Genomic DNA, 57,671 nt, shown 5'->3' with positions numbered 1-57,671 from the left:
GCAGGCCGAGTCCGCGATGGGCAGCGCCGACTGGTCGGCGGTGCTGGCCCGGGTCGGCGCCGATCCGGACGGCGCCCATCGCGCGTTTCGGGCGCGGCCGCAATCCGCGGCGCCGACCATCCCGCCGGAGGTCGCGGCGCCGTGGGCGCCGCCGACCGCGCTGCCGGGCAACCGGCAGGTGCGGTGGGTGGCCCGCCGCGAGATCCGGCTGCTGCTCGCCAATCGCCTCTACTTCGCATTTCTGGCGCTGCTGCCGTTCGTGTTGGCGGGACTGACGCTGCTGATCCCCGGCGATTCGGGCCTGGCGCGGCCCGCGCCGAGCAGTGCCAACGCGCACGAGGCCATCGAGATCCTGGCTCTGCTCAACGTTGCCGCGGTGATCATCGGGACGGCGCTGACGGTTCCGGCCATGGTGGGCGAGCATCGCGTCTACCGCCGCGAACAACAGGTCGGGCTGTCCGCGCCGGCCTACCTGGCCGCCAAGATCGCCGTGTACGCGCTGGCCGCGGCCGTCTGGGCGGCCGTCATGTTCGCCGTCGTCATCGCCGTCAAGGGTGCTCCGGTGTACGGCGCCGTCGTCCTGCACGACGCCACGTTCGAGCTCTACGTCGCCGTGGCAGTCACCGCGATGGTGTCCGCGGTGATCGGCCTGGCGCTGTCGGCGCTGGGCAAGTCGCTGGGCGAAGTCCTGCCGCTGCTGGTGCCGGTGATTCTGGCCGCGGTGCTGTTCAACGGAAGCCTGGTGCAGCTGGTCAGCATGTGGGGGCTGCAGCAGATCAGCTGGCTCGTCCCGGCCCGGTGGGGTTTCGCCGCGTCGGCGTCCACGGTGAACCTGCGCCGGATCGACCCGCTGGCCGCCAACGCCGAGACCTGGACGCACTACAGCGGCTGGTGGGTCTTCGACATGGTGATGCTCGTGCTGTTCGGCGTCGCCGCCGCGGGCGTGACCCTCTACCGGTTGCGCTCACCCGGGAAGATCCGTTCGGCGACATGAATTGTCGTCGTTGTTCCGGCGACGCGACGCGCACGTTACGGTCGGTTCATGGCGCCAGAAACGACAAGCACAGCCGAACATCTGCGCAACGCACTGGACGGGCGTTGGCGTGACGTCAGAAACCGGATGCGGGAGACGCTGAGCGAGGACCTGTTCCGTCCCCACTACACCCCCAACACCGTGATCGCCCGCACCAAGGTGGCCGAGCAGATGCGGATCATGGCGGCGTTCGGCGCGGCCGCTGACGGCTTCCGCAAAGAACACGGCGGCACCGGCGATGTCGGCGCGGCGATCACCATGATCGAGATGCTGGCGATGTCGGACCTGTCGTTGATGGTGAAGGCCGGGGTGCAGTGGGGCCTGTTCGGCGGGGCCGTGGAGAACCTGGGCACCGAGCGCCATCACGAGACCTACGTGCCCAAGATCATCAGCCTGGAGTTGCGCGGTTGTTTCGCGATGACCGAGACCGGGCACGGCAGCGACGTTCAGTCGCTGGAGACGACCGCCACCTACGACCCGGCGACCGAGGAGTTCGTGATCGACTCCCCCACCCCGTCGGCCCGCAAGGACTACATCGGCGGGGCCGCCGAAACCGCCACGGTGGCAGCGGTATTCGCGCAACTGATCACCACCGAAGACGGCAAGCCGCTCAATCACGGTGTGCACTGCCTCTTGGTGCCGATCCGTGACGCCGACGGCAACGACCTGCCCGGGGTGACCACCTCGGACTGCGAATACAAGGGCGGCCTGCCCGGGGTGGACAACGGGCGCATCGTGTTCGACCACGTCCGCGTGCCCCGGGTCAATCTGCTGAACAAGTACGGCGACGTGGCCCCGGACGGCACCTACAGCTCGCCGATCGAGAATCCCAACCGCCGGTTCTTCACCATGCTGGGCACGCTGGTTCGCGGCCGGATCACGGTCGGCGGCAGCGCCGGTGCGGCGGGCCGGGTGGCGCTGGACATCGCCACCCGATATGCGTTGCAGCGCAAGCAATTCACCACCCCGGACGGCGACTCCGAGGTGCTGATCATGGACTACCTGGTGCACCAGCGGCGGTTGTTCCCGTTGATCGCCAAGTCATACGCGCTGCAGTTCGCGCAGAACGAACTGGTCAGCAAGTGCCACGACATCCAGAGCGCCGACGATCCCGATGCCGACGAGCAGCGCGAACTGGAAGCGCGCGCGGCCGGGCTGAAGGCCGCCAACACCTGGCATGCGACGCGGGCGATCCAGGAGTCCCGCGAGGCCTGCGGCGGCGCGGGCTATATGGCCGAGAACCGGCTGATCGCGCTGCGCGGCGACACCGACGTGTTCACCACCTTCGAGGGCGACAACCACGTGCTGACCCAGCTGGTGGCCAAGGAGCTGCTGACCGCCTACGCCGACGACATCAAGAGCATGAGTCCGGTCGAATGGGTTCGCTTCGCCGCCAACGCCGTTGGCGATCGCGTCATCAAACGCACCGCGGCCGAGACGATCATCCAGACCATCGTCGACGCCCGGCAGGACAGCGAGGAAGAGGGCAGCCTGTTCAACCGCGGCACCCAGATCAAGATGTTCGAAGACCGCGAGGAGTATCTGCTGGCCTCGGTGGCGCGGCGGCTGCAGGCGAAATCGAAAGAGATGTCCGAATTCGACGCGTTCAACTCGGTGCAGGACCATGTGTTGCACGCGGCCAGCGCGCACATCGACCGGGTGGTGCTGGAAGCGTTCGTCGCCGGCATCGACGGCTGCCCCGACGAGCAGGCCCGCGAGCTGTTGGGCATCCTGTGCGACCTGTACGCGCTGTCGGTGATCGAGGACGACAAGGCCTGGTACATCGAGCACCGCTACCTGTCCACCGAGCGCGCCAAGGCGGTCACCCGGGGAATCAACGACCGCTGCCGGGCGCTGCGGCCGCACGCCCAAACCCTGGTCGACGGTTTCGGGATCCCCGAGCGGCTGCGCTACGCCGAGATGCTGCACCCGGAGAACCTGTCGGAGGCCCTCACGAGCTGACCGGCTGCTCGGCCATCGGCTGCCAGTCCGGCGCGATGCGCGGCTCGGGCGCCCGGCGTGGGCGCACATATCTGGCCCAGGTCAGGGCCGCCGCCGCGACGTAGCACAGCATGAACGCCCCGAACGCCGGCGTCGAGCTGCCGGTGCTGGCATAGGACTGGCGCAGCGCCAGGTTGATCACCACGCCGCCCAGCGCGCCGAACGAGCCGGCGAAGCCGATCAGCGCCGCCGACCGGGCCCGTTCCCAGTGGCGTCGTTCGGTGTCGCCGAGCTCCAACGCCCGGCTGCGCTGCGCGAAGACCGACGGGATCAGCTTGAACACCGATCCCTTGCCGATGCCGCAGCAGATGAACAACGCGATGAAGCCGGCGATGTAGCCGGCGGTCGTGTACAGCGACACCGGGGCGCCGGACGGGCGGGTCAGGTCGTCGTGCGTGCTCACCGCGACCAGGAAGCCGCCCGCAACGATCATGGCGGCCAGCACGGTCAGGGTGACCCGGCCGCCGTCGAAGCGGTCCCCCAGCTTGCCGCCGACCACCCGCGCCATCGATCCGAGCAGCGGCCCGGCGAAGGCGATCTCGGCGGCGTGCAGCGCGGCCTGCCCGTGCGTCTGCCCGCCGGCGATCAGGTTGTGGGCTATCACCTGGCCGAAGGCGAACGCGAATCCGATGAACGAGCCCGAGGCGCACATGTACAGGAACGAAATCGTCCAGGTGTCGGGCACCGTCAGCACCGAGCGCACGTGACCGACCTCGACGGAATGGTCCAGGTTGTCCATAAACAGCGCGGCGCCCACCCCGACGAGCGCCAGCAGCACCAGATAGACGGCGCACACCCAGTACGGCGCCTGGTTACCGGCGGTGGCCAGCACCACCAGTCCGACCGCCTGGATGCCGGCCGCGCCGAGATTGCCGACGCCTCCGGTGAGACCCAGCGCGAACCCCTTGCGCCGCTGCGGGAAAAACGATTCGACGTTGGCCAGCGCGGCCGCGTAGTTCCCGCCGCCCAAGCCGGTCAGCGCCGCGCACACCAGATACGGCCACAACGGCAACCCTGGGTGAGCCAGCAGCACGATGGCCGCAAGCGTGGGGATCAGCAGCACCAGCGACGACAGCACGGCCCAGTTGCGACCGCCCAGCCGCGCGGTGCCCATGGCGTACGGGATGCGCACCAGCGCCCCGACCAGTGCCGCGGTGGCGCCCACCAGCAGCTTGTCGCCGGTCGTGAAACCGTAGCGGGCCTGCGGCATGAACAGCACCATCACCGACCACAGGTACCAGATGGAAAAGGCGACGTGCATGGTGGCGATCGACCAGATCAGGTTGCGCCGGGCGATGAGCTTGTTGCCCGCTTCCCAGGCCACCAGATCCTCGGGATCCCAATGCGCGATGCGTCGCGTCCGTGCCATCAAACCCGCCTTCTGCCGATCGGCACCCACGACACGTCGCCCGACCACCGCACCGGGCACCGGTTGTCAAGGATGCCAGCGCTTTCCGAGTAAAGCGGCATTTCCCGGTAAGAACTCACTGAGGGCAAGCTGTGAGTTCCCGCGGGCCGGCGCCCCGTGGCCGTCCGCTGCGTCATGGCGATCACCTTGTTGCCCAACGACATTGGGGCGATCGCGAGCCCGCGGCCGTTATTGATTCGGGATCTTGCCGATGGTTTGCAGTTTGCCGTCGGGCCCGATCCGGAACTTCACCGTTCCGATCCCGGTGGGACAGCACAGCTGATCATTTCCCTTCTGCCACTGGTATTGAACGGTGACGGTGTCATCCGAGGGCGGTAGCACGGTTATATACGGCTTTGCGTTCGGGGTGGCGGTGCCCAGCGGCGTGTTGTGGTCGAAAAAGAGCAGTTGTTGGGGAGTCGACTCGCTGGCGATGGTGGGGATGATCTGCACCCAGTGCAACCGGCAATTGCGGGTGTGGCCGCGCCCGATCTCCACCCAGATGGTGCCGGGGATCGCGATGGGAACCGCGGTGATCGCCTGTCGCACAGTGTCGGCCGTCGGCCCGTCGGAGGCCTTGCAGGTGTCCGGCCGGGCCTGTGGCGGCGCCGGTGGCTTCCAGCCGCAACCGGAGGCCAGCAAAACCAACACCATCACAATGAGCCGACGCACGCGGTGAGCTTAGCGAAGACTGTGAATGTCCCGTCGGTTTGGTCAAAAAGCCCGTTCGAAGAAGCGTGGCGCGGGCCGCGGTGAGTACCCTCAGCCGGGGCGGATGGTCAACGGTGACCTGCGGTAACACGATCCCAAGCCCTGAATCTCCCCGGCGATTTCACACCGGCGTGCCTGCCGTTGAGAGGAAGAAGTAAACGGGGGGAAATTTCGGGCAGCGGTGCCGAAACATGGCTGCCCCACAATGAACTCACTCGTTAGCGAGCTAACCCGTGCACACTCGACGGAGGGACGTAAGCGTGGCCAGGGAGTCCATGGCGCCGGAGAACGCCGTGAACACCATGTGCGCTTACTGCGGCGTCGGCTGCGGCATGGTGTTGCAGATCACAACCGATCCGCAAACCGGGCGCCGTCACGTCGCCAAGTCGGTTGGCAACAAAGAACATCCGGCCAACTTCGGCCGCCTGTGCACCAAGGGGGCCACCACCGCCGACCTGCTCGCCGCCCCGGGCCGGATGGACTCGGCGCACGCGCGGGCCGGCCGCGGCGAACCGCTCGAACCGATCGACACGGATCAGGCGATCACCCGGTGCGCGAAACAGTTACGGGCGATCATCGACGAGCACGGCCCGGACGCGTTCGCGATGTACGTGTCCGGCCAGATGTCGCTGGAGGCGCAGTACCTGGCGAACAAGCTGACCAAGGGTTTCATCGGCACCAACCAGATCGAGTCGAACTCGCGACTGTGCATGGCCAGCGCCGGCTCCGGCTACAAGCTGTCGCTGGGCGCCGACGGACCACCGGGCTCCTACCAGGACTTCGAACACGCCGACGTGTTCTTCGTCATCGGCGCCAACATGGCCGACTGCCACCCGATCCTGTTCCTGCGCATGATGGATCGCGTCAAGGCGGGCGCGAAACTCATCGTCGTCGACCCGCGCCGCACCGCGACGGCCGAAAAGGCGGACCTGTTCCTGCAGATCGCCCCGGGGACGGATCTCGCGCTGCTCAACGGCCTGTTGCACCTGATCATCGAAAATGGGCACACCGACCGCGAATTCATCGCCGAGTTCACCGAGGGCTGGGAGGTGATGCCCAGCTTCCTGGAGCAGTACACCCCCGACCGGGTCAGCGAAATCACCGGCATCCCCGCGCAAGACATCCGCGCGGCGGCTCAGCTGATCGGCGAGGCCGACAACTTCATGAGCTGCTGGACGATGGGCCTCAACCAGAGCACGCACGGTACCTGGAACACCAACGCCATCTGCAACCTGCACCTGGCCACCGGGGCGATCTGCAAGCCGGGCAGCGGCCCCTTCTCGCTCACCGGTCAGCCCAACGCGATGGGCGGCCGCGAAATGGGTTACATGGGACCGGGTTTGCCGGGCCAGCGGTCGGTGGCATCGGCCGTCGACCGCGAGTTCGTCGAAGACGTGTGGGGTGTTCCCCGCGGAAGGCTGCGCACCGAGGTCGGCACCGGAACCATCGACATGTTCTCCCGGATGGCCGACGGGCAGATCAAGGCATGCTGGATCATCTGCACCAATCCCGTTGCCTCCGTTGCTAATCGGAAGACCGTGCTGGCCGGGCTGGAGCGCGCCGAGTTGGTGATCGCCCAGGACGCCTACCTCGGCACGGAGACCAGCGAATACGCCGACGTGTTGTTGCCGGCGGCGCTGTGGGCGGAGACCGAGGGGGTGATGGTCAATTCCGAGCGCAACATCACGCTGTCCCAGCCGGCGGTCGCGGCGCCGGGTGGGGCCATGCCCGACTGGCAGATCATCGCCCGGATCGCCTGCGAGATGGGGTTTTCCGAGGCGTTCAGCTACAGCTGCGCCGAGGAGGTGTTCGAGGAGATCAAGCGGTTCTGGAATCCGACGACCGGCTACGACCTGCGCGGTGTGAGCTATGAGCGGCTGCGTCGGCAGCCGCTGCAGTGGCCGTGCCCGCCGCAGAGCACGGCCGACCGCAACCCGATCCGCTACCTCAATGACGGCGTCAGCCAGACACAACTGGTCCGCGCGGACGGCACCGTGCCGCGGCTGGCCTTCCCGACGCCGAGCGGCCGCGCGGTGTTCTTCGCCCGTCCGCACCTGCAGCCCGAGGAAATGCCCGACGACGACTACCCGTTCCTGTTGAACACCGGGCGGCTGCCGCACCAGTGGCACACCATGACCAAGACCGGCAAGGTCGCCAAACTCAACAAGCTCAACCCCGGCCCGTTCGTCGAGGTCCATCCCGACGACGCCGCCCGGCTGGGCATCGGCGAACACGACCGCGTCGAAATCGCTTCCCGCCGCGGCCGGGCCGTGCTGCCCGCCGTCGTCAGCGACCGGGTGCGGCCCGGCAACTGCTTCGCCCCGTTCCACTGGAACGACGCCTTCGGCGAGTATCTGTCGATCAACGCGGTCACCAACGACGCGGTCGACCCGATCTCGAACCAGCCCGAATTCAAGGCGTGTGCCGTCACCCTGACGAAAGTCGCCGTCTCCCACCCCGATTCGACCATCGGAACCGGCCCTGCGGCGGGCCACGACACACCGGAATCCGCGCCCACGGAGGTACGAGAAATCAGCGTGTCACAAGTCGATGCCCTCGGCGAATTGCTGGGCGTGGCAACGTCATTCAAGCCGGAATTTAACGAGCTCGGCCGCTCGTACCTGGCCGGGATGCTGACCGGACTGCGCTCGGACGTCGGCCGCCGCGCCGGTGGCGTGCCCACGCTGCCGCCGAGCGCGCCCTTCGATTCCCGCACCCGACTGTGGGTGGACGGCCTGCTGGCCGGGTTGTTCTCCCGCGCCGACGCATCCCAGCAGGCGGCGCTGCCCGAGCCGCCCCAGCCGGCCGTCCAGCAGCCACCGGCCGCGCCGGCCGGTGCCACACCCGCGCCCGAGCGGGCCCCGGTCGTGGTGTTGTGGGCGTCGCAGACCGGCAACGCCGAGGAGCTCGCCGCCGAGGTCGCCGCGCAACTCGCGGCGGCCGAGCTGCCGGTCGCCCTGCACAGCATGGACGACTTCCCGGCGGCCGAGCTGGCGGCGACGCGGGAACTGCTGCTGATCACCAGCACCACCGGTGACGGCGACGCACCCGACAACGGCTCCGGCCTGTGGCGCGCGCTGACCGGCGACGCTGCACCGCGATTGGGCAACACCCGCTACGCGGTGCTCGCGCTGGGCGACTCCAACTACGACGACTTCTGCGGTCACGGACGCAAACTCGACGCGCGGCTGGCCGAGCTGGGCGCGACCCGCATCGCCGAACGCGTCGACTGCGAACCCGACTACGAACAGGCCGCGGCCAAGTGGGTCGCTGACGTCATCGAGGCCCTGACCCGCACCCCCACCGCGGTGGGCGGCGACGGCGGCGCGACCGTCTCGGCCCGCACCTCCCCGGTGGCGGCACCGTCCCGCCCGAACACGCCCGCGCCGCACACCTACAGCAAAAAGCACCCGCTCATCACCGACATGGTGCGCAACACCACGTTGAACGGGCCGAAATCCACCAAGGACGTGCGGCATCTGGTGTTCAACCTGCCGGAAGACGCCGTCAGCTACGAGGCCGGTGACGCGCTCGGGGTGTGGCCGCGCAACAGCGATGAGCTGGTCGACGAGTGGCTGGCGGTCACCGGCCTGGACGGGCAGACCCCGGTCGAGGTCGGCGAGCACGGGCTGATGTCACTGCGTTCGGCGCTCACCGAGCGCATCGAGATCGCCCACATCAGCCGGGATTTGGTGCGTTTCGTGCAGGAGCGTACCGGCGACGCCAAACTTGCCGAGCTGTTGAAGCCGGAAAACAAACGCGCACTGGCGGATTGGACGTGGGGGCGGCAGTCCATCGACCTGCTGGCGCAGCTGCCGGTGTCCGCCTCGGCCCACGAATGGCTCAGGGTGCTCAAACGCCTTCAGCCGCGGCTGTATTCGATCTCGTCGAGCCCCAAGGCCTGTCCGGGCGAAGTGCACCTGACGGTGTCGCCGGTGCGCTACAACTTCCAGGGCGTGCCGCGCCGCGGGGTGTGTTCGACTTACCTCGCCGCCCGCTCCCCCGGCGATCGGGTGGCCGTCTACCTGCAGCCGTCGAGCAACTTCCGCCCGCCCAGCGACCCGGACACCCCGATGATCATGATCGGGCCGGGCACCGGGATCGCACCCTTCCGCGGCTTCCTGCAGGAGCGGCGCGCGCTCGGCCACCGCGGCCCCAACTGGCTGTTCTTCGGCGAGCAGCACGCCGCCACCGACTTCTACTACCGCGACGAGCTGGAGCAGATGCGCGAGGACGGTTTCCTCACCGAGCTGGACCTCGCCTTCTCCCGGGACCAGCAACACAAGGTCTACGTGCAGCACCTGATGCGCAACCGCGGCAAGCAGCTATGGAGCTGGCTGCAGGACGGCGCCCAGCTGTACGTGTGCGGCACCGCCGACCCGATGGCCAAGGACGTCGACCGGGCGCTGTGCGACATCGCCGCCGAATTCGGCAATCTCGACCCCGACGCGGCCAAGGCCTACGTTCAGTCGCTCAGCGCGGACAAGCGCTACCACCGCGACGTCTACTAGCCCGCACTAGCCCGCACTAGCCGCGACGACGTCGAACTCGTAATACGGCGGAAACATCGCACACCCACCGCTGAAACATGCGCATCGCACCATGCACTCAAAAGGTCGCGCACCTGAAGGAGTGACGTAGTCGTGGCTCGGGAGTGTGATGGACCCGATCGGGTCATGAAGAAGAACTGTCCGCTGCAGTGCCCCCGGCGATACGGCGGGGTGGCCGAGAATGCGGCCGGTGACCAGGTGGACTGGGCGGGCTTGCCGGTCAATCTGGACTTCGCGTTCTCGCGGGATCAACGCGACAAGGTCTACGCCCAGCACCTCAAGCGCAGGCACGGAACACAGTTCGGCACCTGGCGGCGCGGCGGCCAGGTATGCGTGTGCGAGCTGGCGAGCGAGTCCGTTTCCAGCGGGTAGCCGCCACCGATCGCGCCGCTACCGCCGGGCCGGATCGGGCTGGCCGTAGACGGCGACCACGACGGTGCGGTCCAGGCTGTTGTCCGACCACACCCCGATGGAGGTGTTGGCGCAGTCCCGGATGATCGCCATGTCGTCCGGGTTGGCATACCACTGGTTGACCAGCTCGAGGCTGCTGATCGCCATCGCCGGATTGATGGCCACCGTCTCGGCGGCCCTGCCGCGAAAGCCGGCGGCATTGGCCCGGTCCTGCGGCGTCGATCCGTCGGAACCGATGTCGTCGTTGATGTTTCGGTTGTTGATCATGTCTTCGGCGTGCCATTCGGCGGCCAGGGTGAGTGCGTTGTTCCTGACCACGTCGTTGGTGCAGCCCGCCTGGTGCTGCAGGGTGTAGACGGCGGAGACGACGGCGCTGTTGAGCCGCTTGTTATCGGCGCGCGCGGCGGGCACCGGCAGCGCCGCCGACACGACGACCGCGCCCGCCATCAGGCGGGCGGCGCGGCTCACCGGTACCGACACGCCTCACACCGGTTCGAAGCGGGACACCAACCAGCGGCCGTTGACCTTGTCCAAGGTCATCCGGACGACGGGCTGGGTGTCGGTGGGGGCGCCGTCGCCGATGGTGACGGTTTGGTCGACGAAAACCAAAGCCACCGCGTGGTTTTCGGCGACCGAGACCGATGCCGCCGCGTTGACCCTGGCCGCGGACGAGATGTGCTTCTCCTTGGCGCCGGGAATGACGACCTGGCGGGTCAGTTCGGCGTAGGCATCCTTGAACTCACCGGTCAGCCGGTCACGCGCCGCGGCGAGGTCCTTGTCCACCGAATCCGCCCGGTAGGACAGCAACGCCACCGCGTCCTCACGGGCGGCCTGCACCGACTGGGCGCGAGCCTGGGCGAGGTCGTCGGCGGATCCGGCCGACCACCTCAGGTAGCCGGCGCCCAACGCCAAGACCAGCGCCAGCCCGGGCAGTATGCCGTAGCCGAACACCCGCGGCCAGGCGATCGAGCGTTTGCCCCGCGACGACGTTGGTTGCGGGTCGATGTCCGACTCCCGGGTGTCGGCGGCGGTCCGGGCCGTCTCGCTCGGCGCGGTCACGGGACGAACACCACGTTGGAGACCTTGGCGTCATCGCCGACGGATCGGACCTCGATGCGCATCCGCCATTCCCGCGGCGGCTCGTCGCCGCCGGCGGTGTGCGACTTCACCGCGACCGCCACCAGCACCTGGGCGGAGTCGCCGCGCTGCGACTCCAGTCCCGCATCGGTCACGGTGCCTTCGGATTTCGATTGCGCCGCCTTGACCACCTCCGCGAACGGTTTGGACCGCTGCTCGAACTCGTCGCGGAACGCGCCGGTGGCCGAATCGAGGATCCGCTGCACGTCGCGGTCGACCTGGGTGTAGTTGATGGTGGTGAGGTTGACCGCGCCCTGACGGGCGGTCGCGACGAACAGGTTGCGCCGCGCCTGGGCGTCGTGCTGCTGATAGGCGCGGTAGCCCAGCCAGCCGCTCAACCCGGCCAACGCCGCCACCATGACCGCGCCGACCGCCAACACCGTCGCCGCCCGCGACAGCCGTCGCCGCCGGGCGAGTTCGCGCCAGCGCGCGACCCGGCCCTCGTCTTGATCGTCTCCCTCGTCGGTGTCGAGTTGTGTTGCTGCGTCGTACTTTTCCTCGGCGGAGGGGGTATCAGCTTCGTCGGCCATGATGCTCGAACTCCTCAGGGTTGCGGAACCAGAAGTGATTGCCAGCTTTTGGCGCGTGGGTGCGCCAGATCGGACTCGGTGTAGCGGCGGCCGTCCGGCCCGATGTAATCTCCGGTGGCCGGATCGTAGGGTGCCACCGCGACGGGCGGGGGTGCCGGGGCGGTGCCCCGCGGTGGCGGCAGCCGCGGATCCTGTCCCGGCGGATACTGCGGCACGCCTTGACCACTGGTGGTGGCATTGGGGTCGCCCTTCCAGTTGTAGCCGTCATTGAGCGGCACGTATTCTTCGTCGCTTTCGCACAGTTCGACGGTCGGTGCGCGTTTCCACGGCTTGCTCTCACAGGGGATGTTGCGCACGCCGCGAACATTGAATTCCGAGTCCTGCGGCACCCGGCAATACAAGTCGGCGGCCGGTCGGTCCGGCGCGTCGACGCTGGCGGGCGAACGGCGTTGCGCCGGAGGCAGATAACCCGTCGTGCACGGCGGCGGCAGGTTGAGGTTGAGGTTGAAGTCCAACTGGGCGCCCCGGTACTCCTGCTTGGTGTTGGAGCTGGGCACGATGATCGCCGCCATGGCCGCGATGCCCTGCGGCAGCAACACCAGCAGTTGTTCGATGTCGTGGCGGTAGACGACGGCGATGTCGCCCAGGCTCACCAGGTTGGCGAACAGCACCGGCAGGGCGGGCGTCACCCGGTCCAGCAGGGCGCGCCCCTCCTCGACTCCGGAAGCGCCGTGCGCCAACAGGTCTCGCACCGCGGCGTCCTGCGCCTTGAACTGGGCCATGAGGGCCGCGGTGCGCTCGGCCCAGGTGGCGATCGCCCCGGAGGTCTGGACCTGTGAGTTGAGCACCGCCGGAGATTGATCGATCAACGCGGCGAGCGGGTCGACGGTGTGGCCGCCGGCGACGGCCAGCGCGGTGGACCCGTCGACGATGCGGGACAACTCGGGGCCCAGTCCGCCGACCGCCCGGTCGGTCTCGTCGATCACCGTGCGCAGGTTGTCGCGGGGAATCGCTTGCAGCGCACGGTTGGTCATGTCGAGCAGCCGCCCGATGTCCACCGGTACCTCGACGCGGCCGGCGGTGATGACGTCGCCGTCGCGCAGCGTCCGGGACTGGTGGTCGCCGGTGCCGGGCCGCGGGGTCAGCTCGATGTACTGCTCACCGATCGCCGAGCGGCTGTGCACCGACGCCTGGACGTCGAAGGGCACCTCGATCCCCGACCGCATAGCCAGCACCGCGCGCACTCCGGTCGCGGTGACGTCGACCGATTTGACCTGGCCGACGTCGGTGCCGCGGTAGGTGACCACCGAGGTCTGGTAGAGCCCACCCGATTGCGGCAGGTCGACCGTGACCCGGTACTCGCCGATCCCGAACAGGGTCGCGGGCAGCTTCATGAAGTTGAATGCCATTGCGCCGCAGGAAACAACGGTCACCAGCGCCAGAATTGACAACTGGATCCAGGTCCGGCGGTTCAACCGAAGCATCAGTATCCCCCGAAATGGTACGGATAGGTCAGCGGGTTGCCGCCGGTAACGGGGCTGGGCTGCATGCCGATGGTCCGGCCCCACTGCAGTTCGAGCTGGGTGAGGTTGCCTTCCCAGCGGGAGCCGGTGAAAAGCCCTTGGTCGATGCGGCTCAGCGTCAAGTCGACGATCAAGGTGAGGTTGGCGTAGTCGCCGCGGAACCAGTTCCGCACCGTCGACGCCGGCCAGGGGTAAGTCGCCAGGCCGTCCAAGCCGCGGGTCAGCGAGGGTCCGGCGTCGGCCAGCGACCGCAGCACCGGCGCGATGTTGCGCAGGTTGTCCACCAGGGATTGCTTGCTCTGGTGGATGGTGTCGGCCGCGATCGCGCTGAACTTGCCGACCCGGTCGATGGTGTCGGCGATCTTGGTGCGCTCTTGCGCCAGCACGGCAAGCGCTTTGGGCACCGACGTCAACGCCTTGTCCACCACCGGGTCGGCGGCGGCGACCTGACCGGCCAGGGCATTGAGATTCTCGGCGGCGGCGATGATGTCGTCGGTCTGCTCGTTGGTGTGCGCGATGAACTCGTCGATCTGGCTCAGCAGGCTGCGCATGTCGGCTTCCCGGCCGGCGAAGGCCTTCGCCACCGCCTGGGTGATCTCCTGCAGCTGCCCGATTCCGCCACCGTTGAGCAGAATCGACACCGAGGCCAGCGTCTGCTCGGTGGTGGGGTACAGGCTCGCCCGGGACAACGGGATGACCGAGCCGGCCGTGAGCCGGCCGACGGGCGGCTCGTCTTTGGGTGGTGCGAGTTCGATGTGCATCGACCCGAGCAGGCTGGTCTGGCCGAGCTTGGCGGTCGAGTTGGCCGGCAGGTGCACGTCACCGTCGATGCGCATGGTGACCAGGGCGTGCCAGTCCTGCAGTTCGATCTTGGTGACGTTGCCGACGTTGACGTCGTCCACCCGGACGCGGGTGTTTTCCTGGATGGTCACCACATCGGGCATCTGCGCCTGGATGGTGTAGGAGCCCGGTCCCCCGCCCGCGGTGCCGGGCAGCCGCAGCGAATTCAAGCCACGCCAGCCGCACCCGGAAAGCGCTGCCGCGCAAGCTACCACCAGTGCTGCGACGACCGCGCGTCTCATGACGGCCCCGTCGGCAGCATCAGGTCCCGCAGCACCTGCAGCGAGTTGCTCGTCGGGTTCGGCGGCGGGCCGGGTTCGGCGGGCGGCTGATCGGCGGGCGCGGGCTGGCCGGGAGGAGCCGGCGCCTCGGGGGGCGGGCCGCTGTCCGGGGGCGTGTACCCGGGCCGCAGCCAGTCCTCGCTGTAGGTGATCTCGCTGGGGCGGGCCTGGGTACCGACGAACGGGTTGATCCCCGCCGGGATGTAGTTGTAGATGCGGTTCTTGATGATCGGGTTGAGGTATTGCAGGCACAGTTTGGATACTCGCGCCAGCCGGGCCCGCGACGCCGCTTCGATTGAGCTGCAGATGAATTGGGGAATATCGGCGAAGTTGTTCAGTGCCAGGATGCCCGTCATCGCGCTCTGGGCCGGCTGGTAGATGTTCAAGAAGTTCTGGAACACCGTGGGGGCGATGTGCAGGATCTGCTTGACGTCACCGCGGCTGTCGTTGAGCGCGGTGGTGATGGAGCCCAGGCGGTCGACCGTGACACCCATCGCCTCGCGGTTCTCCGCCAGGAAATCGCGCACATCGCTCAGCGCCCCGTCCAGCGACTTCAGCGCACTGCCTACCTCGTTGGGGGTGTTGGTCAGCAGGGTCGTCACGGCGGCCAGGTTGGTGTTGAACGAGGCCAGCAGGTCGCTGCTGGAGTACAGCGCGGACACCAGCAGTTGCAGGTTGCGCACCGTGCTGAAGATGTCATCGGCGTGGTCACCGAGCGCCGAAATCGCTTCGGAGAGCTTGAGTACCGTGTCGCGGGCGGTGTCCCCCTGGCCGCGGAGATTGTCGGCGGCCGAGTTGACGAATTCGCCGACCGAGTTCACCCCGCCCGCGGTGGTGGGCTGCAGCGCGTCGGTCAGTTTCTCCAGCTGCTTGCGGAAATCGTCCCACTCCACCGGAACCGCGGTGCGGCTCAGCGGGATCGCCGCGCCGGGGCTCAATGTGGGCCCACCGGAGTATGCCGGCACCAGCTGGATCGCCCGGGCGGTCACCAGCGATGGCGACAGCACGGCGGCGCGGGCAGCGGCCGGGATCGCGTACTTCTTGTCGACGGAGAACGTCACTTTCGAGCCGGCGGATTGGGGTTCGATCTTGTCGATCGCGCCGACGGCGACGCCGAGGATGCGGACCTCGTCGCCGACGAACAAGCCGTTGGTCTCCGCGAAATACGCCGCGTAGCTGTTCTTTTCGACGGCCCGCCACAGCTTGCCGCCGACCAGCACGCTCGCCACGGCCAGCGTCAGGACCAGGCTCAGCGCGGTCGCCTTGCGCAGGGTGTCTCGAGTGATGGTCATGGCTGATCGAATTCGTGGGGCGAGGGCGGCGGGATGGTCCGCACCGGTGGCGTGGACGGCGGCGGCGACGGCGGCTGCGACCACAGCGGCACCGGCGCGTTCTCCGGCGGCACCGGCGGAGTCCCCGTCGGGGGGTCCACCACCTCCGAGGGCAGCTTCTGATCGGGGTCCAGGAAACGGTCGTACATGTCCGCGTCCAACACCGGTCCACCGAACTGGCCGGGCACCAGGTTGGCCACGTAGGCCTTGAAAAACGGCCCCGAGCCCAGGCATTCGCCGAACGACATCGCATACCGTTTGAACTTGGGCAGCGTTTTCTGCAGCTCCTCCTTGCGGTTGTCCAGGATCTCGAGCACACCGTTGAGCTTGTCCAGCGCGGGTTTGAGCTGGGTTCGGTTGTCGTTGACCAGCCCGCTGATCTGATGCGACACCGCGGTGAGGTGGTTCATCAACGCGTCCAGCGAATCCCGTTCGTCCAGCAGCGCGGCCAGCAGCGCGTTGGAGTTGGCCACCAGCCCGGCGATCTGCTGGCTGCGCCGGCCCAGCACCGCCGAGACGTGATTGGCGTTGCCCAGCAGGCTGCGCAGCTGCGCGTCGCGGCTGTTGAGGGTGTCGGAGAACCGGGCGACGCCCTGCAGCGCGGGCTTGAGGTTCTCCGGTGTGGCTTTGAGGGTGTCGGCCAGCGTGGTCAGGGCCGCGGAGAGTTGGGTGGTGTCCAGGCCGCTGATGGTGGTGGTCAGATCGCCCAGGGCGTCGGGCAGATCGTAGGGCGAGGTGGTGCGTTCCAGTGGAATGACGCCCGAGAGCCGCCCGTCCCCGCGCGGGGTCAGCTCCAACATCTTGGCGCCCAGGATCGTTTCGGTTTTGATCGCCGCCTCGGTGCGATCGCCCAGGACGACGCCCTTGCGGACGGTGAATCCGATCCGCACCTTGGTGCCTTCCAGGCGCAGGTCCGAGACCCGGCCCACGCCCATGCCGGAAACCCGCACCGCGTTGCCGGGTTTGATGCCGCCGGCCTCGGAAAAGTAGGCCGCGTAGTCGTCGGTGTTCTTGATGAACGGCAGCTTGTTGTACTGGAAGGCGACGACGGTGACGCAGGCCAGGATGACGGTTCCCAGCACGCCCAGCATCAAGGGCCGTTGCGGGGCGGGTGATTTGGGTAGCTTCCACGTCATTTCGGTGTGCACCGCCCGCTGGGCTGACCCAGCAATTTGACGAAGATCGGGTTGCCGCCTTTGCCGTTGAGCTTCAGCAGCACTTCGCAGAAGTAGAAGCCGAAGTAGTCGCCGTTGAGGCCCTGGCGGGCCAGCACCTGGTAGATGTCGGGCAGCTCCTTGAGCAGTTTGTCGACGTAGTCGCGGTCGGAGAGCACCTGCCCGGACATCCGATCCGTTTGCTGCACAACGTCTTTGAGGGGCTGGCGGGACTGGGAGAGCAGGTCGGTGATGGAGCCGGCGGCCGCGTTGATGTAGGCGAGCCCGGTGGAGATGTCGTCGCGTCGCTGGGCCAGCCCATCGACCAACTGCGCCAGTTTGTCCAGGCCGTCGGAGAATTCGTGGTCGCGGGTGGCGAAGGTGCGCAACACGGTGTTCAGGTTGGTGATGAGCTCGCCGATGAGCTGGCTGCGCCCGGCCAGGGTCGAGGTCAGCATCGAGGTCTGCGACAGCACCGAGGCCAGGGTGCCGCCCTGCCCCTGGAAGATGCGCAGCAATTGGCCGGACAGGGCGTTGACCTGATCGGGGTCCAGCGCCCGGAACAGCGGACGGAACCCGCCGATCAGCGCGTCCAGGTCGAGCGCCGGCGAGGTGCGCGCCAGCGGAATCGTCGCGCCCGGCGGCAGCCGCTGCGGCGAGCCCGGGCCCTCCTCCAGCGCCAGATAGCGGTCGCCGATCAGGTTTTCGTAACGCACCACCGCCTTGGTGCCCTCGCTGAGCCGCACGCCCTTGTCGACCGCGAAGCCGACGGTGACGGTGCCGTCCCGGTGCAGGGTGAGATCGCCGACCTTGCCGACCTCCACCCCGGCGATGCGCACGAAGTTGCCGGACTTCAGGCCGGAGATGTTGGTGAACACGGCTTGGTAGCCGGTGCGGTCCTCGAAGCGCAGGTGACCGAACACCGCGATGAGGGTGAAGGTGAACAGCAGGCAGACCGCGGTGAAGATCGCCACCCGCCAGGCGATGCTCGACAATTTCCTTCTCATGGCGGCGGCTGCCCTCCCCGCCAGAAGTAGCGCGGCGCTTCGGGCGGGTTCTTGGTGGTCGGGAACCAGTTGGCCCACCACGGGTTACCCGCGGCCACGTTGGTGCGGATCTCGTTCGGCGCGGCTCCCCAACCGGTGTCGGTGACCAGGGCCCGCACCGGGAAGTTGGCGCTGGGGTCGGGCAGCGAACCACAGCTGGGCCTGCCGCCGGGGCCGCCGGTCGCATTGACCTTGGGCAGGTGTTTGGGATAGCGGTATGGGTCATCGCCGAACAGCAGAGCCGCGTCCAGGATCACCGAATATCCGTTGCCGCCCAGAGCATCTCGGCCGCCGTGGTCGACGTACCACTGGGCGCCCTGGAACAGGCAGGTGTAGGTCGGGGAGTATTTCTGCATCAGCGCGATGGTGGGATCGAGCAGGTTCATCGCTCGCACGATGTTGGATTCGTTGGCTCCGATGACGTTGATGCCGGTCTGGCTGAAGCCGACGGCCGACAGCAGCAGCGAGTCGAGCGAGCGCTGGTTGTCGGTGATGGTGTTGCTGGTGGTGTTCGCCGAGTCGAGAATCGACAGGATGTGTTGCGCCGCGTCGGAGTAGACGGCGGTGGTCGCCCCGAACAGCCGCCAGTCCTCACCGATGGTGTCCATGCGTGAATTGACGGTGCGCAGAAGGCTATTGGCGTCGGTGATGGCTTCGCCGATCCGCTCGCCCTTGCCGCGCACCGACTGGGCGAACGCGGACAGGATGGCGTTGAGCTTGGCCGGGTCGAGCGCCTGGACGACCGCCTGCAGGTTCTCGAAGACGGTGTTCACCTCGACGGTGACGTTGCGTGAACGCAGCACCGAGCCCGGCTTGAGCGGGCTGGCGCTGGGCCGCTCGGGAACGATCAGGTCGACGAATTTGGAGCCGAAGGCGGTGGTCGATTTGATCTCGGCTTCCAGGTTGCTCGGCAGATATCGGAACGGGCCCGGCTGGATCTTCAGCTGCAGCCGGGCGGTCTTCACGTCGGTGCCGATGGAGGCGACCTGCCCGATCTGCACACCGCGCAACTTGACCTTGGCGCCGTCCTCCATCACCAGTCCCGCCCGGTCGGACACCAGCGTGAGCGGGACGAAGGTCTGGAACTTCCCGGAGAAGGAGGCCGCGGTCAACGCGACCAGTCCGCCGATGACGATGAACAGGGTGGGCGCCCACCAGATGGGGTCGATCCCGTTGCGCTGGTTTCCGCCGCGCCGGATGAGGCCGCTGCTGCTGTGCTTGCTCATCGGCTATCCCGACAGGTTGAAGTTGCCGGACTGCCCGTACACGGACAGCGAAATCATCAGGCACACAAAGGCGGTGACAATCATCGACGACCGCACCGACCGGCCGACCGCCTCCCCCACGCCCGCCGGGCCGCCGGTCGCGGTGAACCCGTAATAGGTGTGCACCACCATCACACCCGTGGCCATCGCCAGCGCCGAGAAGAACGACCACAACAGGTCGTTCGGGCGCAGGAAGGTGGAGAAGTAGTGTTCGTAGACGCCTTTGGATTGGCCGTAGACGTAGATGGTGAGCAGCTTCGCCGCGATGAACGACATCAGGACGGCGACGGCGTAGAGCGGGATGACCACCAGGATGCCGGCGATGATGCGAGTCGACGCCAGGTAGGTGACGGCGCGGATGCCCATGACTTCCAGCGCATCGATCTCCTCGTTGATGCGCATCGCCCCCAATTGCGCTGTCGCGCCGGCACCGATCGTGGCCGCCAGCGCCAGGCCCGCCGTGCAGGGCGCGATCATCCGCACGTTCAAAAACGCCGAGAGGAATCCGGTCAACGCCTCCACGCCGATGTTGGACAGCGTGTCGTAGCCCTGGACCGCGACCAAGGCTCCGGTGGTGAGGGTGAGGAAGCCGATGATGCCGACGGTGCCGCCGATCACCGCCAACGCGCCTGTGCCCATGCCCATCTCGGCGATCAGCCGCAACAGCTCGCCGGGATAGCGCCGTATCGCGTCGGCGATGGCGGCCAGGGATTGGCCGTAGAACACGGTCTGCTCCCCCAGCTTGCGGGTCGACTCGACGAGCCTGGGCCCCAGCGCAGCGAACCGCGACGGCTCGCGGGCGGTCTCGGTCATTTGGCCGTCACCTTCACCCCGAGCGCGGTGGTCAAAATGTTGATGAAGAACAGCGCCATGAAGGAGAACACCACCGTCTCGTTCACCGCGTTGCCGACGCCGGTGGGGCCGCCGCCCACTGAGAGACCCTTGTAGCAGGCGATCAGTCCCGCGGACAGACCGAACAGGGTCGCCTTGATCAGCGAGATCACCACCTGCGGCAGCCCGGTGACCAACGTCATTCCCGCGACGAAGGCGCCCGGCGTGACGTGCTGGACGAAGACCACGAAGATGTAGCTGCCCGTCAATCCGGTGACGGCGACCACCGCGTAGAGCATGACCGCCACGAAGGTGGCCGCGATGATGCGCGGAACCACAAGTGCCTGAACGGGATTGACGCCGATCACCTTCATCGCATCGATTTCCTCGCGGATGGTGCGCGCGCCCAGGTCGGCGCACATGGCGGTCGATCCGGCGCCCGAAACGACCATCGCCGTGACGACCGGCCCCACTTGGGTGACCGACGCCAGCCCGGCCCCCGCGCCGGACAGGTCGCCGGCGCCGATCTCCACCAGCAGAATGTTGAGCACGAAAACAATCAGCACGGTGTACGGAATCGACAACATGATGGTCGGAAAAATGGAAACCCGTGCCACGAACCAGATCTGTTCGAGAATTTCCCGCCACGCCCACGGCCCGCGAACCGCGGCGGCCAGCGCCTCGGCGCTGAGCAAGAAGAATTGGCCGAGCGCCGTCATGGGCTTGGCGATGGCGGTCGCGTTCACGGTGCTCGCCCGCTCATTCGCTGTCTCAACCCGACCCCCATATTTCGTAACACGGTTTATCCGTTCGTAATCACCTGGCTCCCAAGCAAACAGCGCTGTTTACATGCGGCACTCACGTGTGCTTCGCGCATAGTTCAGCGAATCTACGGCCACGACCTCGTCCGCCGTCAGGGTTGCAATCAACCAGAAGAAATGTGGACGGGGACCGGACGGATGGTTTCACCCGCCGTCCGGAATAGTGCTGCACGCAACGCTTCTACGACGAGCGTCAGGATTCGCCGCACCGCTGTCGTGGGCAAGGTTTTGCGTCGGCGTGACCACAACTTCGGCCGTCCAGGAACAGGTGGGCATCAAGTCGAGGAATAAGAAGTGCCGGTTGTGGATACACTCTGCCGGTGACAAATAGCCCGTCGTCATACCTGGTGTTGGCGTCGCAGCGCAGCGGCAGCACGCTGCTGGTCGAATCGCTGCGGGCCACCGGCGTGGCCGGCGAGCCTCAGGAGTTCTTCCAGTACCTGCCGTCCACCAGCCAGGCCCCGCAGCCGCGGGAATGGTTCGCCGGGGTCGACGACGAGTCGATCCTGAGCCTGCTCGATCCGCTGGACGCGGGCACGCCGGACCTGGCTCCGCCCGAGATCTGGCGCAGCTACATCCGCACGGTCGGCCGGACCCCGAACGGGGTGTGGGGCGGCAAGCTGATGTGGAACCAGACCCCGCTGCTGTTGGACCGTGCGAAGAACCTGCCGGATCGCAGCGGCGACGGGCTGCGGGCGGCCATCCGCGATGTGATCGGCGAGGAGCCGCTGCTGATTCACGTCTACCGGCCGGATGTGGTCTCGCAGGCGGTGTCGTTCTGGCGGGCGGTGCAGACGCGGGTCTGGCGGGGCCGGCCCGACCCGGCGCGCGACGCGCGCGCCACCTATCACGCCGGGGCGATCGCCCACGTCGTGACGATGCTGCGCGCCCAGGAAGAGGGCTGGCGCAATTGGTTCGCCGAAGAGGACCTCAAACCCATGGAGATCCCGTATCCGGTGTTGTGGCGCAACCTGACTCAGGTGGTCGCCGCCATCCTCGAGCAGTTGGGGCTCGACCCGCAACTGGCGCCCGAACCGGTGCTGGAGCGCCAGGCGGACCACCGCTCCGACGAGTGGGTGGACCGCTACCGCGCCGACGCGGAGAAATACGGTCTGCCGACCTGAAATACGGCGGAGCTAAATTCAGGCCGAGCCAATCGCTTGGATGCGGCGGGCGCGACCGCCACGATTCCGTCAGCAGGCGTCCCGCGTGGGCCGCCACCGGTTGCTCGAGGAGCGGACATGGTGAGTGACAGTCGCGGCGATCACGAGGCGCCCGATCGTGGGCAGGACTGGGCGGGGCGGCTGGCGTCGGTTTCGGTGGATTGGTGGGCCACCGCGGTGGCGGGCGTGATCGTCGCGCTGGCGGTGGCCGACGTGCTCCCGAAGATTCCGTGGTGACCGGCGTGAGCACCGTTCGCGTCGCACCCGACGAAACAGACGAAACAGCGGACGCCACCTTCACCAGCACCCGCCCGCTCGACTACCTGCCGGGCATCCTGCTGCTGATCGGCGTGGGGGTGTTGGGCAAGTACGCCCAGATCTGGTGGAACGCGCTGGCCAAACACCAGCACTGGACGGTGCCCGACATCGAATATGTGTTGTGGGCCATCGTGATCGGGCTGGTGATCACCAACACCGTCGGGCTGCACCCGATCTTTCGGCCCGGCGTGCTGACCTACGAATTCTGGCTGAAGGCCGGGATCGTGGCGCTCGGTTCGCGATTCGTGTTGGGCGACATCGCAAAGCTGGGCGGGATCAGCCTGGTGCAGATCCTGGTGGACATGACCATCGCCGGGACGATCATCATCGCCGTGGCCCGCTGGTTCGGGTTGTCGGGCAAGCTCGGTTCGCTGTTGGCGATCGGCACGTCCATCTGCGGGGTGTCGGCCATCGTGGCGGCCAAGGGCGCGATCCGCGCGCGTAACTCCGACGTCAGCTACGCGATCGCCGCGATTCTGGCGTTGGGCGCGGTGTCGCTGTTCGTGTTGCCGCCGCTAGGGCATGCGATCGGGCTGACCGATCACGAATTCGGTTTGTGGGCAGGGCTTTCGGTGGACAACACCGCCGAGACCACCGCCACCGGATACCTGTACTCCGAGCACGCCGGCAAGATCGCGGTGCTGGTCAAGTCGACCCGCAACGCGCTGATCGGTTTCGTGGTGCTGGGTTTCGCGCTGTTCTGGGCGGGCCGCGGGCAGGCCGACGAGATCGCCCCGGGGGTTCGGGCCAAGGCCGCCTTCATCTGGGCCAAATTCCCGAAGTTCGTGCTGGGCTTCCTGGTGGTCTCGGCGATCGCCACCGCGGGCTGGCTGACCAAGGGCCAGACCGCCAACCTCGCCAACGTGTCGAAATGGGCGTTCCTGCTGACCTTTGCCGGGGTGGGGCTCAACACCGACATCCGCCAGATCGCCCGCACCGGGTGGCGCCCGCTGGTGGTCGCGGTCATCGGGTTGACCGTGGTCGCCACCGTCTCGCTGGGCATCGTGCTGCTGACCTCGCGCGTATTCGGTTGGGGCGTAACCACTTAGGGTTTAACCGCCCGGCCGGCGGTTCAGCCGACGTTGGCGCCGCCCTCGGCTATCCGGCGCACCGCGCGCAGGAACACGTCAATCTCCTCGAACGTGTTGTAGAAGGCGAACGACGGGCGCACGGTGGCCTCGAGTCCCAGTCGGCGCAGGGCCGGCTGGGCGCAGTGGTGGCCCGCCCGCACCGCGATGCCCTCGGCGTTGAGCGCCTTGCCCACCTCGAGCGGTTCGTGGCCCGCCAGCACGAAGGACAACACGCTGGCCTTCTCCTGCGCGGTCCCGATCAGGCGGACCCCGGGGATGTCGGCCAACCGCGGTGTCGCGTACTCCAGCAGGGCGTGCTCGTAGGCGGCGATCCGCTCGACGCCCAACCGTTGCACGTAGCGCAGCGCCTCGGTCAGCCCGACGGCGTCGGCGATGTTGCCGGTGCCGGCCTCGAACTTCGTCGGCGGCCCCTGGTACAGCGAGCGTTCCAGGGTGACGTCGGCGATCATGTGGCCGCCGCCCTGCCACGGCGGGGTCTCGGTGAGCGCCTCCTCGGTGCCGTAGAGCGCACCAATCCCGGTGGGGCCGTAGATCTTATGGCCGGAGAAGACGAAGAAGTCGGCGCCGAGTTCGGCGACGTCGATCGGGATGTGCTGGATGGACTGGGCGCCGTCGATCAGCACCCGGGCGCCGTAGCGGTGACCCAACTCGACGATCTTGTCCACCGGCACCACGGTGCCCAGGGCGTTCGACACGTGGCTGGCCGCGACCAGCTTGGTCCGCGGGCCCAGCAGCTCCTCGAATTCGCTCAGCAGCAGGTTGCCCGCGTCGTCGATCGGCGCCACCTTGAGGATGGCACCGGTTTTTTGCGAAATCAGCTGCCAGGGAACGATGTTCGCGTGGTGCTCCAGGTGAGTGATGACGATCTCGTCGCCGGGCTGCAGATGCTTGGCGCCCCACGCGTGGGCCACCAGGTTGATCGCCTCGGTGGTGCCCCGCACGAACACGATGTTCTCCGAGCTGGGCGCGCCGATGAACTCGGCGACGGTGTCGCGGGCCTCCTCGTAGGCGTCGGTGGCGCGGGCCGCCAATTCGTGTGCGGCGCGGTGAATGTTCGAGTTCTCGTGGGCGTAGAAGTGCGACAGCCGGTCGATGACCACCTGCGGCTTCTGCGTCGTCGCCGCATTGTCGAACCAGATCAACGGTTTTCCGTTGACCGTCTCCTTCAGGATCGGGAAGTCCGAGCGAATCGCGGCGACGTCGAAAACCTCGTGCTCGTCGCGAAACTGCGGCACCGGATCGGTTTTGGTCAGGAAGTGGTAGTCATGCTCGTCGCCGGCCGGCGCATCGGGTGCGGGTGCGTCGGACCAGCCCAGGTCGGCGACCGAGGGCGCCTCGGGCAGCCACGACGGCGCCGTCGCGGCCCGCGGCACGACGGGGACGGGCGGCACCGTCCCGGCCTGCACACCGGGCGCGGTGGACACGATGCCGGTGGGCACCGCGAACGCGCTCAGGTCGGCGCCGTAGGCGGTGGCCGCGGCGGTCGTGTCGGGCACCTGGCCGCGGGGGGCGGGCGGCGCGCTCTGCGGCGGCGCCTCCGGCCCGGCGGGCGTCGGAGCCCCGAGATAGATGTCGGCGACCCCCAGCTGCGGCACCCATGACGAATACACGTCGCTGGTGCCGGCGGCCGCCCGCCCGGCCGACGTGGCCGCCGTGGCGTCCGGCGCACTGCCGCGCGGGCGGGCGGCGCCGCCTGCGGGGGTGCTTCGGGGGCCCGAGACGCCGGGGCGGCAGGTAGACGTCGCGCGCACCGACCTGCGGAACCGGTCCCGGGTACACGTCGGCTGTGCCGGCGGCGGTCCGCCCGGCCGAGGTCGCCGCCGTGGCGTCCGGCACGCTGCCGCGAGGTGCCACCGGCGCCTGCTGCGGCGGGCTGTCGGGGCCCGGGCGGATGCTGGCCGCATACAGCTGGCTGGCCAGCGCGGCGAGTTCCGCGGCGCTGATGGGCAGGTCGCTTTCGGCGTCTACCGCTCGGTACTCACTTGTACTCATGGAACTGATCCACCGCGACGTCGTCGAGCACGGCGAGCGCGTCATCGGTCAGGACGGCCAGGGAGGTGTACAGCGTGACCAGGTAGGTCGCGATCGCCGACTGGTTGATGCCGGTGAACCGCACCGACAGCCCCGGCGCCTGCTCCCCGACCAGGCCGGGCTGGAACAGCCCGACGACGCCCTGACGTTCCTCGCCGGTGCGGACCAGGATGAACTTCGTCTTGCCGTCCTCCACCGGCACCTTGTCCGACGGGATCAGCGGAATACCGCGCCAGGTGATGAACTGGGCGCCGAACAGGCTCACCACCGGCGGCGGCACCCCCCGGTAGGTGGCCTCGCGCCCGAACGCCGCGATGCCCAGCGGGTGGGTCAGGAAGAAACTGGGCGTCTTCCACACCTTGGTGATCAGAGCGTCGAGGTCGTCGGGCGTGGGAGCCCCGGCCAGCGTCTGGATCGTCTGCTCCGGCGTCGCCTGGGCCAGCAGCCCATACTCGGGGCTGTTGATCAGCTCCAGCTCCTGACGCTCCTTGATGGTCTCGATGGTCAGCCGCAGCTGCTGGGCGATCTGGTCGTGCGGGCTCGAGTACAGGTCGGAGACCCGGGTGTGGATGTCGACCAGCGTGGAAATACTGCGCAGCGTGTACTCGCGCGGGCTGGTCTCGTAGTCCACATAGGTCTGCGGTAGCGGCTCTTCGCTGCCGGCGCCGGCCTCGGCCTTGATGGCGACCTGCTCGGGATTGACCACCCGGTTCACCCGGTAGATGCCCGCCTCCACCGGAACCCAGTTCAGCAGGTGCAGCAGCCAGCGCGGCGTGATCGTCGAGAGCTGGGGGACGGTCTTGGTTGCGTTGGCGAGTTGCCTGGCAGCCAGATCACCAAGTGCTTGAGACTCATTTTGAGCCGACGTCATCGTGATCCTTTCGTGCGTGGTCGAAAAATGCGGCCCGGATCGGTGGATTCATCGTGCCCCATCGGGGCCGGGGCCGCGCGCCGAGCCGGTGTTGTGCGTCGTCGCTCGGCGTGCCGTGCATCCCTCCGCCGCGCCGAGTCCGCCGGCCCGCGGTGGTCGGTGACTCAACGAGTCCCGACATTAGGCCAGCCGGTCACCGCCGCCCAAGACTTACAGCCGGGCTGAGCCGAACAAACGGCCAAGTGCGATGACCTATAGTGGTGACATGCAACACCGCCTACAGCCGCGCTTTGCCCCGTCGCGCTGCCTCGTCGTGGCCTGTTGTTGCTGTTGTTGTCGTTGATTTCCGCAAGCCCTCTGACGCTGTAGAAATCCCCGCGCTCGCCCCTGCCCGGGCGGTGTCGCCGGCGCTGTCCGGCGCTGCGACGACGCGGGCCGATGGAAAGCCTTTTTCAGGAAGATCAACGACTCATGACCATATTGTCCGAGCCCGACCGCGCCCTGGCGCCGGTGGCCACCCGCCGGCGCTGCGTGGTGCGACCGGCCACCGCGCTCAACCGGATGACCCGCTACCGCGGCGGCACGTATTCGCACACCGTCGACCGGGTGGTGTTCGCCGACGGCAGCTGGGCCCGCACCGATCTGATCCGGCTCAACCCGAACGTGCACGCCTATTCGCTGGATTTCGCCGGCATCGCCCCGGCGCATCCGTCCCGCTACCGGGTCGACTCCTGGTCCGCGCTGCCGCATCTGCGCACGTCGGGGCACGAGGCCAAGGTCGACTGGATCCTGCGCAACTCGTTTCCGCTGCGCTCCACCGCCGAGCTGAGCCGACAGGTGCGCGAGGCCGGCTATCCGCTCGGGCCGGCCAACATCACCGAACACGAGGCGATCGCCGCGACGCAGGCGGCGATCTGGTTCTTCACCAACGGCCTGGCCCTGGACACCCGACCGCTCAACGTCCCCATCGCGGTGCACCGGGCGCCCGGACCGGTGCTCACCTTCGAATTCGACGGCCAACCTCAGCTCGGCGGCTACTCGGTGTGGAGCTCGTCGGCGGGCGACGCCACATTGAAACTGCAGAAATCCACCAATGGTGTTGTGTGGCAGGATGTTTCGGGTTCGCACCTGAGGTTGGAGCCCGGACAGCGGCGCTACCAGCGCACGCTGGGCGAGGGCAGCACGCTGTCGTCGAGCAGTCACGGCCGCGGCGGGCGCGGCTACCGCTACTACCGGCTGGTGGCAACGTCGGAGACGGCCACGCCCACCATCGAGCACGTCAACTTCCGGCTCACCGGTGCCCGCCACTACCGCAACGCCGACAAGGTCGTGCATCTGTACAACTACCTGCTCGCGCAGGCGGGACGCGCCGTCCACCACGCCGACGACGCCCTGCTGCTCGACGACCGGCACGCCACCGCGGATGCCGGGCTGATCGGACCCTTCCGGGTGCGAATCCCGCTGCTGCTCAGCGCCGACGACGGCCACCAACTGGTGGACGCCGACGGTTTCGCCGTCGGGCAGGTCGTCGAACCGGGCACGGACTTCTACATACGTGAGGCGCCGGGCGGCTCGGGAATAACGCTGACCGCGAAAACCGTTGGCGATCTGCATGGACGCGTGCTCACCGGGGTGGCGCTGGACGAAGCGTCGCAACGGTTTACCCCCGTTGCGCTAGCCATCCCCACCGAAATGGCCATAGAGTTCGATATTAGCTGGCAGGCCGACGAGGCCTGGTCCTACATCGTGGGAGACAAAAGGTAGATGAGCATCGCCGAGAACGTCACGCAGCTGATCGGAAACACCCCGCTGGTCCGGTTGAACCGGGTCACCGAAGGTGCGGTCGCCGACGTCGTCGCCAAGTTGGAATTCTTCAACCCGGGCAACAGCGTGAAGGACCGTATCGGGGTGGCCATGATCGATGCGGCCGAGCAGGCGGGCCTGATCAAACCGGACACCATCATTCTCGAGCCGACGAGCGGCAACACCGGTATCGCGCTGGCGCTGGTGGCCGCGGCGCGCGGCTACCGCTGCGTGCTCACCATGCCGGAGACGATGAGCGTGGAGCGGCGAATGTTGTTGCGCGCCTTGGGCGCCGAGATCGTGCTGACGCCGGGCGCCGACGGCATGCCGGGCGCGATCGCCAAGGCCGAGGAATTGGCCAAGAGCGACGACCGGTATTTCGTGCCGCAGCAGTTCGAGAACCCGGCCAACCCGGCGATTCACCGCAGCACCACCGCGGAGGAAGTGTGGCGCGACACCGACGGCAAGGTCGACATCTTCGTCGCCGGCGTCGGCACCGGCGGCACCATCACCGGTGTCGCCCAAGTCATCAAGGAACGCAAGCCGTCGGCGCAGTTCATCGCCGTGGAGCCGGCCGCGTCGCCGGTGTTGTCCGGCGGCCAGAAGGGGCCGCATCCGATTCAGGGTCTCGGCGCCGGGTTCGTGCCACCGGTGCTTGCCATGGATCTTGTCGACGAGGTCATCGCCGTCGGCAACGAGGAGTCGATCGCGCTGGCCCGCCGGCTGGCCGCCGAGGAGGGGCTGCTGGTCGGCATCTCCTCGGGCGCGGCGCTGGTGGCCGCCCTGCAAGTGGCCCGCCGGCCCGAGAACGCCGGCAAGCTGGTGGTCGTCGTGCTCCCCGACTTCGGTGAGCGGTACCTGAGCACGCCGCTGTTCGCCGACCTGGCCGATTAGCATGCTGGCAGCCATCCGTCGTGACATCAGGGCGGCCCGGGAGCGCGATCCGGCCGCTCCGACCACGCTGCAGGTGATCTTCGCCTACCCGGGCGTGCACGCCATCTGGGGTCACCGCGTCAACCACTGGCTGTGGCGGCGCGGCGCCCGGCTGGCCGCGCGGATCTGCGCCGAGATCACCCGGATTCTGACCGGCGTCGAGATCCACCCCGGCGCCGTGCTGGGGCCGGGGTTGTTCATCGATCACGCGACGGGGGTGGTGATCGGGGAAACCGCCGAGGTCGGCGAGGACGTGACCATCTACCACGGTGTCACTCTGGGCGGCAGCGGCCGCGACACCGGCAAGCGTCATCCGACCATCGGCGACCGGGTGATCATCGGGGCCGGGGCAAAAGTCTTGGGCGCCATCAAAATCGGCGACGACAGCCGCATCGGCGCCAACGCCGTGGTGGTCAAGGAGGTGCCCTCCAGCGCTGTGGTGGTGGGCGTGCCCGGGCAGGTCATCGCCCGCACCCATCCCGGCCCCGGCGGTCCGGACGACTCGCTGATGCCCGATCTGGTCGGGGTCAGCCTGCAATCGCTGCTGACCCGGGTGACCAAGCTCGAGGCGAAGGTCGACGGATCACAGACCGGTCGGGTCATCCGCCCGCCCGAAGCGGGCGTCTGGTACGGCGAGGACTTTTCCATCTGAGTGCGAGCCGCCAAAGGCCCTTCGCCGTAACGCCTTTGCCCGTTGGGGCATCCGAGTCATGCGCACGCGATTCGCCCACGCTGCACCTAACTTGGACGGTGGCGTTTCACCCCGGCTGAGCTCGGCGAAGTATTACTCAGGCTGAACTTAACCCGGTGCCGGAATGCATTGCCGCGCCCAGCGTTACACAGTGAGTTATCGACACAACGCGAAGGTGAGCCGTTGACACGTTTCCGGGGTCGGTCATGACCGAGCTGCACCTGGCCGTGGCGCTGGACGGGTACGGCTGGCACCCCCAGGCGTGGCGATACGCGTTCGCGCACAACGCGACCGGCGGCGGGCAATTCAGCGGCCGATACTGGGCGGCGCTGGCCCGCACCGCCGAACGCGGCCTGCTGGATTTCCTGACCATCGACGACAGCCTGGACGCGCAGCCGGGCCACCGGGCCGAGATCTCGCCGCGGCGACTGGTGGGACGCGCCGACGCCACCCTGGTGGCGGCCCGGGTAGCGCCGGTCACCGAACACATCGGCCTGATTCCCGTGGCGACGGTCACCCATACCGAGCCGTTCCACGTGTCGAAAGCGATTGCCACGCTTGACCATATCTCGCACGGCCGGGCCGGCTGGCAGGTGCGGGTGAGCGCGACCGAGCAGGAAGCGGCGTTGTTCGGGCGGCGGGCCGTTCCCGGGGTGGACGAGCTGTTCGACGAGGCGGCCGACGCCGTGGAGGTGGCGCGCCGGCTCTGGGACAGCTGGGAAGACGACGCCGTCATCCGCGATGTCGCCACCGGTCGCTATATCGACCGCGACAAGCTGCACTACATCGACTTCGCCGGCAAGTACTTCTCGGTCAAGGGCCCGTCCATCACCCCGCGGCCACCGCAGGGCCAGCCGGTGGTGGCGGCGCTGGCGCACACGCCCCCGGTGTACGAATTCGCCGCCGCCAATGCCGATCTGGTCTTCGTCACGCCTCGCGACGACGACTCCCTGCGGGCGATCCTGGCCGAGGTCGACCGGGCGCGACGGGCCGCGGGCCGGGCGATCCGGGCGTACGCGGACCTGGTGGTGTCGTTGGTCGGGCATCCGCTGGCCCCCGCGGCGGTCATCTCGTCGGACGCTCGGGTATTCGCGGGCAGCGCAACGGATTTGGCGGAACTCGTGGTCGCCTGGCAGGACGCGGGCGTCGACGGGGTGCGGCTGCGGCCGGCGGTCAACGCGCTGGACCTGCCCGCGATCGTCGACGACCTGGTGCCGCGACTGCAGCGGGCCGGCCGTTTCCGCACCGGCTACCGCGACGGCGAGACGCTGCGCGAGCGGCTGGGATTGGCGCCCGCCCCGAACCGCTACGCGACGGCGGCGTCATGACCGTGACTCCGCTGTCGATCCTGGACCTCGCGCCGATCAGCGCGGGCTGCGACGCCGCGACCGCGCTGCGCAACACCATCGACCTGGCCCGGCACGCCGAGCGCTGGGGCTATCACCGGTACTGGCTCGCCGAGCACCATTTCGTCGCGGTGGCCAGCTCCGCACCGGTGACGCTGATCGGCCAGATCGCCGCGGCCACGTCGCGCATCCGGGTCGGGACGGCCGCGGTGCAGATCGGCCACACCACCGCGGTCGCCGTGGTGGAGAACTTCGGCATTCTCGACGCGCTGTATCCCGGCCGAATCGACATGGGGCTGGGCCGATCCGGGCAGCGTCGCGCCGAGGCGGCCGCGTCGCCGACCGCGGCCTCCCCGCCCGAGGCCCGGCCGTGGCGGGAGACGGACGGGCTCGTCATCCCCGCCCCCTTCGACCAGACGGCGCTGATGAAAAGCGAACGGATCCGGGCGCAGTCGTCGGTCCTGGCCCCGCCGTGCGCACAACCCGCGGACTTCGGCGAACAGATCGCCGACATCGAGGCGATGCTGGACGGCAGCTATGCCGTCAACGGCCATCGGCTGCAGGTGGTGCCGGGCGAGCACGCCGAGCTGACGCCGTGGATCTTCGGCAGCACCCGCGGCCAGAGCGCCGAGGTCGCCGGGGCCCGCGGGCTTCCGTTCGTCGCGAGTTACCACATCACCCCGGGCACCGCGCTCGACGCAATCGAGGCCTACCGCAATGCTTTTCGGCCGTCCGCCCGGCTGGCGCGGCCCTACGTGGTGGTGTCGGCCGACGTTGTGGTCGCCGAGGACAGCGCCACCGCGCGCCATCTCGCGTCCAGCTACGGCCACTGGGTGTATTCCATCCGCAGCGGCCAGGGCGCGATCCCCTACCCGGACCCGGACCTGTGCGATCCGTTGACCGAGGAGCAGCGGGCGCTGGTGGCCGACCGCACCGCAACACAATTCGTCGGCAACCCCGACGAGGTGGCCGACCGGCTCGAGGTGCTGCGCCGGGTCAGCGGCGCCGACGAGCTGGTGATCACCTCGGTTACGCATCGGCACGCCGACCGGCTGCGCTCGCACGAACTGATCGCCAAACGCTGGGGGCTCACCGGATGACCACGCGAAAAGCACGTCGCCGCAAGCAGATACATCTGGGCGCCCACTTCCCCGGGGTGAACAACACCACGGTGTGGTCCGATCCGAGCGCGGGCAGCCAGATCGCGTTCGAATCGTTCGTGCATCTCGCCCGGACCGCCGAGCGGGGACTGTTCGACTTCTTCTTCTTGGCCGAGGGTCTGCGGCTGCGCGAGCATCGCGGCAAGATCCACGACCTCGACGTCGTCGGCAGGCCCGACACCTTCACCGTGCTGGCCGCGCTCGCCGCGGTCACCGAACGCCTCGGACTGGCCGGCACCATCAACACCACCTTCAACGAACCCTACGAGGTGGCAAGGCAATTCGCGACGCTGGACCACCTCTCGGACGGGCGCGCGGCCTGGAACATGGTCACCTCCTCCGACGCGTTCACCGGGGAGAACTTCCGCCGCGGCGGATTCCTCGCCCACGCCGACCGATACCGCCGGGCCGAGGAATTCATCACCGTGGCCCGAAAGTTCTGGGACAGCTGGTCACCCGGCGCGGTGATCGCCGACGTCGACGCCGGAACCTACGCCGATCCCGCGCGCATCGGCGTCGTCGAGCATCACGGCCGGCAATTCGACGTGCGCGGTGTGGCCTCGCTGCCCGCCGGGCCGCAGGGCCACCCGGTGCTGCTGCAGGCCGGCGACTCCAGCGACGGCCGGGACTTCGGCGCCAAGCACGCCGACGCCCTGTTCACGCTGCACGGGTCGCTCGAGGCGGGGCAGCGCTACTACGCCGACGTGAAAAGCCGCGCCGCCGCCCACGGGCGCGACCCCGAGCAGCTCAAGGTGCTGCCCGGTGCGACGTTCGCGCTGGGCGACACCCCGCCGAGGCGGCGGACAACGCCCGCCACATCCGCGAGCAGCAGGTCAGCGGCCCGACCGCGATCGCGTTCCTCGAGCAGGTGTGGGGCGTCGACCTGTCGGCCTACGACCCCGACGGGCCGCTGCCCGACGTCGAGCCCGTCGAGAATCCGACCATCACCCGCGGCCGGGTCCGGCACGGCGACCCCAAGACGGTCGCCGAGACCTGGCGGGCCCGGGCACGGGCCGAGAACCTGTCGATCCGGGAGCTGATCATCGAGGTGACCAGCCGTCAGCAGTTCGTCGGAACGCCGCAGCAGGTGGCCGCCGAGATCGACCACTACGTGCAGTCGGATGCCTGCGACGGCTTCATCCTGGTGCCGCACCTGACGCCGCACGGTCTCGACGAGTTCGTCGACAAGGTGGTGCCGCTGCTGCAAGAGCGCGGCAGCTTCCGCGCCGAATACCGCGGCATTACGCTGCGCGAGCATCTCGGCCTGGCGCCGGCTCAGGGCAGCGCTCCCGGCGCTGACCTGGAAAGCCAGTGCGCGACAGGATGATTCGCTAACGGCCCGCCAGTGAGCCGCTGACCGGGTCGTCCGGATGGGTGTGCAGCGGCGTCGTGGTGTCCACCTGCAGCCAGGCGTGCAGCGGCAGCGAGCGCAGCACGGCCGCCAGGCTCTCGGTGTCCGCGGTGCGCCACAGCGCCAGCACGCGCGGCTCGCCCGGGCCGGAGTGCAGCCACCACAGCCGCTGCAGGCAGCCCTGCGCGCCCAGCTCGCCGGCGCGCTCGGCCTCACGGGCCAGCACGTCGTCGACCACCCGCTGCGGCGCGTCGGCGGGAACCCGGATGGTGATGGCCTGCAGAAACTCGGCAGCCCCGCCCGAAACCGGCTCCGGGGTGATCAGGCGTGCGGTCGGGTCGTTCGGGTGCACCGGCAGCGGCGTCACCTCCTCGGTGCGCCACGCCCGCAGCGGCGTCGAGGCGAGCAGCTGTTCCAGCGCGTTGTCGTCGGCCGCGGCGAACAGGCCCAGCGTGCGCCACCGGCCGGGCGGCGACGGCGCGCGCCACAAGCGCAGCAACTGCCCCTGCCGAGCCAGCTCACGGCAGCGTGCGGATTCCCGGGCCCGCAGGTCGTCGACCGCTTCCGCGGGGGTGCCGTCGGGAACCTGGGTCGTCGCGGCAACCAGGAACTCCATCGGGTCTCCCAAGTGATTCGTGCTCACCGACGCCGGGCGCTGCAGAAAGTGCTCCCCCGCCTGGACTCGAACCAGGAACCCTTCGGTTAACAGCCGAATGCTCTGCCAATTGAGCTACAGGGGACTAACCCGATCGCGGGACGACTCTAGCGTACTGGCACGACCGCACCCAACTAGCGTGACCCGTGGCATACCGTGGCGATCGCGGACGCCTGCACCCCATCCGGTGAGGCAGGATGGAGCCATCGATAGTCGGGAGGAACGCTTTGATCCGGTATGTCGTGGTGCTTGGACTGGGGTATGTGCTGGGCTCAAAGGCCGGGCGGCGCCGATACGAGCAGATCGTCGGCACCTACCGCGCGCTGACCAGCAGCCCGGTGGCCAAGTCGGTGATCGAAGGGGGCCGGCGCAAGATCGCGAATCGGATCTCGCCCGACGCCGGGTTCGTCACGCTGACGCAGATCGACGACCGGACCGCCATCATGGAACGCGAGGCCGAGCCGGCCGACGAGGCCCTGGCGCCGTCTAATCGTCCCCGCTAGCCTGCTCCAACAGGCTGCGCCGGTAGGCCTCCATCGCCACCAGGTCGCCGAACAGCGCGTGGTATTCGTCGCCCTGCTCGATGGGCGACATGCGCTGCAGCTTCGACTTGACCTCGGCGATCTGCCGGCCCATCCACACCTCCTGCAGCCGGGCCAGCACGCCGGCGATGTAGCGCGGCAGCTTCTCGTCGTCGACCTGGATGGCCTCGACACCCAGTTCGCTGATCAGCCCCGCCGTCAGCGGCGAGGAGGCCCGGTCGCGCACCGCCTCGATCCACTGCCCGCCGGTGACACCGCTCGACGTGCCGCCGGCCGCCTCGATCGCGGCACGCACGGCGGCGTACCCGGGATGGGTGAAGCTCTCGACGGTCAGCGAGTCGAACACCGGCCCGGCCAGCGCCGGGTACTGCAACGCCGACTTGAGTGCCTCCCGCTGCGGCCACAGGGTGGGATCGCGGGGGTCGGGACGGCTGGCGGCGGGACCGGCCGGGCGGCGGACTGCTCGGCGCGGCGGGAGACCCTGCCGCCGGAGCCGCCGCGGCCCGCGCCGGCGGAGTGCTTGGACTGGCTGCGCACCCGGTCGATGACCTGCGCGACGTCGCTCCAGCCGACCCAGCCGGCGAGCTGGCGGGCGTACTCGTCGCGCAGCGTGGGGTCCTTGATCTGGGCCACCATCGGCACGCAGCGGCGCAGCGCGGCCACCCGGCCCTCGGCGCTGTCCAGGTCCAGCTCGGCGAGCGCCGACCGGATTGCGAACTCGAACAACGGTGTTCGCCGGGCCACCAGGTCGCGCAGCGCGGCGTCACCGGAGCGCAGCCGCAGGTCGCAGGGATCCATGCCGTCCGGCGCGACCGCGACGAAGGACTGCCCGGCCAGGTTCTGCTCGCCGCCGAACGCCTTGAGCGCCGCGGCCCGCCCCGCCGCGTCGCCGTCGAAGACGTAGATCAGTTCACCGCGAAAGAAGCTGTCGTCCATCATGAGTCGGCGCAGCATCGCCAGATGCTCGTCGCCGAAGGCGGTGCCGCAGGAGGCCACCGCAGTGGTGACCCCGGCCAGATGCATCGCCATCACGTCGGTGTAGCCCTCGACGACCACGGCCTGGTGGCCCTTGGCGATGTCGCGTTTGGCCAGATCGATGCCGAACATCACGTTCGACTTCTTGTACAGCAGCGTCTCGGGCGTGTTGATGTACTTGGCTTCCATCGGATCGTCGTCGAACAGCCGGCGGGCGCCGAACCCGATCACCTCGCCGGCCGAGCTGCGGATGGGCCACAGCAGCCGCCGGTGGAACCGGTCCATCGGGCCACGCCGGCCCTGCCGCGACAGGCCGGCCGCCTCCAGCTCCTTGAACTCAAAACCCTTGCGCTGCAGGTGTTTTGTCAGCGTATCCCAGCCCGACGGTGCGAATCCGCACCCGAAGTGACGGGCCGCCTCGGCATCGAAGTTGCGTTCGGTCAGATACTGGCGGGCCGGCGCCGCCTCGTCGGACTCGAGCGCCGCCGCGTAGAACTCCGCCGCGGCCGCGTTGGCCGCGATGAGCCGGCTGCGGCTGCCGCGGTCGCGCTGCACGCTGGTGGCCGGGCCGGAGTAGGTGATCGTGTGGCCGATCCGGTCGGCGAGCAGTTCGACGGCCTCGACGAAGCTGACGTGCTCGATCTTCTGGAGGAACGCGTACACGTCGCCGCCCTCGCCGCAGCCGAAGCAGTGGAAGTGCCCGTGATTGGGGCGGACGTGAAACGACGGCGACTTCTCGTCGTGGAACGGGCACAGGCCCTTGAGCGAATCCGCACCGGCACGCCGCAATTGGACGTAATCGCCGACCACTTCATCGATGCGCACCCGTTCGCGGATGGCGGCGATGTCGCGGTCGGGAATCCGGCCCCGGCCCCGGGCACGGCCATCGCCCGGGGCGCGTGAACCTGCCGGGCTGGACATCGGCTCAGTGTAAGGCGCGCAGCGCGCCGGGTACGGAAAAGCTATCCGGTACCGATGACACCGCAGGCAACCCGGTCCATCGCGTTCTCGGTGTCCTCGGCGCCGTGCAGCATCAACGCAGTCTTGTTACCGGCCAACAGCTCGTCGCGGGTGAACGCATCGGTGGTGGTGACCAGATAGGCCGCGCCGTCCTGGCGCACCTGCAGCGTGGCCAGATCGCCGCTTTCCGGCTTGCCGGTGTGGCCGGGGGCCTGGTAGTGACCGCCGGCGGACAGGAAGTTCCCGGGCGCACCGCCGGTGGGGGCCACCGAGTTCGGCTCGCACTTGCCGATCTCGTGCACGTGCAGGCCGTGCAGGCCGGGCGTCAGGACGCCGTTGGTCACCGTCTTCACCGTGACGGTGACGTAGCCCCCGGTGAAGTCGAAGGTCGCGGTGGCCACCGACCGGCCGTCGGGCGTCTTCAGTTCCGCGGTCAGCGCCCCGCCGCCGGGCGCCGGGGTGGTCGTCGCACCGGAGGACGTGGGTGCGGCGCTTTTCACCGGCGGAGTGGTGCCCGGCTGGGTGCTCGCGTGCTGCGGTGAACTGCACGCGGTCATGGCGAGAACCGGAAGCCCCATCAAGAGGGTGGCGATGCAGGGCGAGCCGCTGATTTTCTTCATATCGGGGAGCCTAACTCGCCGCGCCCGCGCCGCTTCCCGGGCCGCGCGACTTGTCGCCTGCGCGGCGCTACGGACCGGCCTGGCGGGCGTCGATGCGTTCCAGCCGGCCCTCGGTGTAGGAGGCGATCTGATCCACGATCACCCGCCACCGGGCGCCGTCATCGGCCGCGGTGTTGAACGCGGCGGCAAAGACCGGATCCAGCGTTCGCGGCGCCCCCGCATACAGCCAGTGCGCCACCCGGTGGATGCGTTCACGCTGCCCGGCCTGGGTCTGTTGATGGCGGGGATCGGACATGATGAACTGCAGCGCCAGGATTTTCAGCAAGGCCACCTCGGCGCGGACCAGATCGGGGACCGCGAGCTCGGCGCGGTAGCGCACCAGCGGCCCGGGTCCGGCGGCCGCGCGTGTGGTGGCGATGGCGGCCGAGGCAAACCTGCCGACCAGCTCACTGGTCAACCGTTTGAGCGCCACCGAGGAGGCCAGCGTGGCGTCGTACTTGCCGACGGCGGCGACCACCGGCAGGGCCGACAGCCGGCGCGCGGCGGCCATGAAGTCGTCGGCGCCCACCCGGGAGAATTCGCTCTCGCCCAGTTTGGCCAGGGCCGCGGCCTCGTCGTCGTCGGCGAGCACCCGCAGGTCGATGCGTTGCGAGACGACGCCGTCCTCGACGTCGTGCACCGAATAGGCGACATCGTCGGCCCAGTCCATCACCTGCGCTTCCAGGCACATCCGGCCGGCCGGGGCGCCGGCGCGCACCCAGGCCGCCGCTTCCCGGTCGTCGTCGTAGAAACCGAACTTGCTTGTCCCGGGGCCTTCGCCGCGCCGCCACGGATATTTGATCACCGCATCCAGTGACGCGCGCGTCAGGTTCAACCCGGCGCTATTTCCTTGTGCGTCAAGAACTTTGGGCTCGAGGCTGGTCAGGATCCGGAAGTTCTGGGCGTTGCCCTCAAACCCGCCGTATGCCGCGGCGACCTCGTCGAGCGCGCGTTCGCCGTTGTGGCCGTAGGGCGGGTGGCCGATGTCGTGGGCCAGCCCCGCGAGCTCGACGAGGTCGAGATCGCAGCCCAGCCCCACCGCCATCCCCCGACCGATCTGAGCGACCTCGAGCGAGTGCGTCAGCCGGGTACGCGGCGTGTCTCCCTCTCGCGGCCCGACGACCTGGGTCTTGTCGGCCAAGCGGCGCAGCGCGGCGCTGTGCAGCACGCGGGCGCGGTCGCGGGCGAAGTCGGTACGGTGCTGACCTTCGGTGCCCGGCAGACCCGCAGTCTTGGGCGCTTCGGCCACCCGTCGCTGACGGTCGAAGTCGTCGTAGGGGTCGTGCTGATTCCTGGTCACCGACGCACAGTCTGCCAGGGAATGCCCGCCCGAGTCCGGCTCGACTCGGGCCCTCCGGCCCGAATCGTCGCGGGGCTGTGTTCGATTGCCCCACTCCTCATCGGGCCCTCCGGCCCGAATCGTCGCGGGGCTAGATTGACCCTATGCGCACAGCTCGCCTGCTCGCCGTGCTCGCCGCGCTCCTCACGGTCGGCCTCAGCGCGGGTCTGCTGGCACCGCCGGCCGGCGCGCAACCACCACTGCGCTTGTCCGACTACCTCACCGACACCGCCGGAGTGCTATCGGATTCCGGCCGTAAGGCGATCACCACCGCCGTCGACAAGCTCTACACCGACCGCCACATCCGGCTGTGGGTGGTCTACGTCGACACCTTCTCCGGGCAGACCGCGACCCGGTGGGCACAAGACACCCTGCGCACCAGCGACCTGGGCGACTACGACGCGCTGCTGGCCGTCGCCACCACCGACCGCGCCTACGCCTTCCTGGTGCCGCCCACCATCAGGGGCGTCAACCAGAGTCGAGTCGACGCCTTGCGGCACAACAAGATCGAACCCGCCCTGCACGACGGCGACTGGAGCGGCGCGGCGGTGGCCGCGGCCACCGGGCTCGACACCGCGCCCGGCTCGTCGGGCCGGGTGATCCTGCTGGCGACGCTGGCGGCCCTTCTCGTCGCGGTGATGGGTCTGCTGCTGGTCATGCGTTATCGCGGGCGGCGCCGCCGGGCCGCCGCATTGGCCGCGGCGCGCCGCCTCGACCCCACCGACCTCGACGCGCTGGCCGCGCTGCCGCTGCCGACACTCGACGACCTGTCCCGCGCGCTGGTGGTCGACGTCGACAACGCGTTGCGCACCAGCGCCAACGAACTGGACCTGGCCGTCGCCGAATTCGGCGACCAGCGCACCCAACCGTTCACCCAGGCCGTCACCAACGCCAAAGCCGCTCTCTCCCAAGCGTTTACGGTGCGCCAGCAATTGGATGACGGCATGCCGGAGACACCCGCGCAGCGCCGCGAGCTGCTCACCCAGGTGATCGTGTCGGCGGCGCGCGCCGACCGCGAACTGGAATCGCAGACCGAGGCCTTCGAGGGCCTGCGCGATCTGGTGATCAACGCCCCGTCGCGGCTGGACGGGCTGACGCAGCAGTACGTCGAACTGACCGCCCGCATCGGCCCGGCCGAGCAACAGCTGGCGGCGCTGCACAACGAGTTCAGCGCTGCCGCACTGACTTCGGTGTCCGGCAATGTCACGGCGGCCAAGGAGCGGCTGGCGTTCGCCGACCGCAACATCGGCACCGCCCGCGAGCTCGCCGGCCAGGCCGTCAGCGGACAGCAAGGCCGATTGGTGGACGCGGTGCGCGCCGCCGAGTCGGCGCTCGGGCAGGCCCGGTCGCTACTCGACGCGGTGGACCACGCGGCCGGTGACATCCGGCACGCGATCGACCAATTGCCTTCGGCGATGGCCGATATCGAAAACGACATCAAGCGCGCCGCGGAGTTACTGGCCGCCACCCGCGACACCAAATCCGGCCACGCCGCCGAGTTGGCCGCCGCGCGCGACGCGGCCACCAGGGCCGTCGAGGGCGCACGCGCCGGTGCGCCCGACGATCCGCTGGGCGCGTTCGGGCAGCTGACCAAGGCCGACGCGGGCCTCAACGCGGTGCTGGCCGCCGTGGCTCAGGAGCGGGCCGCCGCCGAGCGACTCGCCCGGTCGCTGGAGCAGGCGCTGTTCACCGCGCAATCGCGGGTGCGGGCGGTCTCCGACTACATCGACACCCGCCGGGGCAGCATCGGGCCGGAGGCCCGCACCCGGCTGGCCGAGGCGCAACGGCACTTGCACGCCGCGGCGGACAGGCGGGCGACGGACCCGGCCGATGCGATCGCGCACGCCAACGCGGCGTCGACGCTGGCCGCCGAGGCCCAGTCGCTGGCCAACGGCGACGTGCAAGCGGCGCGACGCGCCTATCCGCGCGGCGGGGGCGGTGACATGGGCGCGATGCTCGGCGGCATCATCATCGGCGACCTGCTGAGCTCGGGCATGCGCGGCGGGTTCGGCGGCTGGAGCCCGGCGTCGTTCGGCGGCAGCACGAGTTCCTCCGGCGGCGGTGTCCTGGGTGGCGGCGGCCGATTCTGAGCGACCAGAAACCAGCCCCCGCAGGGACTTTCGGTGCTAGCGGGGCTCAGCCGGCGGCCGGGGAATGCGGTATAACGCCCGCGGTGCGCGGTACGGCTTCGCCGTCCCACCCGCTCCAGACCCCGTCGGCGACCGCGGTCGGGCGGGGCATCTCGGCCGTCTCCTCGACGGCCTCGGCGCTCGCTTCCGGCTTCGGCGCCCAGTGGTCGTAGTCGTCGGGTGGAACGGCCACGCCCCATTTGAGTGGGACCGACAAGCCACCCAGCACGCCTGACTCACCGCGTACTGCCGACACCGTGTCATCCGGCAACGGCGAACCAAGAGGCAACAGCACCCCTGCCCCCTTCCACAGCCGATCGAAGCGTTCGGACGCTGTGGCGAACCTATTTACACCAACCGGTTCACATCGTAAGACAAACTGAAGAGAATATGCGGGAATTGCTGATTTTCCTTACGTTACGCGTGTGGCGAACGGCATCGGCCGCCGCCGTCCGGCCCCGGGCGGTGCACCGTCGCAGCGCGACACGCCGCCGACCGGTGCCCGCGCTAATCCCTCGTACGCGCCGGCAGCGCTAAAACCCTTGCCGTGCACGGGGTTCCGCTGCCCGGGAACGGCGTGCGGGGTCGGGGCAACCCCGAGCGCCGGACGGGCCGGCGACCGCGGGGACGTCTTGCGGGGCGAGGCAGGGACACCGCGGGCAGCGGGCGCCGGGCTCCGGTTTGACCGACACGGCGGACGAATTCGGCTTTGCCGGTGCGCGGTTTTCGCGCCGGCCGAAGAATTCCGAATTCGCGCCGCAATGCACTTCATGCACATCTGCCACAGCGGCACCGCGCGGCGTTATCCGGGCCGGTTTCGGGGCACCACCTTCGGCCGGGACCGCACCACCTCCGCCCGGGTCGCGCGGTCCTCGCCCTCGGGCTTCTTGTCCCCCACCGCCATCGCGGTCACCGGCACGCCGCTGCTCGAACCGGTCGAACCCGTTGTCGCCGCCGTCATCGGCGCCGCGCCGGGCGCGCCCGACATCGCGGGGGTGGCGATGTACGCCGGCATCGACCCCTGCCAGGTCGGCGGGACTGCCATCGCCCCGACGAACCGCGCGGTGCCCAGGCCCGCCGAGGCCACCCCCAGGGCGCCCAGCCCGCCACCGGCCAGCGGCTGCAGGTCGGCCAATGGGTTGGCGGCGGCATGCGGGGTCTCGACGGGCATCTTGGCGGTGTTCACCAGCGCCGGCGCGGGTGTCGCCGCCGGCGCCGCCGCCGGGGCGGTGCTTTGGGCCAGCGTCACCATGGGCGTCATCAGCGCGGTGGCCGGATACATCCCGGCCTGCGCCACCGATGTCAACGTCGCCACTGGCGTCGAGGTGATCAACGAGGTCAGCGACGACACCGCCGGCGGCAGCGCCGCCAACACGGACTGCAGCTGGGTGGCGAACGCCGTTCCCAGCGAGGACAGGCCCTCGAAGAACTGCGACGCGAAGCTCAGCGGTGCGCTCACCAACCCGGCCAGGCCGCCCAGGCCCGCGGACGCCGCGCCGCCGCCCAGGCCGGCGGGGGGCACCGTGAACGCCGGCAGGGCCTGCGCCGCCGATTGCGCGCCGGCGTGATACCCGAGCATGGCGGCCACGTCCCGCAACCACATCTCGACGTACTCGAGCTCGGTCTGCGCGATCGCCGCCGTGTTCTGGCCGAAGAAATTCGTCGCGATCAACACCAGCAGCCTGGCCCGATTGGCCAGCACCGCCGGCAGCGGGACCGTCGCCACCAACGCCCCCTCGAAGGCCAGCGCCGCCAGCCGGGCCTGCAACGCGGCCACTTCCGCCTGGGCCGCTGCGATGATCAGCCACTGCACATAGGGCGCAGCGGCCGCGGTCATGGCCACCGACGACGGCCCCATCCACGGACCCGCCGCCAAATCCGTCACCACGGTTTGGAATGACGACGCCGACGACGACAATTCGGCGGCCAGCCCGTCCCAGGCCGAGGCCGCCTCGAATAGGGGTCCGGAGCCCGCGCCTCCCGCAATCAGGGCCGAGTTGATCTCGGGAGGGAAGAACACAAACGCGGGAATCATTCGCAACCCCAACCGGCCGAGTTAACGGCTCCTGCAACGGACGGCCCGACATCCGCCCATGGCGACTAGTTATCGACTTATGCCCCAGAGCAGATCCTAAGGCACCCTTAGCGTTGGAAGCCGGAATTTACGCAAACCTTATTTCCCGAATCCGGTCCTGCGGAGGCGTCGGCGACGACGGCGCTAGCAGCCCTTGAGCCGCGCCGACAGGTAGTCGGCCACGGCGTCCATGCCGATCCGCTCCTGGGACATGTCGTCGCGCCGGCGCACCGTCACGGCGTTGTCCTCCAGCGAGTCGAAATCCACCGTCACGCAAAACGGTGTGCCGATCTCGTCCTGGCGCCGATACCGCCGGCCGATGGCGCCCGCGTCGTCGAATTCGATATTCCAGAACCGGCGCAGCTCGGCCGCCAGGTCGCGGGCCTTGGGACTCAGGTCGGCGTGCCGCGACAGCGGAAGCACCGCCGCCTTGACCGGAGCCAGCCGCGGGTCCAGCCGCAACACGGTGCGCTTTTCCATCTTGCCCTTGGCATTCGGCGCCTCGTCCTCGACGTAGGCGTCGATCAGAAAGGCCATGAACGACCGGGTCAGGCCGGCCGCCGGCTCGATCACGTACGGGATGTAGCGGGAGTCGGTGGCCTGGTCGTAGAAGGACAGGTCGACCCCGGAATGCTTTGAGTGCGTGGACAAGTCGAAGTCCGTGCGGTTGGCGACCCCCTCCAGCTCGCCCCACGGGTTACCGGCGAAGCCGAACTTGTACTCGATGTCGACGGTGCGGTCGGAGTAGTGCGACAGCTTGTCGGCGGGATGCTCGAACAGCCGCAGGTTCTGCGGATCGATACCCAATTCGACATACCATTGCAGCCGGGTGTCGATCCAATACTGATGCCATTCCTTGGCGGTCGAGGGCTCGACGAAGAACTCCATTTCCATTTGCTCGAACTCGCGGGTGCGGAAAATGAAGTTGCCCGGGGTGATCTCGTTGCGAAAGCTCTTGCCGATCTGGCCGATACCGAACGGCGGCTTCTTGCGTGCGGTCGTCACCACGTTGGCGAAGTTGACGAAAATACCCTGCGCGGTCTCCGGGCGCAGATAGTGCAGGCCTTCCTCGGTCTCGATGGGTCCGAGGTAGGTCTTGAGCATCATGTTGAACTCGCGCGGTTCGGTCCACCGGCCGGGTTCGCCGGTGTCCGGGTCGCGGATGTCGGCCAGCCCGTTGGGCGGCGGGTGGCCGTGTTTGGCCTCGTAGGCCTCGATGAGATGGTCGGCGCGGTAGCGCTTGTGGGTGATCAACGACTCGACCAGCGGGTCGTGGAAGACCTCGACATGGCCGGAGGCCACCCACACCTGGCGGGGCAGGATGATCGACGAATCCAGGCCGACGACGTCCTCGCGGGCGGTGACCACCGAGCGCCACCATTGCCGCTTGATGTTCTCCTTGAACTCCACGCCCAGCGGGCCGTAGTCCCAGGCCGAGCGGGTGCCACCGTAGATCTCCCCCGAGGGATAGACGAAGCCGCGCCGTTTGGCCAGGTTCACTACGGTGTCGATGACGGACGCCACGAGGCGGTGCACTCCCTTTCCGGGTTCGGGCGGGCACGCGCGGCGATCGACCGCGGTGCGCAGAGCATCAGTCATGGTAGCGATCGGCCCCGCCACCTTTGACATGCGTCATCATGCATGTGACAGTGGAAGCCGGCCGGTCGCGATACTCAACGGCGGATGCTTTCCCACTACCTGGCAATTCTCGAGGTGATGCCGCTCCCATGACGATGTCCCCCTCACCTGCTTCGATGCCGGCAGCCACCGACGGCGACATGGGACCGGAGCCGGGCCTGCCCGCCCACGACCACGACGGGCTCGCCGCCGCGGGCCACCCCGGTCCGGCCGACTACCCCGTCCCGCCGCCGCGGGACATCCTCGACGCCGCCGGCGAGCTGTTGCGGGCGCTGGCGGCGCCGGTGCGGATCGCGATCGTGCTGCAGTTGCGCCAGTCCCATCGCTGCGTGCACGAGCTGGTCGACGCGCTCGGGGTGCCCCAGCCGCTGGTCAGCCAGCACCTGAAGATCCTCAAGGCGGCCGGTGTGGTCGCCGGGGAGCGGTCCGGACGCGAGGTGCTCTACCGGCTCGCCGATCATCACCTCGCGCACATCGTGGTCGACGCCGTCGCCCACGCCGGCGAAGAGCCGCGCCCATGACGCCGTCCGGCGACGGGGCAGGAGTCAGTGTCCGCTCCACCCGGCAGCGTGCCGCGATCTCCACCCTGCTGGAGACCGTCGACGACTTCCGCTCCGCCCAGGAGCTGCACGACGAGCTGCGCCGCCGTGGCGAGAACATCGGGCTGACCACCGTCTACCGCACGCTGCAGTCGATGGCCGCCGCGGGCCTGATCGACACGCTGCGCACCGACACCGGCGAGTCGGTGTACCGCCGATGTTCCGAGCACCATCACCACCACCTGGTGTGCCGCAGTTGCGGGTCCACCATCGAGGTGGGCGATCACGAGGTCGAGGAGTGGGCCACCGCGGTGGCCGCCAAGCACGGTTTCTCCGACGTCAGCCACACCATCGAAATCTTCGGCACCTGCTCGGAGTGCCGGTAAACCGCGCCGAACGTGACGCTAGTTTCACGTTCGCGGTCGAGCGTGAAACTAGCTTCACGCTCGGCAGGCGGGAAGGACTCAATCGGTCAGGGTGTGACGGATCCGGGCGCCGGTATCGAGCACCAGCAACACCAGGGTGCGCAGCGCGTCGTCGGTCAGGCCGGCGCCGGGAAAGTTGTAGCGCAGCATCACGTCGGCGAGCTTGGCGGTGTTCTTGCCCGAATTGCGCTGCACCGCAGTCTTGTTGACCTTCTCGACCACGCTCACGCTGCCGAAGTTGGCATCCCGGGCCTGCCTGGCCACGTGGTCGCTGACCTTCTTGGTCAGCGGCAGGTCCCAGGCCAGGATCTGGGTGAGCGACACCAGGTCGAGGTCCTCGGCGATGTTGACCACCCGCAGCGAGGCGATGGTGCCCTGGTGGTGGACGGTCAGCGCGCCGTCGGATTCCTCCTGCGACGGCAGCACCTCGCGCAGCACCGATGCCAGACGCTCTTGCAGCGAGGACATTATGCGCTCCCGAATCTGCGGTTGCGGGAAGCGTATTCCTGGCAGGCGGCCCACAGATCGCGGCGGTCGTAGTCGGGCCACAACTTGTCCTGGAAGATGTATTCGGCGTAGGCGGCCTGCCACAACATGAAGTTGCTGGACCGCTGCTCCCCCGAGGTCCGCAAGAACAGGTCCACATCGGGGATGTCGGGCCGTTGCAGGTGATGCGCCACGGTGGACTCGGTGATGCGCTCGGGGTTCAACCGGCCGGCGGCGGCCAGCCGGGCGATTTCCTTTGTGGCCTCGGCAATTTCGGCCCTGCCCCCGTAGTTGACGCAGTAGTTGACGGTGATGACGTCGTTGCGCTTGGTCATCTCCTCGGCGATCGCCAATTCGTTGATCACGCTGCGCCACAGCCGGGGCCGCGAACCCACCCAGCGGATCTTGACCCCTATCGTGTTCAGGTTCACCCGTCGCATCCGCACCACGTCGCGGTTGAAGCCCATCAAAAACCGGACCTCTTCGGGGGACCGCTTCCAGTTCTCGGTGGAAAAGGCGTACAGGCTGAGCCACTTGATGCCGATTTCGATTGCGCCGCAGACGATGTCGATGACCACCGCCTCGCCGGCCTTGTGGCCGTCGGTGCGTGACATGCCCCGTTCGGTGGCCCAGCGGCCGTTGCCGTCCATCACGATGGCCACGTGGTTGGGCAGTCGGTCCGCGGGGATGCGCGGCGCTGCCGCCTTGGAGATGTGCTGCGGCGGCCGGCTCGGCCCGCCGCCGGGCGACGGCGGCAACTCGGGGAAGACCACCGGCCACGTCGACTTGTCCGGGAACACCGGGTAGTCGTCGGGCGCCGGGGGCAGCTGCGGGAAGCCGGTCGACTTCGGGGCGCGCTCGGCTCTAACCACAGTCCATATCCTGCCCGATCAGCGTGGCGCGCTGGTCGGCGATGGTGCGGTCGATGTGATAGGTCCGCTCGACGAGCGGCAACGTCTTGAGCTGGCGCTCCAGATGCCATTGCAGGTGCGCGGCCACCAGGCCGCTGACGTAGTTGCGGTGCGATTGCGGCGTCTGCTCGGCGAACTCCCAGTCGCCGTCGTGCAACGCCGACATCAGGTCCAGCACGCCGGGAGGCGGTGTCGTCGAACCGGCCGGGCGGCAGTGCGGGCACACGCTGCCGCCGGCGCCGACGTGGAACGCCCGATGCGGGCCGGGGGTGGCGCAGCGGGCGCACTCGGTCAGCGCCGGCGCCCATCCGGCGATGCCCATCGCGCGCAACAGGTAGGCGTCCAGCAGCAGGTCCCGGGACCGGCGGCCGTCGGCCACCGCCCGCAACGCGCTCACCGTGAGCCCGTGCAGGGCCGGGGCGGGGGCGCGCTCCTCACCGGCGAGGCGTTCGGCGGTTTCCAGCATCGCGCACGCGCAGGTGTAGCGGCCGTAATCGCTGACGATGTCGGTGGCGAACGCGTCGATCGAGACGACCTGGGTGACGATGTCGAGGTTGCGGCCCGGATGCAACTGCGCGTCGATATGGGCGAACGGCTCCAGCCGCGCGCCGAATTTGCTGCGGGTGCGGCGTACCCCCTTGGCCACCGCGCGAACCAGCCCGTGGTCCCGGGTCAACAGGGTGACGATCCGGTCGGCTTCGCCGAGCTTGTGCTGGCGCAGCACAACAGCTCGGTCTCGATACAGCCGCATCCCAATAGTTTTGCACCCCGCCGCGACATTGCGGGGATCCGCGCCGTTAGTCTCGTACCCCGTGATTGGCGCTTCTGAGTCGGGTTCCGGGGCGCTTTCCGGCTCGGGTTCTGGATCCGGCAACCGGCGCCTGCCCACCCTGACTGACCTGCTGTATCAGCTGGCCAGCCGGTCGGTGAGTTCCACCACACTGGTGGGTCGCTCGCTGCACGCCATCCATGCCAGCCAGCCCACGCTGAACGCCTTCCGGGTGGTGCTCACCGAGTCGGCGCTGGCCGACGCCGCCGAGGCCGATCGGCGCCGCGCGGCCGGGGACACCGCCCCGCTGCTGGGCATTCCGATCGCCGTCAAGGACGACGTCGACATTGCCGGCGTGCCCACCGCCTTCGGCACCGAGGGCTCGGTGCCGCCCGCCACGCACGATGCCGAGGTGGTTCGCCGCCTCAAGGCCGCCGGCGCGGTGATCGTCGGCAAAACCAACACCTGTGAACTCGGGCAATGGCCGTTCACCAGCGGACCGGGCTTCGGGCACACCCGCAATCCCTGGTCGCGCCGGCACACCCCGGGCGGATCGTCGGGCGGCAGCGCCGCGGCGGTGGCCGCGGGCCTGGTGACCGCGGCCATCGGGTCCGACGGCGCCGGCAGCATCCGCATCCCGGCGGCGTGGACGCACCTGGTGGGCATCAAGCCGCAGCGCGGACGCATCTCGACCTGGCCGCTGCCGGAGGCGTTCAACGGGATCACGGTCAACGGCGTGCTGGCCCGCACGGTGGCCGACGCGGCGTTGGTGCTCGACGCGGCGTCCGGCAACGTCGACGGCGACCGGCACAAACCGCCCCCGATCACCGCCTCCGACTATGTGGGCAAGGCGCCCGGGCCGTTGAACATCGCGCTGTCGACCCGGTTCCCCTACACAGGGTTCCGGCCGAAGCTGCATCCGGAGATCCTGGCCGCGACCCGTGCGGTGGGCAAGCAACTCGAGCTGCTGGGCCACACCGTGGTGCCGGGCAACCCGGACTACGGCATGCGGCTGTCGTGGGATTTTCTCGCCCGCTCCACCGCCGGCCTGCGGGACTGGGAGGAGCGGTTGGGCGACGGCGTGGTTCTGGACCCTCGCACGGTGGCCAACTTGCGGCTGGGTCATCTGCTGGGACAGGCGATCCTGCGCAGCGCCCGCCGCCACGAGGCCGCCGACCAGCGCCGGGTGGGCTCGATCTTCGACATCGTCGACGTGGTGCTGGCGCCGACCACCGCGCAACCCCCGCCGCTGGCCCGCGCCTTCGACCGGCTCAGCGGCTTCGGCACTGACCGCGCCATGATCGCGGCGTGCCCGCTGACCTTCCCGTGGAACGTGCTGGGCTGGCCGTCCATCAACGTTCCGGCCGGCTTCACCTCCGACGGCCTGCCGATCGGCGTGCAGCTGATGGGCCCGGCCAACAGCGAGGGCATGCTGATCTCGCTGGCCGCCGAGTTGGAGGCGGTGTCCGGGTGGGCGAGCAAACAGCCGCAGCCCTGGTGGGACCAGAGCGCCGACACTCCCCCCGCCCCCGGCCAGCCCGCGCCCACCGGGTGACGGCCGCCCGCGACGAGCGCGCCGGCGGCCGGCCGCGGCGAGTCGGCCGTGCACAACCGGGGTATCCGAGCGCAATGGACCAATCCGACGCACCTTTGCTCAACGCGCTGGCCGACTATCGCGACAAGAACCGGTACGGGTTCGCGCCGCCCGGGCACCGGCAGGGCCGCGGCACCGACGATCGGGTCCTCGCGGTGCTGGGCCGCGAGCCCTTTCTCGACGACGTGCTGGCCAGCGGCGGGCTCGACGACCGTCGCACCAGCAACGGCTACCTGCAGCGCGCGGAGGACCTGACGGCCGAGGCCGTCGGCGCCGAGATCGCCTGGTTCTCCACCTGCGGCAGCTCCCTGTCGGTGCGCGCGGCGATGATGGCGGTGGCCGGTGGCCGGGCAGCCTGCTGGTCGGCCGGGACAGCCACAAGTCGATCGTGGCGGGGCTGATCTTCTCCGGGGTGCAGCCGCGCTGGATCACTCCCCGCTGGGACGCCGAGCGCCACTTTTCTCATCCGCCTCGCCGCAGCAGGTCGAAGAGGCCTGGGACAAGCATCCCGATGCCGCCGGTGCGCTGGTCGTCAGCCCCAGCCCGTACGGCACCTGCGCCGACATCGCCGGCATCGCCGAGGTGTGTCATCGGCGGGGCAAGCCGTTGATCCTCGACGAGGCGTGGGGGGCGCACCTGCCGTTCCACGAGGACCTGCCGACCTGGGCGATGGATGCCGGCGCCGACGTGTGCGTGGTCAGCGTGCACAAGATGGGCGCCGGTTTCGAGCAGGGCTCGGTGTTCCACGTCCAGGGCGACCTCATCGACCGGGACCGCCTCTCGGCGTGCGCGGATCTGCTGATGACCACCAGCCCCAACGTCCTGATCTACGCGGCGATGGATGGCTGGCGCCGGCAGATGGTGCAGCACGGTCACCAATTGCTCGGCGCCGCATTGGATTTGGCGCGGCAGGTGCGCGACGAGATCGAGCTCATTCCCGATGTGGAGGTGCTCGACGACGAGCTGCTGGGCGTGCAGGCGTCCCACGACCTGGACCGCATGCAGGTGCTGATCGACGTATGCGGCACCGGCACATCGGGTTATCAGGCCGCCGACTGGCTGCGCGAGCACGCGCGCATCGACGTGGGCATGAGCGACCACCGCCGCATCCTGGCCACCTTGTCCATGGCCGACGACAAGGAGACGCTGGGCCGTCTCACCGATGCGCTGCGGGCGTGGCGCACCGCGGCGCAGGACTTCGACCCCGCCCCCCGGATCGCGCTGCCGTCGCCGGCCGAAATGCAGTTGGAGACGGTCGAATTGCCGCGCGACGCGTTTTTCGGGCGGGTGCAGGAGGTGCCGACCAAAACCGCCGCCGGCCGGATCGCCGCCGAACAGATCACGCCCTATCCCCCGGGCATCCCCGCCGTCGTCCCCGGCGAGCGGCTCAATGATGCTGTGCTGGACTACCTTTGCTCCGGTGTGGCCGCGGGGATGAACCTGCCCGACGCGGCCGATCCGTCGCTGCAGACCATCCGGGTGCTCGCCTGAGGCTTCACCCGAGCAACTGGCGCACCTCGCCGGTCACCTCGTCCACCGGCACGTCGGCCCCCAGCGATGCCCGCAGCCCGCCCGGTCCGTTCGGGTGCAGTCGCGGCCGCGCACCGGCCAGGATTGCGCGTACCGACCAAATCCCGCTAAAAGCCCAGCCTGCCAAGCTGTTTGGGATCGCTTTGCCAGTTCTTGGCGACCTTGACGCGCAGGTCGAGATACACCTTGGTGCCGAGCAGCTTCTCGATCTGGGCGCGCGCGGCGGTGCCGACTTCGCGCAGCCGCGCGCCCCCTTTGCCGATGATGATGCCCTTCTGGCTGTCGCGTTCGACGTAGAGCAGCGCGTGCACGTCGATCAGATCGTCGCGGTCCTCCCGGGGATTGACCTCGTCGATGACCACCGCCAGCGAATGCGGCAGCTCGTCGCGAACACCCTCGAGGGCGGCCTCCCGGATGAGCTCGGCCATCAGCACCTCCTCGGGCTCGTCGGTCAGCTCCCCGTCGGGGTAGTAGGCCGGGCCGGGCGGCAGCGCCGCGGCGAGCACGTCGATCACGATGTCGACCTGCGCCCCGGTCACCGCCGAGACCGGAACGATCTCGGCTGAGTCGCCGACCAATTCGCTGACCGCGACCAACTGCGCGGCCACCCGGTCCTTGGGTACCTTGTCGATCTTGGTGACGATGGCGACCAGCGTCGTCTTCGGCGCGGTGGCGCGGATCTGCTCGACGATCCAGCGGTCACCCGGGCCGATCGCCTCGTCGGCCGGGATGCACAGCCCGATCACGTCGACCTCGGCGTAGGTGTCGCGCACCAAGTCGTTGAGCCGCTTGCCCAGCAAGGTGCGGGGACGGTGCAGACCCGGCGTGTCCACCAGAATGATCTGGAAGTCCTCCCGGTGCACGATGCCGCGGATGGTGTGCCGGGTGGTCTGGGGCCGCATCGAGGTGATCGCGACCTTGGTGCCGACCAGCGCGTTGGTCAGCGTGGACTTCCCGGTGTTGGGGCGCCCGACCAAACACACGAAGCCGGAACGGAATTCAGTCATGATGCTCGGGTTCCTCACCGTCGGGTGACCCGTCGGATTCGACCGGGCTGAGCAGCACGGTGCCCACCCGCACCCGGCCGCGGTGATCGGTGCCGCCTTCGGCGTGCAGCCGCAAGCCGTGCGATATCACCTCGGCGCCGGGCAGCGGCACCCGACCCAGCTCCAGGGCGAGCAGGCCGCCCACCGTGTCGACGTCGAGATCGTCGTCGAACTCCACGCCGTAGAGCTCGCCGAGGTCTTCGATGGGCAGCCGCGCCGACACGCGGAACCGCTTGTCGCCCAGGTCTTCTATCGGTGCGGTCTCGGCCTGGTCGTATTCGTCGGCGATCTCGCCGACGATCTCCTCCAGCACGTCTTCGATGCTGACCAGCCCGGCGATCGCCCCGTACTCGTCGACCAGCAGCGCCATGTGGTTCCGGTCGCGCTGCATCTCCCGCAGCAACGCATCCAGCGGCTTGGAGTCCGGCACGAAGACGGCGGGCCGCATCACCTGCGACACCGGTGTGGCCCGGCCGCTGCCGCCGGGTAAGAGCGCCTGCTGCACAAGGTCTTTGAGGTACACCACCCCGACGATGTCGTCGACGTTCTCGCCGATCACCGGGATGCGCGAGTGCCCGCTGCGCACCGCCAGGTTGATCGCCTGGCTCGCCGATTTGTCGCTCTCGATCCAGATCATCTCGGTTCGCGGCACCATCACCTCACGGGCCGGGGTGTCACCGAGTTCGAACACCGACTGGATCATGCGGCGTTCCTCGGCGGCGACCACGCCGCGTTGCTGGGCCAGGTCGACGACCTCGCGCAGCTCGATCTCGGAGGCAAACGGCCCGTTGCGCAACCCCCGGCCGGGAGTGACCGCATTACCCAGCACCACCAGCAACCGGCTGATCGGCATCAGCAGCCATGAAATGACTTGCAGCGGAAGAACTGTCGTCAACGCGATGGAATAGGCGTTCTGACGGCCCAGGGTGCGCGGACCCACCCCCATGACCACGAAACTGGTCACCACCATGATGGCGGCGGCGCCGAACAGCCCCCACCTGAGCCCGAAGTTGTCGTAGAGAAACACCACCAGCAGCACGGTCGCGGTGATCTCGCAGGTGATCCGCAGCAGCACCACCAGGTTGATGTAGCGGGGCCGCTCGGACATCACCTTGGACAGCGCCACCGCGCCGGGCCGCTCGTCACGCACCAGCTCCTGCACCCGGGCCAGCGACACCGTGCTGATGGCCGCATCGATCGCCGCGAACAGGCCGCCCAAGGCGATCAACGCCACCGCACCCAGCAACTCAGACCAGCCGGTCATGAATCGGCGTTCTGCTCCTCGGACCGGCTCCGGCGGGCCAGCAGCCAGGCGATCACGCCCACCACCACCGCGAAGCCCCCGAACCGCAGCGCCAGACCCCACCCGGACTGCCTGGGCTGACCGGGCTCCTGGTGGTGGACCGCCAGCAGCACCAAAAAGCCGCCGTCGTCGGTCGGCCCGGCGCCCGGCAGCGGTTGGGTCTTGATCACCCGGATCTGGGCCGGGGCGCTGCTGGAGTTGTCGATCTGGCCCCAGGCCAGGGTGGAGTCGTCGAGCAGGAAGGTGTCCTGGCTGCCCGCGGGTTGGCTGCCGTCGTGACCCACCACCGCCACGTGGCCGACTTCGACGGTCTCACCCTTGGCGGGGATGAAGGCCGTCACGTTCTCGTACAGCTTCGGCGGCGCCGGCGGCTTGTAGTCCGGCGGCGGGGGGCCGTTGTAGCCGTTCAGCGGGATCGATCCGCCGCCGTAGAAGCTGCCCGCGGCCACATAGCTGTCGCCGACCGCGGTGAACGGGACCACGCCGACCGTCGCGGCGTCGAGCACCATCCGCGCGCCGCGCGCCAGGTAGGCCTGCTGGTAGGCGCCGTTGTAGAAGTAGCGGAAGGTGACCGCCGAATTGAGCGGGTTGTAGAGGGTGGGGCGGCGGTAGGCGTCGTCGTAATCGATGTAGTCCCAGTGGCGGGGGCGGATCAGCCGTTGCTCGTCGACCTTGAGCACGTCGACGTTTTCCCGGTGCGCGGCCACCACGTTCTGCACCTGCTGGTTGAAGTCCACCTGGGTGGGCGATTTGGGCGGGTTGGCCGGGTCGACGCGGGTCACCGGGGCGGCCTTGGCCGCGGCGATCGCCAGCGACGGCGCATCCAGGCCGCGGGGCGGTGCCACCACGGGGGCGTCGCGCGGCGCGTCGGGCCCGGGCGGATTGATCTCGAGCACCGGCACGGCGCCCTGGCCCGCGTTGGGCGGCGGCAACACCAGCGGGCTTTGCACCGGCACCGGGATCGGGGGCGGCTCGTAAGCCGGCACCGGCACTTCCGGGGGCCGGGTGGGCGCGTTGCTCGGCGGGCCCTGCACCCCCCGCCGGTCCTCGTTGCACACGTTGGCGGTGTGGTAGGCGTTCACGTAGAACATGCAGTGCTGGCAGGAGACCGGGTTCGACCCGGCGCCGGCACACGGCGCCGCCTGCGCCACCGGGCCGTCGACCACCACCGACAACGGCGCGAAAGCGATCGCGGCGGCCGCCAGAATCCGGAGTCGGCTCAATTTTGCGGGCATCAGTTGTCGAAATACCTTGACTTGTCCAGCAATCGGCGGTCGCGCTCCTGCTGGCGGTCCTGGTGGTAGGCCTCCACCTGATCGGCCACCCATTCCTCGAGCAACCGGTCCTGGAGGGCGAACATCTCCTTTTCCTCGTCCGGCTCGCCGTGGTCGTAGCCGAGCAGATGCAGCACCCCGTGGATGGTCAGCAGCGCCAACTCGTGCCCCAGGCTGTGCCCGGCCGCGGCCGCCTGATCGGCGGCGAATTCCGGGCACAGCACGATGTCGCCCAGCATCGCGGGCCCCGGCTCCGGGGCATCCGGGCGGCCGCCCGGCTCCAGCTCGTCCATCGGGAAGCTCATCACGTCGGTCGGCCCGGGCAGGTCCATCCAGCGCATGTGCAGATCGGCCATCGCCGCGGTGTCCAGCAGCACCATGGACAGCTCGGCCGCCGGATTGACGTCCATCTTGGCGATGACGAACCGTGCGACGCTGATCAGCTCGGCTTCGGAGACGTCGATACCCGACTCGTTGGACACCTCAATGCTCATAGATCCCGCTCACCGCACACCATCATCGACGACCGCGCGAGCCCGACGCCCGTCGCGCCGCCCGGTTCATGGTCAGGCCGGGCTCTTCAAACTTCGCATAGGCGTCGACGATCTCCGACACCAGCCGGTGGCGCACCACGTCCACGCTGGTCAGCTCGGCGACGTGGATGTCGTCGACGCGGTCCAGGATCTCCATCGCCGAGCGCAGGCCCGACGTGGCGCCGCCGGGCAGGTCGACCTGGGTGATGTCGCCGGTGACGACGATCTTGGACCCGAAACCCAGCCGGGTGAGGAACATCTTCATCTGCTCGGCGGTGGTGTTCTGGGCCTCGTCGAGCACGATGAACGCCGAATTCAGGGTGCGGCCGCGCATGTAGGCCAGCGGCGCCACCTCGATGACCCCGGCCGACATCAGCTTCGGGATCACCTCGGGGTCCATCATGTCGTACAGGGCGTCATACAGCGGCCGCAGATACGGGTCGATCTTCTCGCTCAGCGTGCCCGGCAGAAAGCCAAGGCGCTCACCGGCTTCCACCGCCGGCCGGGTCAAGATGATGCGGCTGACCTGTTTGGTCTGCAACGCGTTGACCGCCTTGGCCATCGCCAGATAGGTCTTGCCGGTGCCGGCCGGGCCGACCCCGAACACGATGGTGTTGGCGTCGATGGCGTCGACGTAGCGCTTCTGGTTGAGGGTCTTGGGCCGGATCGTCTTGCCGCGCCGGGACAAGATGTCCAGCGTCAGTACCTCGGCCGGTGACTCGTTGTCGGTGCCGGCCAGCATGGCGACGCTGTGCCGGACCACCTCCGGCGTCAGCACCTGGCCGTTGGCGACGATCGCGACGAGCTCGGAGATCACCCGTTCGGCGCGGGCGACATCGGCGGACTCACCGGAGATGGTGATGGCGTTGCCGCGCACGTGCAGGTCGGCGATCACGCTGCGTTCCAGGGCGCGCAGGTTCTCGTCTGCCGAACCCAGCAGGCCCATGACGATGTCGGGCGGAACATCGATGCTGATGCGAACTTGAGCGTCGGCCTGGAGGGCTCCGGCTGCGTCAGCAGCGCTGGTGTCGCGGGGCGTCACGTGGTTTTCGATGCCTGCCTTCTGAAGTTCTGGCCGATCGCGGCGATTTCTGGCGTTTTAATCCTACCGCCGCCGCGACGCTGGCCCCAATGTTCAGGCGGCGCACCGGGCGGCCCGGTCGTTGGCCGACCTGCGTTTCTGCGGCCAAAGTGCGACGAAATTACGGGCTCGCGGCGTCGTCCCAGCGCGGGGTCAGCACCCCGAGCGCGCCCAGCGCCACCGCGGCGGCCGTCGACGTGCGCAGCACCTGGGGGCCCAGCCGGACGCTCAGCGCGCCCGCCTGCCGCAGGGCGGCGAGCTCGTCGTCGGCGATACCGCCTTCGGGGCCGATCACCAGGAACAGCGACTTCGCCTGTGCCACAGGCACATCCGTAAGCCGGTCGGTGGCCGACTCGTGCAGGGCCAGCACCACCGCGCCGGCGGCCACCTCGTCGCGGATCCGCGACGTCAGCGACGCGGTGGACAGCACCCCGTCGACGGTGGGAATGTGCGGCCGGCGGGACTGGCGGGCCGCCGCCTTGGCGACCGCCCGCCAGCGGCGCAAACCCTTGTCCACCCGCGGGCCGTGCCAATTGGCCACACACCGGGCGGCCTGCCAGGCCAGGAACCCATCCGCGCCGGCCTCGGTGGCCAGTTCGACAGCCAGCTCCGAGCGCTCGGACTTCGGCAGGGCCTGTACCACGGTCACCGGCGGGTTCGGCGGCGCCACGGTCCAGCGTTCGAGCACCCGCGCCCGCAGCCCGTCGCGCCCGGCGTGCTCCACCTCGCAGCGGGCCAGCCCGCCGGCGCCGTCGCCGAGCACCAGGCGTTCCCCGGGGCGGATCCGCCGGACGGTGGCGGCGTGAAACCCCTCGTCGCCGCCCAGCACGGCCAGCGAGCCGGCGTCGGGCAGCTCGTCGGTGTAGAACAGCGTCGCGACCATGGCGGGGCCCGCGCGGCGTCGGGCTAGCGCCCGGTGAAGGTTTCGCGCAGCCGGCTGAACAATCCGCCGCCGGCGTGGGTGGAGCGGACCTCGGGGACGTCGCGGCCGCGGCGGGCCTTGAATTCGCGCAGCAGCTCGGTGTCGCGGGCGTCCAGCCGGCTGGGCACCACCACCTCGACGTGCACGTGCAGATCGCCGCGGGTGCCCGACCGCAGGTGCGGCATGCCGTGGCCGCGCAGCGTGATGACCGAACCCGGTTGGGTGCCGGGCGGAATGGTGATTTCGCTGACGCCGTCCAGGATGGCGTCGACGGTGACGGTGGCGCCCAGCGCCGCGTCGACCATCGGCACCGACACCGTGCAGTGCAGGTCGTCGCCCTCGCGGACGAAGACGTCGTGGGGCTGTTCGTGCACCTCGACGTAGAGGTCACCGGCCGGGCCACCGCCGGGACCCACCTCGCCCTGGGCGGCCAGCCGCACCCGCATGCCGTCACCCACCCCGGCGGGGATCTTGACGCTGATCTCGCGGCGGGCCCGCACCCGGCCGTCGCCCATGCACTGGTGGCACGGGTCGGGGATGACGACGCCGACGCCGCGGCAGGTCGGGCACGGCCGGGACGTCATCACCTGGCCGAGCAGCGAGCGCTGCACCGTCTGCACCTCGCCGCGGCCGCCGCAGGTGTCGCATGGCACCGG

Annotated in this window: 48 protein-coding genes, 1 tRNA gene and 3 pseudogenes (2 of these 52 cut by a window edge); 19 read left to right on the top strand and 33 right to left on the bottom strand. The window is 69.0% G+C overall.

Annotated features, from left to right (window positions below):
- Together NF20_RS02485 and NF20_RS02480 are read left to right on the top strand one after the other, a co-directional pair.
- Nucleotides 1–994: the end of an ATP-binding cassette domain-containing protein gene (locus tag NF20_RS02485; protein ID WP_033713248.1), read on the top strand. 1,319 nt of this gene lie to the left of the window's left edge; only the last 994 of its 2,313 coding nucleotides appear in the window; the start codon falls outside the window, past its left edge; it ends in the stop codon at nt 992–994.
- 48 nt (nt 995–1,042) lie between these two features.
- Nucleotides 1,043–2,995: an acyl-CoA dehydrogenase gene (locus NF20_RS02480; protein WP_023898649.1), complete on the top strand. Its 1,953-nt coding sequence runs from the start codon at nt 1,043–1,045 to the stop codon at nt 2,993–2,995.
- On the opposite strand, the gene NF20_RS02475 is transcribed toward NF20_RS02480, so the two are convergent.
- Together NF20_RS02475 and NF20_RS02470 are read right to left on the bottom strand one after the other, a co-directional pair.
- Nucleotides 2,985–4,403 (bottom strand): nitrate/nitrite transporter, encoded by a 1,419-nt coding sequence (locus NF20_RS02475; RefSeq protein ID WP_033713355.1) that lies wholly within the window; start codon nt 4,401–4,403, stop codon nt 2,985–2,987. The two genes, NF20_RS02480 and NF20_RS02475, sit on opposite strands and share 11 nt — an antisense overlap.
- A 228-nt stretch (nt 4,404–4,631) precedes the next feature.
- On the bottom strand, nt 4,632–5,096 hold the full coding sequence (locus tag NF20_RS02470) for an LppP/LprE family lipoprotein (protein ID WP_003872476.1): 465 nt from the start codon (nt 5,094–5,096) through the stop codon (nt 4,632–4,634).
- Between the two features lie 332 nt (nt 5,097–5,428).
- Here NF20_RS02470 and NF20_RS02465 point away from each other — a divergent pair, with 332 nt between their 5' ends.
- Both NF20_RS02465 and NF20_RS02460 read left to right on the top strand, forming a co-directional pair.
- Nucleotides 5,429–9,664, top strand: coding sequence for a bifunctional nitrate reductase/sulfite reductase flavoprotein subunit alpha (locus NF20_RS02465; protein ID WP_033713245.1), 4,236 nt, complete (start codon nt 5,429–5,431; stop codon nt 9,662–9,664).
- A 165-nt stretch (nt 9,665–9,829) separates the two neighbouring features.
- Nucleotides 9,830–10,075: a hypothetical protein gene (locus NF20_RS02460; RefSeq protein ID WP_009976307.1), complete on the top strand. Its 246-nt coding sequence runs from the start codon at nt 9,830–9,832 to the stop codon at nt 10,073–10,075.
- 18 nt (nt 10,076–10,093) lie between these two features.
- On the opposite strand, the gene NF20_RS02455 is transcribed toward NF20_RS02460, so the two are convergent.
- The 11 genes from NF20_RS02455 to NF20_RS02405 form a co-directional block, all read right to left on the bottom strand.
- On the bottom strand, nt 10,094–10,594 hold the full coding sequence (locus NF20_RS02455; protein WP_033713243.1) for a CAP domain-containing protein: 501 nt from the start codon (nt 10,592–10,594) through the stop codon (nt 10,094–10,096).
- Nucleotides 10,595–10,597: 3 nt separating this feature from the next.
- The gene (locus NF20_RS02450) at nt 10,598–11,080 is read right to left on the bottom strand and encodes a hypothetical protein (protein ID WP_306454605.1); all 483 of its coding nucleotides are present in this window, start codon (nt 11,078–11,080) and stop codon (nt 10,598–10,600) included.
- Nucleotides 11,081–11,169: 89 nt separating this feature from the next.
- Nucleotides 11,170–11,781 carry a hypothetical protein gene (locus NF20_RS02445; protein WP_033713242.1) on the bottom strand — a complete coding sequence of 204 codons (612 nt, stop codon included), beginning with the start codon at nt 11,779–11,781 and terminating at the stop codon, nt 11,170–11,172.
- 14 nt (nt 11,782–11,795) lie between these two features.
- Entirely contained in the window at nt 11,796–13,265 is a 1,470-nt protein-coding gene (locus tag NF20_RS02440; protein WP_023898608.1) for an MCE family protein, read from the bottom strand.
- Nucleotides 13,265–14,386, bottom strand: a complete 1,122-nt coding sequence (locus NF20_RS02435; protein WP_023868778.1) for an MCE family protein — start codon at nt 14,384–14,386, stop codon at nt 13,265–13,267. Before NF20_RS02435 ends, NF20_RS02440 begins: the two co-directional genes overlap by 1 nt.
- Nucleotides 14,383–15,717 carry an MCE family protein gene (locus tag NF20_RS02430; RefSeq protein ID WP_009976301.1) on the bottom strand — a complete coding sequence of 445 codons (1,335 nt, stop codon included), beginning with the start codon at nt 15,715–15,717 and terminating at the stop codon, nt 14,383–14,385. The genes NF20_RS02435 and NF20_RS02430 overlap by 4 nt, the downstream gene beginning before the upstream one ends.
- Nucleotides 15,714–16,892: an MCE family protein gene (locus NF20_RS02425; protein WP_023898581.1), complete on the bottom strand. Its 1,179-nt coding sequence runs from the start codon at nt 16,890–16,892 to the stop codon at nt 15,714–15,716. Before NF20_RS02425 ends, NF20_RS02430 begins: the two co-directional genes overlap by 4 nt.
- Nucleotides 16,889–17,917: an MCE family protein gene (locus NF20_RS02420; protein ID WP_023898579.1), complete on the bottom strand. Its 1,029-nt coding sequence runs from the start codon at nt 17,915–17,917 to the stop codon at nt 16,889–16,891. Before NF20_RS02420 ends, NF20_RS02425 begins: the two co-directional genes overlap by 4 nt.
- Entirely contained in the window at nt 17,914–19,182 is a 1,269-nt protein-coding gene (locus NF20_RS02415) for an MCE family protein (protein WP_023898578.1), read from the bottom strand. The genes NF20_RS02420 and NF20_RS02415 overlap by 4 nt, the downstream gene beginning before the upstream one ends.
- A 3-nt stretch (nt 19,183–19,185) precedes the next feature.
- Nucleotides 19,186–20,034 (bottom strand): ABC transporter permease, encoded by an 849-nt coding sequence (locus NF20_RS02410; RefSeq protein WP_023898575.1) that lies wholly within the window; start codon nt 20,032–20,034, stop codon nt 19,186–19,188.
- Entirely contained in the window at nt 20,031–20,798 is a 768-nt protein-coding gene (locus NF20_RS02405; RefSeq protein ID WP_009976294.1) for an MlaE family ABC transporter permease, read from the bottom strand. Before NF20_RS02405 ends, NF20_RS02410 begins: the two co-directional genes overlap by 4 nt.
- 395 nt (nt 20,799–21,193) lie before the next feature.
- On the opposite strand from NF20_RS02405, the gene stf0 reads away from it, so the two are divergent.
- The 3 genes from stf0 to NF20_RS02395 all read left to right on the top strand — a co-directional run bounded on the left by stf0 (nt 21,194) and on the right by NF20_RS02395 (nt 23,403).
- Nucleotides 21,194–21,997, top strand: a complete 804-nt coding sequence (gene stf0 / locus NF20_RS02400; protein ID WP_003872491.1) for a trehalose 2-sulfotransferase — start codon at nt 21,194–21,196, stop codon at nt 21,995–21,997.
- A 117-nt stretch (nt 21,998–22,114) separates the two neighbouring features.
- A complete protein-coding gene (locus NF20_RS27550; RefSeq protein ID WP_170945452.1) occupies nt 22,115–22,273 on the top strand; it encodes a hypothetical protein in 159 nt (52 codons plus the stop codon).
- Nucleotides 22,270–23,403 (top strand): YeiH family protein, encoded by a 1,134-nt coding sequence (locus NF20_RS02395; RefSeq protein ID WP_095762094.1) that lies wholly within the window; start codon nt 22,270–22,272, stop codon nt 23,401–23,403. The genes NF20_RS27550 and NF20_RS02395 overlap by 4 nt, the downstream gene beginning before the upstream one ends.
- A 23-nt stretch (nt 23,404–23,426) precedes the next feature.
- Here NF20_RS02395 and NF20_RS02390 read toward each other — a convergent pair whose 3' ends face one another.
- Both NF20_RS02390 and NF20_RS02385 read right to left on the bottom strand, forming a co-directional pair.
- Nucleotides 23,427–24,941: a family 2A encapsulin nanocompartment cargo protein cysteine desulfurase gene (locus NF20_RS02390; protein WP_031355186.1), complete on the bottom strand. Its 1,515-nt coding sequence runs from the start codon at nt 24,939–24,941 to the stop codon at nt 23,427–23,429.
- A gap of 482 nt (nt 24,942–25,423) precedes the next feature.
- The gene (locus tag NF20_RS02385; protein ID WP_003872495.1) at nt 25,424–26,347 is read right to left on the bottom strand and encodes a family 2A encapsulin nanocompartment shell protein; all 924 of its coding nucleotides are present in this window, start codon (nt 26,345–26,347) and stop codon (nt 25,424–25,426) included.
- Between the two features lie 471 nt (nt 26,348–26,818).
- On the opposite strand from NF20_RS02385, the gene NF20_RS02380 reads away from it, so the two are divergent.
- From NF20_RS02380 to NF20_RS02355, 6 genes and pseudogenes are all read left to right on the top strand, one after another.
- Nucleotides 26,819–28,111: a thioester domain-containing protein gene (locus tag NF20_RS02380; protein WP_023898546.1), complete on the top strand. Its 1,293-nt coding sequence runs from the start codon at nt 26,819–26,821 to the stop codon at nt 28,109–28,111.
- Nucleotides 28,112–29,044 (top strand): cysteine synthase A, encoded by a 933-nt coding sequence (gene cysK / locus NF20_RS02375; protein ID WP_003872497.1) that lies wholly within the window; start codon nt 28,112–28,114, stop codon nt 29,042–29,044.
- A gap of 1 nt (nt 29,045) precedes the next feature.
- Nucleotides 29,046–29,735, top strand: coding sequence for a serine O-acetyltransferase (cysE, locus tag NF20_RS02370; RefSeq protein WP_011724562.1), 690 nt, complete (start codon nt 29,046–29,048; stop codon nt 29,733–29,735).
- Between the two features lie 245 nt (nt 29,736–29,980).
- A complete protein-coding gene (locus tag NF20_RS02365; protein WP_033713234.1) occupies nt 29,981–31,102 on the top strand; it encodes an LLM class flavin-dependent oxidoreductase in 1,122 nt (373 codons plus the stop codon).
- Nucleotides 31,099–32,220, top strand: a complete 1,122-nt coding sequence (locus NF20_RS02360) for an LLM class flavin-dependent oxidoreductase (RefSeq protein WP_024637148.1) — start codon at nt 31,099–31,101, stop codon at nt 32,218–32,220. Before NF20_RS02365 ends, NF20_RS02360 begins: the two co-directional genes overlap by 4 nt.
- Nucleotides 32,217–33,607 (top strand): annotated as a pseudogene (locus NF20_RS02355) (NtaA/DmoA family FMN-dependent monooxygenase). Before NF20_RS02360 ends, NF20_RS02355 begins: the two are co-directional and overlap by 4 nt.
- A gap of 4 nt (nt 33,608–33,611) precedes the next feature.
- On the opposite strand, the gene NF20_RS02350 reads toward NF20_RS02355, so the two are convergent.
- Together NF20_RS02350 and NF20_RS02345 are read right to left on the bottom strand one after the other, a co-directional pair.
- The gene (locus tag NF20_RS02350; RefSeq protein ID WP_009976275.1) at nt 33,612–34,247 is read right to left on the bottom strand and encodes a muconolactone Delta-isomerase family protein; all 636 of its coding nucleotides are present in this window, start codon (nt 34,245–34,247) and stop codon (nt 33,612–33,614) included.
- A gap of 51 nt (nt 34,248–34,298) precedes the next feature.
- Nucleotides 34,299–34,371, bottom strand: a tRNA-Asn gene (locus NF20_RS02345).
- A 142-nt stretch (nt 34,372–34,513) separates the two neighbouring features.
- Here NF20_RS02345 and NF20_RS02340 point away from each other — a divergent pair.
- On the top strand, nt 34,514–34,789 hold the full coding sequence (locus tag NF20_RS02340) for a hypothetical protein (RefSeq protein ID WP_003872504.1): 276 nt from the start codon (nt 34,514–34,516) through the stop codon (nt 34,787–34,789).
- Here NF20_RS02340 and dnaG read toward each other — a convergent pair.
- The 3 genes and pseudogenes from dnaG to NF20_RS02320 all read right to left on the bottom strand — a co-directional run bounded on the left by dnaG (nt 34,773) and on the right by NF20_RS02320 (nt 38,722).
- Nucleotides 34,773–36,724: pseudogene (gene dnaG / locus NF20_RS02330) on the bottom strand (DNA primase). The gene NF20_RS02340 and the pseudogene dnaG sit on opposite strands and share 17 nt — an antisense overlap.
- A gap of 41 nt (nt 36,725–36,765) precedes the next feature.
- The gene (gene sodC, locus NF20_RS02325; RefSeq protein ID WP_009976271.1) at nt 36,766–37,383 is read right to left on the bottom strand and encodes a superoxide dismutase[Cu-Zn]; all 618 of its coding nucleotides are present in this window, start codon (nt 37,381–37,383) and stop codon (nt 36,766–36,768) included.
- 67 nt (nt 37,384–37,450) lie between these two features.
- Nucleotides 37,451–38,722, bottom strand: coding sequence for a deoxyguanosinetriphosphate triphosphohydrolase (locus NF20_RS02320; RefSeq protein WP_003872507.1), 1,272 nt, complete (start codon nt 38,720–38,722; stop codon nt 37,451–37,453).
- Nucleotides 38,723–38,865: 143 nt separating this feature from the next.
- Between NF20_RS02320 and NF20_RS02315 the strand changes: the two genes are divergently transcribed.
- Nucleotides 38,866–40,851, top strand: coding sequence for a TPM domain-containing protein (locus tag NF20_RS02315; RefSeq protein ID WP_011724555.1), 1,986 nt, complete (start codon nt 38,866–38,868; stop codon nt 40,849–40,851).
- 46 nt (nt 40,852–40,897) lie between these two features.
- Here the strand turns inward: NF20_RS02315 and NF20_RS28855 are convergent, their stop codons facing one another.
- The 3 genes from NF20_RS28855 to NF20_RS02300 form a co-directional block, all read right to left on the bottom strand.
- Nucleotides 40,898–41,185 carry a hypothetical protein gene (locus NF20_RS28855; protein ID WP_029245112.1) on the bottom strand — a complete coding sequence of 96 codons (288 nt, stop codon included), beginning with the start codon at nt 41,183–41,185 and terminating at the stop codon, nt 40,898–40,900.
- A 507-nt stretch (nt 41,186–41,692) separates the two neighbouring features.
- Nucleotides 41,693–42,925, bottom strand: a complete 1,233-nt coding sequence (locus NF20_RS02305) for a PPE family protein (protein ID WP_009976265.1) — start codon at nt 42,923–42,925, stop codon at nt 41,693–41,695.
- A gap of 183 nt (nt 42,926–43,108) precedes the next feature.
- The gene (locus NF20_RS02300) at nt 43,109–44,500 is read right to left on the bottom strand and encodes a glycine--tRNA ligase (protein ID WP_019732215.1); all 1,392 of its coding nucleotides are present in this window, start codon (nt 44,498–44,500) and stop codon (nt 43,109–43,111) included.
- A gap of 242 nt (nt 44,501–44,742) precedes the next feature.
- Between NF20_RS02300 and NF20_RS02295 the strand changes: the two genes are divergently transcribed.
- Nucleotides 44,743–45,123, top strand: coding sequence for an ArsR/SmtB family transcription factor (locus NF20_RS02295; RefSeq protein ID WP_003878320.1), 381 nt, complete (start codon nt 44,743–44,745; stop codon nt 45,121–45,123).
- Nucleotides 45,120–45,527 carry a Fur family transcriptional regulator gene (locus NF20_RS02290; RefSeq protein ID WP_011724552.1) on the top strand — a complete coding sequence of 136 codons (408 nt, stop codon included), beginning with the start codon at nt 45,120–45,122 and terminating at the stop codon, nt 45,525–45,527. The genes NF20_RS02295 and NF20_RS02290 overlap by 4 nt, the downstream gene beginning before the upstream one ends.
- 78 nt (nt 45,528–45,605) lie before the next feature.
- Here the strand turns inward: NF20_RS02290 and NF20_RS02285 are convergent, their stop codons facing one another.
- Genes NF20_RS02285 through recO form a run of 3 tightly spaced genes read right to left on the bottom strand, consistent with a single transcriptional unit; the run spans nt 45,606 to nt 47,714 of the window.
- Complete coding sequence (locus NF20_RS02285) at nt 45,606–46,034, bottom strand: hypothetical protein (RefSeq protein WP_011724551.1); 429 nt, start codon at nt 46,032–46,034, stop codon at nt 45,606–45,608.
- Entirely contained in the window at nt 46,034–46,924 is an 891-nt protein-coding gene (locus NF20_RS02280; RefSeq protein WP_011724550.1) for a decaprenyl diphosphate synthase, read from the bottom strand. Before NF20_RS02280 ends, NF20_RS02285 begins: the two co-directional genes overlap by 1 nt.
- Entirely contained in the window at nt 46,917–47,714 is a 798-nt protein-coding gene (recO, locus tag NF20_RS02275; protein WP_003878322.1) for a DNA repair protein RecO, read from the bottom strand. Before recO ends, NF20_RS02280 begins: the two co-directional genes overlap by 8 nt.
- Nucleotides 47,715–47,775: 61 nt before the next feature.
- Here recO and NF20_RS02270 point away from each other — a divergent pair, with 61 nt between their 5' ends.
- Both NF20_RS02270 and NF20_RS02265 read left to right on the top strand, forming a co-directional pair.
- Nucleotides 47,776–49,287 carry an amidase gene (locus tag NF20_RS02270; protein ID WP_023861401.1) on the top strand — a complete coding sequence of 504 codons (1,512 nt, stop codon included), beginning with the start codon at nt 47,776–47,778 and terminating at the stop codon, nt 49,285–49,287.
- A gap of 74 nt (nt 49,288–49,361) precedes the next feature.
- A pseudogene (locus NF20_RS02265) lies at nt 49,362–50,817 on the top strand (aminotransferase class I/II-fold pyridoxal phosphate-dependent enzyme).
- A 146-nt stretch (nt 50,818–50,963) separates the two neighbouring features.
- On the opposite strand, the gene era reads toward NF20_RS02265, so the two are convergent.
- The 7 genes from era to dnaJ form a co-directional block, all read right to left on the bottom strand.
- On the bottom strand, nt 50,964–51,863 hold the full coding sequence (era, locus tag NF20_RS02260; protein WP_003878323.1) for a GTPase Era: 900 nt from the start codon (nt 51,861–51,863) through the stop codon (nt 50,964–50,966).
- Nucleotides 51,856–53,166 carry a hemolysin family protein gene (locus NF20_RS02255; RefSeq protein ID WP_003872523.1) on the bottom strand — a complete coding sequence of 437 codons (1,311 nt, stop codon included), beginning with the start codon at nt 53,164–53,166 and terminating at the stop codon, nt 51,856–51,858. Before NF20_RS02255 ends, era begins: the two co-directional genes overlap by 8 nt.
- On the bottom strand, nt 53,163–54,440 hold the full coding sequence (locus NF20_RS02250) for a hypothetical protein (protein ID WP_033713225.1): 1,278 nt from the start codon (nt 54,438–54,440) through the stop codon (nt 53,163–53,165). Before NF20_RS02250 ends, NF20_RS02255 begins: the two co-directional genes overlap by 4 nt.
- Nucleotides 54,440–54,973 carry an rRNA maturation RNase YbeY gene (gene ybeY / locus NF20_RS02245; RefSeq protein WP_009976249.1) on the bottom strand — a complete coding sequence of 178 codons (534 nt, stop codon included), beginning with the start codon at nt 54,971–54,973 and terminating at the stop codon, nt 54,440–54,442. The genes NF20_RS02250 and ybeY overlap by 1 nt, the downstream gene beginning before the upstream one ends.
- A 22-nt stretch (nt 54,974–54,995) precedes the next feature.
- Nucleotides 54,996–56,054, bottom strand: a complete 1,059-nt coding sequence (locus tag NF20_RS02240; RefSeq protein ID WP_010949500.1) for a PhoH family protein — start codon at nt 56,052–56,054, stop codon at nt 54,996–54,998.
- Between the two features lie 160 nt (nt 56,055–56,214).
- Entirely contained in the window at nt 56,215–56,976 is a 762-nt protein-coding gene (locus NF20_RS02235; RefSeq protein WP_003876005.1) for a 16S rRNA (uracil(1498)-N(3))-methyltransferase, read from the bottom strand.
- Nucleotides 56,977–56,999: 23 nt separating this feature from the next.
- Nucleotides 57,000–57,671, bottom strand: the 3' portion of a protein-coding gene (dnaJ, locus tag NF20_RS02230) for a molecular chaperone DnaJ (protein WP_019731900.1). Its footprint extends 474 nt past the window's final position; 672 of the gene's 1,146 nt are visible here — the last part of the coding sequence; its start codon lies off the right edge, out of view — the gene reads right to left on this strand; it ends in the stop codon at nt 57,000–57,002.

The organism is Mycobacterium sp. MAC_080597_8934 (assembly GCF_000523975.1).
Lineage (GTDB): Bacteria > Actinomycetota > Actinomycetes > Mycobacteriales > Mycobacteriaceae > Mycobacterium > Mycobacterium avium.
Note: the sequence above shows the minus strand (reverse complement) of the source record. Positions and strands in the feature narration are given on the sequence as shown.

Excerpts from the sequence above, each read along its gene's own strand:
- NF20_RS02480 (WP_023898649.1), top strand. The coding sequence starts at position 1,043 with ATGGCGCCAGAAACGACAAGCACAGCCGAACATCTGCGCAACGCACTG.
- NF20_RS02460 (WP_009976307.1), top strand. The coding sequence starts at position 9,830 with ATGAAGAAGAACTGTCCGCTGCAGTGCCCCCGGCGATACGGCGGGGTG.
- NF20_RS02385 (WP_003872495.1), bottom strand. The coding sequence starts at position 26,347 with ATGACGTCGGCTCAAAATGAGTCTCAAGCACTTGGTGATCTGGCTGCC.
- recO (WP_003878322.1), bottom strand. The coding sequence starts at position 47,714 with ATGCGGCTGTATCGAGACCGAGCTGTTGTGCTGCGCCAGCACAAGCTC.
- NF20_RS02360 (WP_024637148.1), top strand. The coding sequence starts at position 31,099 with ATGACCGTGACTCCGCTGTCGATCCTGGACCTCGCGCCGATCAGCGCG.
- NF20_RS02250 (WP_033713225.1), bottom strand. The coding sequence starts at position 54,440 with ATGCCCGCAAAATTGAGCCGACTCCGGATTCTGGCGGCCGCCGCGATC.
- era (WP_003878323.1), bottom strand. The coding sequence starts at position 51,863 with ATGACTGAATTCCGTTCCGGCTTCGTGTGTTTGGTCGGGCGCCCCAAC.
- NF20_RS02410 (WP_023898575.1), bottom strand. The coding sequence starts at position 20,034 with ATGACCGAGACCGCCCGCGAGCCGTCGCGGTTCGCTGCGCTGGGGCCC.
- NF20_RS02425 (WP_023898581.1), bottom strand. The coding sequence starts at position 16,892 with ATGACGTGGAAGCTACCCAAATCACCCGCCCCGCAACGGCCCTTGATG.
- ybeY (WP_009976249.1), bottom strand. The coding sequence starts at position 54,973 with ATGAGCATTGAGGTGTCCAACGAGTCGGGTATCGACGTCTCCGAAGCC.
- NF20_RS02295 (WP_003878320.1), top strand. The coding sequence starts at position 44,743 with ATGGGACCGGAGCCGGGCCTGCCCGCCCACGACCACGACGGGCTCGCC.
- NF20_RS02305 (WP_009976265.1), bottom strand. The coding sequence starts at position 42,925 with ATGATTCCCGCGTTTGTGTTCTTCCCTCCCGAGATCAACTCGGCCCTG.
- NF20_RS02435 (WP_023868778.1), bottom strand. The coding sequence starts at position 14,386 with ATGAGACGCGCGGTCGTCGCAGCACTGGTGGTAGCTTGCGCGGCAGCG.
- NF20_RS02350 (WP_009976275.1), bottom strand. The coding sequence starts at position 34,247 with ATGGAGTTCCTGGTTGCCGCGACGACCCAGGTTCCCGACGGCACCCCC.
- sodC (WP_009976271.1), bottom strand. The coding sequence starts at position 37,383 with ATGAAGAAAATCAGCGGCTCGCCCTGCATCGCCACCCTCTTGATGGGG.
- NF20_RS02290 (WP_011724552.1), top strand. The coding sequence starts at position 45,120 with ATGACGCCGTCCGGCGACGGGGCAGGAGTCAGTGTCCGCTCCACCCGG.
- NF20_RS02465 (WP_033713245.1), top strand. The coding sequence starts at position 5,429 with ATGGCGCCGGAGAACGCCGTGAACACCATGTGCGCTTACTGCGGCGTC.
- NF20_RS02365 (WP_033713234.1), top strand. The coding sequence starts at position 29,981 with ATGACCGAGCTGCACCTGGCCGTGGCGCTGGACGGGTACGGCTGGCAC.
- NF20_RS02470 (WP_003872476.1), bottom strand. The coding sequence starts at position 5,096 with ATGGTGTTGGTTTTGCTGGCCTCCGGTTGCGGCTGGAAGCCACCGGCG.
- NF20_RS02420 (WP_023898579.1), bottom strand. The coding sequence starts at position 17,917 with ATGAGAAGGAAATTGTCGAGCATCGCCTGGCGGGTGGCGATCTTCACC.
- NF20_RS02255 (WP_003872523.1), bottom strand. The coding sequence starts at position 53,166 with ATGACCGGCTGGTCTGAGTTGCTGGGTGCGGTGGCGTTGATCGCCTTG.
- NF20_RS02415 (WP_023898578.1), bottom strand. The coding sequence starts at position 19,182 with ATGAGCAAGCACAGCAGCAGCGGCCTCATCCGGCGCGGCGGAAACCAG.
- cysK (WP_003872497.1), top strand. The coding sequence starts at position 28,112 with ATGAGCATCGCCGAGAACGTCACGCAGCTGATCGGAAACACCCCGCTG.
- NF20_RS02315 (WP_011724555.1), top strand. The coding sequence starts at position 38,866 with ATGCGCACAGCTCGCCTGCTCGCCGTGCTCGCCGCGCTCCTCACGGTC.
- cysE (WP_011724562.1), top strand. The coding sequence starts at position 29,046 with ATGCTGGCAGCCATCCGTCGTGACATCAGGGCGGCCCGGGAGCGCGAT.
- NF20_RS02430 (WP_009976301.1), bottom strand. The coding sequence starts at position 15,717 with ATGACCATCACTCGAGACACCCTGCGCAAGGCGACCGCGCTGAGCCTG.
- NF20_RS02380 (WP_023898546.1), top strand. The coding sequence starts at position 26,819 with ATGACCATATTGTCCGAGCCCGACCGCGCCCTGGCGCCGGTGGCCACC.
- NF20_RS02440 (WP_023898608.1), bottom strand. The coding sequence starts at position 13,265 with ATGCTTCGGTTGAACCGCCGGACCTGGATCCAGTTGTCAATTCTGGCG.
- NF20_RS27550 (WP_170945452.1), top strand. The coding sequence starts at position 22,115 with ATGGTGAGTGACAGTCGCGGCGATCACGAGGCGCCCGATCGTGGGCAG.
- NF20_RS02445 (WP_033713242.1), bottom strand. The coding sequence starts at position 11,781 with ATGGCCGACGAAGCTGATACCCCCTCCGCCGAGGAAAAGTACGACGCA.
- NF20_RS02235 (WP_003876005.1), bottom strand. The coding sequence starts at position 56,976 with ATGGTCGCGACGCTGTTCTACACCGACGAGCTGCCCGACGCCGGCTCG.
- NF20_RS02475 (WP_033713355.1), bottom strand. The coding sequence starts at position 4,403 with ATGGCACGGACGCGACGCATCGCGCATTGGGATCCCGAGGATCTGGTG.
- NF20_RS02285 (WP_011724551.1), bottom strand. The coding sequence starts at position 46,034 with ATGTCCTCGCTGCAAGAGCGTCTGGCATCGGTGCTGCGCGAGGTGCTG.